This is a genomic window from Salinimicrobium maris (assembly GCF_049680855.1).
In the GTDB taxonomy this organism is placed as follows: Bacteria; Bacteroidota; Bacteroidia; order Flavobacteriales; family Flavobacteriaceae; genus Salinimicrobium.
On the sequence record NZ_JBMPGS010000005.1, the window covers coordinates 115343 to 171925 of the forward strand.

Genomic DNA, 56583 nt, shown 5'->3' on the forward strand with positions numbered 1-56583 from the left:
CTAAAATACAAATTCTAAGGCAGTTTTTATAAAATCTACCTTAAAAGAGGCCTTTTTAAAGCCTGTAGTGTAAGCCTAGATTGAGATTATAAAACTTTCCGAAACTCAGTGCCGAAGAGATCGTGAAATTCATGAAATTATAGTTGACCCCAACATCTCCTTTAAACTCATTTTCATTATTATCTAGTGTTCCCAACGCATTATTTAAAGGCGACAGTGCGAAACCAGAGCCTCCCATTGTATAATCAAAGCTGGAATTAGTTACTCCCACGGCTCCAAGAAGTTCCCAGCCGCTGTTTACGAAGGTTTTAGAGGAAAGCAACTGAAACAACCAAAGATCGGCATCCACCGCGATATCATTTAATTCAACAATACTCTCGAGTTTTATAGGCTCATACTCATACAACACATCAAATTTACTGTAAGCAACCAGGGCTGCAAATTGAAAATCTGTTGGACGGGAAAAGCCGAAATACTGGTTAAAATTATGCTTTAGTCCTAAAGCATAGGTGCTTACCCTAATATCATCGATCGTTGTCTCCGGCAGGAACCTCACAGAAAGATCTGTCTCTAACGGTAGTCCTACAGAAGCCTGTATAAAAGGATGCAACACCATCTTTTTATCTATCCCATCTATAGCGTCAAAGCTGAAGTCTTCCCTTATCCCCAAAAATTCTATCTCTCCTTCAAAGACCACATCTGTATCACCTCCAAAACCTGTGGGAATGGTGGCAGTAGTAGCATCCTGGATGTAGAACGTCTGGTAATTATCATTTGAAATAGAAACAGACCTTTTATCTTCCGGAACAAAAAGTGCATTTCCATGAAGGGAAAACTTCACCTGCCACAGGTCAAGACTTTTTGCTGTGGTGAACCAACCGGCACCCGACTGGAATGTCGCAGCTTCGGCAGCCGGAGACGCAAAATCATCTGCAACTTTCAGCATGTCCTTCACAAAAGAATTTACATCGTTCTGTGCCCTTATAGAGAAGGAAACGCAGAACAGGAACAGAAAAGCCGTGCTTTTAAAAATTTTTTTCAAGGAAATGTATTTTTGGGATTATTGGTGGTAAATGTAATAAAAATAATAGCAGAATTCCGCGGGTATTTTATTCCTACAGGCTGCAAAGAGGACGTTTCAGAGGTTTTCCCTGTCCAAATTGAACTTTTTAGACCACATTAATCTTTCAGAAAAACAGCTTCTCACAAAGAGTTAATCTGCACATTTCATAAAGTGACAAAATAAAAAAACCCGAAAAAAAATTCCGGGTTCTGTAATTATCTGGAAAAGCTGTCTTACACATCAATATTTGCGTAAACTGCATTTTTCTCAATAAATTCTCGTCGTGGCGGTACTTCGTCTCCCATTAACATAGAAAAAATTCTGTCGGCCTCACTACTGTTGTCAATGGTAACCCGTCTTAAGGTTCTAAATTCCGGATTCATGGTGGTGTCCCACAACTGTTCGGCATTCATTTCCCCAAGACCTTTATATCGTTGAACACTCACTCCACCGCTATAAGAATCGGCAATTTCATCCCTTTCCTTATCGCTCCACGCATAACGTTTTTTGGCGCCTTTCTTCACCAAATATAAAGGTGGCGTGGCAATATAAACATGTCCTGCTTCAATCAATTCCTTCATGTATCTAAAGAAGAAGGTTAGAATCAAAGTAGCAATGTGACTACCATCCACATCGGCATCACACATAATAACAATTTTATGATACCTCAGCTTGCTCAGGTTAAGCGCTTTACTATCTTCTTCGGTTCCTATGGTTACTCCCAGTGCCGTATAAATGTTCTTGATTTCCTCATTTTCGAAAACCTTATGACTCATGGCTTTTTCCACGTTCAGGATCTTACCTCTTAATGGAAGAATCGCCTGGAAATGCCTGTCACGACCTTGTTTTGCAGTTCCACCCGCAGAATCTCCCTCTACAAGAAAAACTTCACTTTCAAAAGGATCCTGAGAAGCACAATCTGATAATTTCCCCGGTAATCCGCCGCCGCTCATTACGGTTTTACGCTGCACCATTTCACGCGCCTTTTTTGCAGCGTGTCTTGCCTGTGCAGCTAATATTACCTTCTGAACAATGGTTTTGGCGTCATTGGGATTTTCTTCCAGGTAATTTTCAAGCATTTCTGAAACCGCTTGTGAAACCGCTGAAGTTACTTCCCTGTTCCCAAGCTTTGTCTTCGTTTGCCCCTCAAACTGAGGTTCAGAAACCTTTACCGAAACGATCGCAGTTAGCCCTTCCCGAAAATCATCTCCCGAAATCTCAAACTTTAATTTATCCAACATTCCGGAGGCATCTGCATATTTTTTCAAAGTAGTAGTCAAACCTCTTCGAAATCCAGCCAGGTGCGTTCCTCCTTCATGAGTGTTAATATTGTTCACATAAGAGTGCAAATTCTCGTTGAACGAGGTGTTATACACCATCGCGACCTCAACAGGAATGTCATTTTTCTCCCCTTCAATTGCAATTACTTCACTAATAATTGGCTCTCTTGTACCGTCAAGAAACTGGATGAATTCCTTCAATCCTTCTTCAGAAAAGAATTCTTCAGAAATAAATTCTCCCTTATCGTCCTTGTGTCTTTTATCTGTAAGCGTGATACGGATACCTTTGTTTAGATATGCCAGTTCCCGCATACGGCTGGCGAGAGTTTCATAACTATATTCGATGGTTTGCTGAAAAATGGTAGGATCTGGCTTGAAAGTCACTACAGTACCTCTTTCTGTAGTCTCTCCTACAGATTTCACGGGATACATTGGTTTTCCTCTCTCGTACTCCTGCTCCCAAATCACTCCTTCTCGGTAAACCGTTGCCTTTAAATGATCTGAAAGAGCATTGACACAACTCACCCCTACTCCGTGCAATCCTCCGGAAACTTTATAGGAATCTTTATCAAACTTTCCACCGGCACCAATTTTGGTCATCACAACCTCTAATGCCGAAACACCTTCTTTTCTATGCAAATCAACCGGAATACCCCGGCCATTATCCTTGGTAGTAATAGAGTTATCCTCGTTAATGATCACACTTATCACGTCGCAGTGACCAGCAAGAGCCTCATCAATTGAATTATCCACCACTTCATAAACCAGGTGATGCAAACCTCTTACCCCCGTATCTCCAATGTACATGGACGGACGCATTCTAACATGCTCCATCCCCTCCAGCGCCTGAATACTGTCTGCCGAATAATTGCTTCTTTTAACCTCTTCGCTCATATATAAATTCGTTAAAATTTTGTCAAATTTCAATAACGAACAAATATAACAATAAACGCCTTTTTTAAGGTGCTTATATCGGGTTATGAGTGCTTAAGTTATCAACAAATTATGTGGAAAAATCTCTTTTCTAGGCTCTTCTGTAGAAACACCGAAAATTTCTTCCATCACAGCAAATTAAAGAGATGAGGAATTTTCTTCGGAAATAAAGTTATTATTAAAAAATGCCATTTTTCGAAACTTATTCACCGCAGAACATTTATCCAGAAATTAATTAAAATGATTTTTTCTTACTCGTTTTAAAGAGCCAATAAAAGAGCGTTTTTAAAGTAAATTTTAACTAATTTTAAACAATTATTTAACCACTATCTATAATTCGGAAAAGTATCTTTAAAAATTAATAAAAATTCATGATCATGAAAAGAATAGTTATAGTAGCGGCATTATTATTTGCTGGCTTTGGAAATCAAAATATGCAGGCTCAGGAGCAGGAAAAAGCAAATAATCAGGGTCCTAATTTTTCAAAACTGGATGTAAGTCCAATGGATGTAGTGCTTTTTCGTGGAGAAAATGACGAGCCTTTAGCAAGAGTCCTCTACAGCCGGCCTCAAACCCGAGATAGAGAAATTTTTGGAAAACTGGTACCTTATGGGGAAGTATGGAGAACTGGAGCAAATGAAGCGACTGAAATTACTCTTTACGAAGACATGACCGTAAGCGGTAAGACCATCAAAAAAGGAACTTATACTCTTTACACCATTCCGCAGCAAAACGAATGGACTATCATTTTAAATAACAGCACCAATGTTTGGGGAGCTTATGACTACCACGTAGAGCAGGATGTCGCGAGAATAACTGTGCCGGTGAGGCAATCTCCAACTTCCGTAGAGGCATTATCGATGGCTTTTGAACCTATAGAGAATGGTGCAAAACTGCAAATAGGCTGGGATGATCATTATGTGGAAGTGCCGTTTAAAGAAGCTAATTAAGAAGAGAGATATTCAACGTATAAAGCGCCCACTGAGGCGCTTTTTTTATGGTATATTTAAATACTTGTGGGTTTGCAGTGAAACCTTCCATTTTGGGTTTTTCATCACGTATTCCACGATCATAGGAATTACTTTTTCCCGGTTACTCCATTCCGGCTGCAGATAAAGAATACAATGCTCGCCTACTTTAGCAGCCTGCTCTTCTGCAAATTTCAAATCGTGCTTATTAAAAACGATCACCTTTAATTCATTTGCCAGCGGATAAATCTCTTCTGTAGGCAATTTAATTTTTTTGGGCGAAAGGCAGATCCAGTCCCATTCTCCAGTTAATTTATACGCACCCGAAGTTTCAATATGAACCGAACATCCTTGTTCTTTTAAACTCTGAGTAAGCAGCGTCATATCCCAGGTAAGCGGCTCCCCGCCGGTTATGACCACAGTTTTGCTATGGCTGGAAGCATTTTCCACGATTTGGCCTATATGAGAGGGTGGGTGAAGTTCTGCATTCCAGCTTTCCTTTACATCACACCAGTGACAGCCTACATCACATCCTCCAATCCTTACGAAATATGCTGCAGTTCCTTTGTGAAAGCCTTCTCCCTGAATGGTATAAAATTCCTCCATCAACGGGAGCATTATACCCTTATCCACCAACGCCTGTGTATCTTCTGTAATCATGGCGCAAAGATAATCAAAAAGCCAGAGCCGGAATGCCATTTACGAAGAGGTTTCAAAAAGGGCATTTTCGGCATTGGATTTCCACACCTAACGGAAAATAAGCGCGTTCACTATTAGATCTGCAGGGTTTGCTCCTTCCATGAGATAAATAAAACCGTTGACAACTGCATAGCCTGGATGCCCTTCTTTTTTCAGAAAAAATGTAGGGTTCATTCCCGGCTGCAGGGTTTGAGGTACTTCAAAAGTTGGCCCAACCACGTGGAGAGGAAATTTTGTAAAACTTTCTCCTTTCGGAATATTTCTCACCTTCACATAAGCATATCCCTGCTCTAAAAGTGCAGCGAAATCCAGTTTTTTTAACGCCTCCATATTCTCCTGAACCTCCGGAAATACTTTTCCCGGCACTATTTTAAAACCTGAAGCATCTATTGTCTCGTAGCCGTAATTCGTGGAAAGATCTCCCTGGTCTGCGATTCTGCCGCGATAGAAAAATTTATCCTCTCCTTCTGAAGGTACTTCTCCATGGTTAATACCAAGATCCAGAATATAAGAATCTCCTAAAAGATCGTATTTCAGCCCTGTAAGCTTAAGATCAAATAACTTGCTGTCGTTCTGCGGAATGTTTTGATAATCTAACAGCTCCTTATCTTGATAATCTTCATTTGCAATAGAAAACAAAGCAGTTAAGATCGCCAGGAAATTCATTTTCCTGATCTCCTGTTTTTCCGGATCTTTGGGATATCCGCCAGACTCAATTAAGATCGTGCTGGTTCCCCATTTCTGAATATTATCACCAAAAGCTCTGGGTTCAAAATCATCATTGTATTTCGCTACGCTTCCTGGAATATGCTTTTGCAATTGCTCATTCATTTCTACGATGAGTTTCATGGCATTCCCCCGAACTTCATTGACCTCTTTTTCATAATTATAGGCAGGCGCTAAAAAAGAAATCGTAGCAGGATTAGACGAGCCTTCAGCATTATAATACCTGCTTTGGTCGTGCAGGTTAAAACCAAAATCGGCATCAAGGCTGTCCCTAATTCTTTTCAAGGTTTTGGCCTCGGGCGACTGTAAGCGCAAAGCATCCCGATTTACATCTATTCCCAATGCATTTCTACGCTGAAATTTTTCAGCTCCATCGGGATTGAGCATCGGTAGAAAATGCATTTTTATTTCCTGGAGTAATTCCTGCTTTTCCGAAGTAAAAGAATCATCTGCAAAAAAATTGAGAAGGTCAAAAATGGTCATAGTAGCAGTAGATTCATCCCCGTGCATTTGAGACCACAAGAATACATCTTTTTCACCCGTTCCCAGGCTTAAGAGAGTAAGATCACGACCTTCGATAGATTCGCCTACTTTTCTCACCTCAACTTCAGGATGATTTTTCCACCGGTTGATGAGAGGTTCCACATCGCTATGTGTTATGCGCCTTTCCTTTAGAAGAGGTTCCTTGTAATTCTCATACTGTTCAAAGATCTCTGGAACCACCTGTTTCTCCTGCGAAAAACCGAAAAAACAGCTACAAATAAAGAGCGGCAAAAATGCCATTTTTGAGTGGGTATCTTTCATCATTTTTGTTTTAATCCCAAAAGAAATTTGGAAGTATCCTGAAATAAAAATCTCCCAACAATATCGGGAGATTTTTGAAAAATTGATAAGAATGTCCTTTTAAACATCCCACCAAACCATACCATAGATGTTGTCTTCCCCTCCCAGATATGTTTGCAGCGCATTTTCATAATTGTCTGCATTATTAAAGGCTTCATTATCTGGATAAGACAATCGCGTTGGGATAGGTCTTCCTTCGGGCTCTGTAAGATCATCAGGAAAGCCGGTCCTTCTCCATTCAGACCATGCTTCGTAGCCATTCATGAACAAATGAACCCATCGCTGATTTGCAATTGACTCTATAGGAGCAGCAGCATCATAAGCAATTTCGGGCCGGCTGAGAAATTCATCTGCACCCTCGGTACTGCCCGTCCACTGCTCAATAGAATTTTCTACGGCCATGTTGTAATATGTCTCGGCATCTTCTGTCACCCAACCTCTTTCGGCAGCTTCGGCAATGGCAAACAGCGCCTGCGCATAGGTTACCAGATAAACCGGTGCATCCTGTGCGAAAATATCTGATCCCAGCAGGGAATATTCTTCAGTTCCAAGATTCTCGGTATCTCCATAATCCATGCCCACATATTCTCCCGATTCTCTTGCGGGATTCCCATAAACTGCCAGCCTTGGATCATTTACCGGCTCCATATCTTCTACCAGGCTGGTGGTCAAGGCCCACCACTCCCGGTTGCTGGCCACCACCTGACCATACCAGTAGCTTTGGTTGTTAGCATCGGCTAAATGCTGAAACAAAAGGTTGTCATCATTAGATTCCATAATACCTGCAGAAAGTGCGGCATTAAATTCCTGGCTCCCCCATTCAGGATCTACTTCAGAAAGCCGCAGGGCCATTAATAGACGAATGGTATTTCCCAATTTCTTCCACTTAGACATGTCTCCATCATAGATTAAATCATTGCTGATGCTTCCCGAAACAATGGAATTATTTGCTTCTTCCAGGATCTGAAAAAGATTGGTATAAATGGCTTCCTGGCTGTCATAAGCAGGCGTATAATTATCTGCGCCTTGTAAGCCTTCAGAATAAGGAATCGCTCCCCACCTATCGGTCATATTCCAGTAGAAATAGGCTTTCAGTATTTTTGCCACCGCAATTTGGTTTGCAACAGGTCCTTCGGTAGCACTAAGGTCTTCTTCTGAATTCAGTACTGACTGAAGGTTCATTAAAGGCCCCTGATACCAACCATAGAAACTGGTAGATTCTTCAGGATAAAGAGAAACTCCTACATATTGGGTTTCGGCGAGATACTGCGCAAGGAATTCACCCTGCGGAGAAGAGCTTAAACCAGGCAGGTAAAGTTGTGCATTGGCAATTAATTGTGTTCCCGAAGCCTCACTCGGAATATTTGGATTGATGTTTATATCTTCATCAAAATCACTGCAGCTCATAAAAAGGCTACAGCTCAACACTACTAATAATATCTTTTTCATAATTCTCATTTAAAAGGTGATATTCAAATCTATTCCAAAGGAACGTACAGAAGGCAGCTGCCCAGATTCGTACCAGCTAATAGATTGCGATCCTGTAGAAATTGACGATGGGTCAATTCCTTCGGGTGCTTCCTGCCAAACCATTAGCGGGTTTTGAGCAACAAGTGCAAGCTGGATATTCTCGGCAGGGAAATTCCCCAGCACCTCTTTATTAAAAGTATAGCCTAGCCGTACTTCCCTCAACTTCACGTAAGAAGCATCATATAGCCATTCTTCATAAATACGCCTTCCTAACACATTTCTATAATAGTTACGAGCATCTACAAAAGCGGTAACCTCCTGCCCTGTTTCTGCAGAAATTCCGGAAACTCTTACACCACCTCCTTCTGAAACAGGATCACGTACATTCATTCCGTTTTCATTAGTTGCTACCGTAAGAGGATCCTGCCCTGTTCGTACAGCTAACATTTTGGAACGGCTAAAGAATTGCCCCCCTCCCTGGAATTCCAGAATTCCGGAGAGCTGAAAGTTTTTATACACAAAGGTGTTCGAAAAACCACCGGTAAAATCGGGTAGCACAGATCCAAAATTATGTGTAGCATCTGTATACAACGGCATATTATCTGATCCTAGCAGGATTTGCCCTGTCGCAGGATCTCTTTGATATGCCTGCCCCACCAGACTTCCAAAAGGTTTCCCTTCATAGGAGTTCAGGTAACTTGTAACACTGGAATAGGTAGTAGAAGAATAGGTGTAAACATCTATTCCCGGAGCCAGTTCCACGACCATACTTTCATTGCTCGCGTAATTCAAAACTGCATCCCAAAAGAAATTTTCGGTTTGAATGGGTCTACCTCTTAGAGTTAATTCAAATCCTTTATTTTCTATTAATCCGGCATTGATGGTGGTAGAACCATAACCGCTGGCACCAGAAACATCGAGGTTAATAATTTGATTTCTGTTTTCCTGCTTATACCATGTAAAATCAAGTCCTATTCTGCTTTCAAGAAACTGAAGGTCGAAACCTGCTTCATAGGAGTGCGCAAAAGAGGGTTCTATCAATGGATTATTTAGATTATCTGGCACAAACAGCGTATTCGTCCCATCGTAGACAGTCCCAACGCCATATCCCATCGTAGTCTCGTATGGCCCAAGATCAGAACCTGCCTGCGCATAACTGGCCCTTAGCTTCCCAAAGGAAAGAGGCTCCCAATCCATTAGTTCACTAAACACTAAACTTCCGGAAATGGAAGGATACCAATAAGAGTTATTATTCTCTGGCAACGCAGAGGAATTGTCATTTCGAATAGAAGCATCAATAAAATACGTGTCTAAATATCCCAGGGAGACAAGTCCGAATAAACTACGTACCTGTTTGCGCAGCAAATAATTTGAAGTCACCGGTCGGTCTATGGATGCGTCAATATTATAGAAGCCCGGCGCCGACAAGCCTCCAACAGTAGCCTGCGAAATATAAGAGTATCGCCTGTCAAAGATGTTTCCTCCCACGTTTGCCGTAATAGAAAAATCTTCCCAATCCTTATCGTACTGCGCTAAAAATTCATAGTTCATTTCCTTATTCTGGTACTTCCCTATAGAATAGGATGGAACGTCCTTTCCGCCAAAAGCGGTTCTGTTCTCAATGTTCTGAGTATACATATCCCCGCGTACAAAAGCGCTTAAGGTAAGTTCCTCCAGTACTTCCCAGGTAAGGCCTACATCTCCAAAAAAGCGATCACGCCTGTCATTGCTAAGATTTTCATATGCGTCAAAGTATGGGTTGTTCCAGTACAACGGGTCAAAATCTGTAAGCTCTCCTGTTTCTGAATCTGGTCTACGAAGGTTCCAGTGCAAAAAAGTACCGTCACCATATTGGTAATCTTTAAGCCTATTCATATCCACATTACGCTGGAACCACTGAACGAGGTAATTTGCACCGTATTCAGATCCCTGTTTGGGACGTTGTGCATTATTGGTAGCATAGGTGAAATTCGTAGCTATATTAAGATTATCGATTATATCAGCACCCGCATGAACTGCAAGGTTATTTCGGTTTAAAAAAGTATTGGGTTCCACCCCTTCAATTCGAGTATCATTAAGGCTAATCCGGAAGCTGGTACCTTCGCCACCACCAGCTACAGAAACACCATTATTAAAAGTGTAACCTGTTTCGTAATAGTCCTTGATATTATCGGGTTGAGGTACAAATGGAGTAAGCTGTCCGTAAGTTGGATCCTGCGGATAAAAACTGAAAACCTGGCGCACAGGAGTACCATCCATTCTTGGACCCCAACTTTCATCTACCGAGATATCCACATAGGGGTCGCCATTAGGCAGTGTGCGAAATTCCTGACTGGAACCCCCTCCATACATATTTTGCAGTGGCATAAAATCATAGGTAGACTGTACAGAGAAAAGAGAATTCACCTGCACCACCATATCATTTTCCTTTCCCTTCTTGGTCGTAATCATGATGACTCCATACTGGCCTCTAATCCCGTATAAAGCCGAAGCGGCAGGCCCTTTTAACACATTTACAGATTCTATATCTTCAGGATTCACATCCTGCCCCAGGTTTCCATAATCGGCACCGGAACTAGCGGCAAAGTTCGCATTCGAGATGGGAGTACCATCCACCACAATAAGCGGCTGATCGCCACCTCCAATGGAATTGACACCACGAATTTTAATTTTTTGAGTACCACCCATACTGGCTCCAGAAGATCCTACTACCTGTACCCCGGCAATTCGTCCTCCAAGACTTCCAATAACATTTTGCTCATTGGAGAGCGTAAGGTTATCACCATCTACCGCCTGTGTCGCATAACCCAGCGATTTCTTTTCTCTTGAAATTCCAAGAGCCGTCACAACGACTTCATCAAGATTCTGTAAGTCCATTTGCAGGGCAACATCGATTACTTCTTGTTCAAGCACCAGTACTTCCTTCGTCTGAAAACCGATAGAGGAAAAAACAAGTACATCCCCCTCTTCCACAGCAATGGAGTAATTTCCATCCATGTCTGTTACGGTTCCTCTATTCGTATCCTGAATAAGGACATTCACGCCCGGCAGCGGCATACCATCACTGGCCACCGTTACTATTCCTGTTACCATTCTTTCCTGTGCGTACAGGTTTGAAAACTGAAAAACAGCCAGGACAAAGACAATAAGTGTAATTTTACTTCTCATTAGCTTTTATGTTAAAATTCATTAAATAAAACTTAAATATAAATAAATTTATGGTTTACAAGGCAATGACAGCATCAAAAGAACATGAAATACTTAAAAATTAATTTATAAATCATTGCAAATCAGCAAAGACCAGCCCATGAAGCCTTCACGCACTAATCCTAGATTCCTTTCCCAAAGCCCTCAACTATCACTTGTAATTCTGTTTTGCATCCTTTTAAGCTCCTGTTCAACTACAAGAAATGTCAAAAGCGGAATAGATGAAGTTTTTGAAACTTCGGAAGCTTTTCACCAGGGCTTTTCAGGTCTAATGGTTTACGACCCAGGTTCCAAAAAGGTGCTTTACGAAAGAAATTCTGAAAAATATTTTACACCTGCATCCAACACCAAACTACTTACGTTTTACACAGGGTTAAAGTTCCTGGGCGATTCAGTTCCCGCATTGAAGTATGCCATTTACAATGATTCACTGGTCTTTAAAGGCACTGGCGATCCATCCTTTTTACATGAGGAATTTCCATATTCGCAGGTGCTCCATTTTCTGAAAAATCGTGACGAACAGCTATTTTACGCAGCTCCGTCCTTTCAGGAGAAGCATTTTGGTCCCGGCTGGTCCTGGGGAGATTACAATTGGTCATATTCAGTAGAAAGAGGTGACTTTCCGGTTTATGGAAATTATGTAGATTTTAAACTTCTGTCCTCAGATTCACTTCCGAAGATATATCCAAAATACTTTCAGGATAAAATAGTTGTAAAAGGTGATTTTGAAGGGGGAAGATCTGGCGTGACCAGAGCACTTTCCGAAAATATTTTTGAAATTGCACATTTGCGAGGGAATCCAGAAAGAGAACAGGAAGTGCCATTTAAATATTCTCCCCAACTGGTAACAGAACTTCTAAGCGATACCTTGGGCACGAAAATCACTCTTTTAGAAAAAATCCCGGAAGATTTTAACAGCTTCAAAACTCTTTATAGTATTCCCACCGACAGCCTTTATAAAAGAATGCTGCAGGTAAGCGACAATTTTATTGCTGAACAAATCCTCCTTTTAAGTGCCGGCGAAATTGCCGATACATTAAAAACCTCTATTGCCATAGACGCCATGAGAACCGAATACCTCAGCGATTTACCTGATGAACCGCAATGGGTAGATGGCTCTGGACTTTCGCGTTACAACCTCATCACTCCACGTTCAATGGTGAAAATTCTGGAAAAGATACAACAGGAAGTACCCACCTCGCGTTTATTTAATTTGTTGGCAGCCGGCGGCGAATCTGGCACCATTGAGAACTGGTATAAAGCCGAAGAACCTTACATTTATGCAAAAACCGGGACTTTGATGAACAATCACAGTCTTAGCGGTTACCTGAAGACGAGAACAGGGAAAATCCTAATCTTCAGCTTTATGAACAGCAATTACACAGTGCCCTCATCCAGCATCAAAAAAGAAATGGAAATAATACTTAAAGAAATTCATCTTAAACTGTAGGCGAAAATTCATCCCGCACTCTATAAAATACATCCATGGAAAGAAGAAAATTCCTGAACAACCTTGCCGCCGGCAGTCTCATTTTACCGTTTGCGCCCGGCATCAATGTCTTCGGAAAAAGTAATGAGATAATATCCAAAAATGTGCTTATTCCTAAAGGTTTAAAACCCGGCGACACGATTGGAATAATAAGTCCTTCAAGTGCCATTTTTGAATCTGGACCTTACGAAATTGCTGTAGAATCAATGAAGGCCATGGGCTTAAAAGTGGAACTTGGAGCCTTTGTAAGAAGCAGGTATGGGCATTTGGCCGGAACCGATGAAGAAAGGGCACAGGAATTCAATGACATGTTCCGGAATCCTGAAATTAATGCTGTCATTGCTTTAAGAGGTGGTTCGGGAGCCGCAAGAATTCTAGATAAACTGGATTATGACGCCATTGCCGAAAACCCAAAAATATTTATTGGTTACAGCGATATAACCGCGCTTCATAATGCCATTTTTGAGCAGACAGGCCTGGTAACCTTTCATGGACCACTGGCCACTTCTACTTGGAATGGCTTTGCGGTAGACCATTTTAAAAGATTACTTTTCGATAAGGAAGCTTTATTCCTGCAAAATCCTACAGGGAAAGGTGACCTGCTTACACAGGTAAAAAACCGCATTAGAACCATCAATCCGGGAACGGCCACGGGACAACTTTTAGGAGGAAACCTTTCTGTTCTCACCGGGATCATGGGTTCTCCATATTTCCCTTCAGATTGGGAAGGAAAGATCCTGTATCTTGAAGATGTTGGGGAAGCAATTTACGCAGTAGACCGCATGATGACCCAATTACAGCTGGGAGGTGTGCTAAATAAAATTACGGGCTTCGTCTTCGGAAAATGTACAGACTGCGATCCCGGAAACGGGTATGGCTCCCTCACTTTGGAAGAAGTGATCGATCATTACATCAAGCCCCTGGGAATCCCGGCTTTTTCGGGAAGTATGATTGGACACATTACCGACAATTTTACCATTCCAAATGGGATTGAAGCGGAAATAGATGCCGAAGTGGGCAGCATTCTTTTATTATCTCCTGCCGTAAAATAACTTCTGAAATTGAGCATAGTAACAGCTTCAAAATAGTAATCACATAGTTTGCACAGCTTCTGACTGAAAATTTCTTGCATTAGCGAGGGCTTCTTTTCATGAGTTGATTATTTTTACCCTCCAATTATTTTTCGTGTCTAAAAGAATTAAATAATAATATTCTATATGAAAAAAGCATTTATTCTCCTCTTTTTTGCCATTCTTGGTTTCTCCTCCTGCGAAAAAGAACAGGATCCTTTTATTATTGATCAAAACCGGGTAGGCTTACTTCAAAAAGACACGCGTGTGAATCAACTGGATTCCATTTACGCCAACGATTCGCTTGTAAAACAGGTAAGCCAGGGAGAATTCTATAGAAACAGCAATGAAATCAAAGTATATGATCAGGATGGTAAGCAACTGCTGCTTCTGGAGCCCGTACAGGCTTTTGATTCTACCAGCACAATTGGATACATCCAGGTGATGGATCCGCGGTTTAAAACCTCCAAAGGTTTAAACTCTGCAAGCACTTTTAAAGACATTGTTGAGAATTATACGATCTCGAGAATTGAAAACACATTAAGTTCTGCAGTGGTTTTTATTGATGAAATCAATGCTTACCTTACCATAAGTAAGAAAGAATTGCCTTCGGAATTAAGATATGATACCCAAACCAGGATCCAGGCTTCCCAAATTCCCGATGATGCAAAAATTAAATATTTTATGATTGGCTGGGATTAATCTCGACTAAAAAATTTCTAAAAAAATCCATTAATGGCTTCTGAAAATCTTACCAGACTCAATAAATATTTAAGCGAAGCAGGATACTGCTCCCGCCGAAAGGCTGATGATCTTATTGATCAGGGAAGAGTGACGGTGAATGGAGTAGTTCCCGAAATGGGCACAAAAATCGCTCCCAAAGACGAAGTAAGGGTCAATGGAGAAATTGTAGCACCCAAAAAGAAGGAGAACGTCTACCTGGCCTTCAACAAACCTGTAGGTATCGTTTGTACTACCAACAGTGCAGAAAAGAAAAATATCGTAGACTATATTAATTTTCCTACCAGAATTTTCCCCATTGGAAGGTTGGACAAGCCAAGCGAAGGCCTCATTCTATTAACAGATGACGGAGATATCGTAAACAAAATTCTTAGAGCGCGAAACAATCACGAAAAAGAATACATCGTTACGGTAGACAGAATCATCAACCCCGATTTCATTTCCAGAATGTCTAACGGAATTCCCATTTTAGACACTGTAACCCGAAAATGTGAAGTAGAACAGTTAAGCAAATACACCTTTAGAATTGTGCTTACACAGGGATTGAACCGTCAAATTAGGCGAATGTGCGAATATCTTGGATACGAGGTGGTGAAGCTGAAAAGGATTAGGATCATGAACATCAAACTAGATGTTCCTGTGGGAAAATATCGCCCCATAACTCCGGAAGAGCTTGCCACACTGGAGCAACTTACCGGCGCCAGCACCAAAACCGAAGAAGGCTCGCTTCTGCAGAAAAAAGAAAAAGAACAAAATCAGCAACTTCCCAGGAAAGAGGGTTCCAAAAATGACAAAAAGAATACTACTTCCAGAAACCGGAATTCTTCTCATTCAAAAAGAAGAGGCCCTAAATCTTAACAGAGCATTAGGTTAAAATTGCTGCAGAACTTCCTATTTTTAAAATAAAAATGGGAACTAACAGCAACAAAATCAAGAACGAAGATCAGTACGAGGCGCTGCGCGATGAAGGTGCCAGTAAAGAGAAAGCTGCGAGGATTGCGAATTCTTCCAACTCCGGCGAAAAAGGCGGAAAATCTGAAAAGTACGAAGACCGAAGTAAAGAAGATCTTTACAAAAAAGCAAAGGAAGTAGGTATTGAAGGCCGCTCTGATATGAGTAAAAAAGAGCTTATCAATGCTTTGAGAAATCATTAATTTATGCATAAAGTACAACCGTTTCATTTAGCCATTCCCGTGGACAACCTGGAAGAGGCAAGAGAATTTTACAGAGATACCTTGGGCTGCGAAGAAGGACGAAGCAGCGATCATTGGGTAGATTTCAACTTTTTTGGACATCAGTTTGTGATCCACTACAAAGAATCTTCTGGAAAAGAAGCTGAGAGAGGCAGCAATCCCGTTGACGGAAAAGACGTGCCAATCCCTCATTTTGGAGTGGTACTGGAATGGGATGTATTTCATAAATTCGCTGAAGAACTTCAGAAAAAGCAGGTTGCCTTCGTCATTGAGCCTTACATCAGGTTCAAAGGAAAAGTGGGTGAACAGGCAACCATGTTTTTTAAAGATCCTTGTGGAAATGCACTTGAGTTCAAGGCATTTAAAGACGAGAGTCAGTTATTTGCAAAGTAGCTTTAATTAAAAATAAATGGATAAATTAAAACCTTCACTGGTACGGCAGTTGTTCGTGCTTCTACTAATTCTTTTTTTACTGGTTTTAATTTTCCGCGAGATCATCCCATACCTCACGGGAGTTTTGGGTGCAATTACCTTGCACGTAATCTTGAGAAAATGGATGGACCGACTGGTAAAAAGGGGATGGAAAGCTCCTCTTGCGGCAGGTTTCCTAATATTTCTCTCTTTTGTGGGAATCCTTGTGCCGGTCACTCTCATCATTTTAATGCTGTCTTCCAAAATAGGAAAAGCCGTTGCAAATTCAGAAAGGGTGATTGCAGCTGTCAAGGAGCAAATGAACGCAGTGGAAACCTATATAGGTTATGACCTGAACAACAGCATAGATTCCTCGAGGGTCACTAACTGGATTTCAAGTAACCTGCAGGATCTTGGGGCTGGGACCTTTAATGCTTTTATCGCAATTGGTATCATGTATTTCATGCTGTACTACATGCTCCTAAACCGAAAAGAATTAAAAAGTATTCTTATTTCCTATATTCCGTTGGGAGAGCAAAATCTACAGGTCATTGGGCAGGAAGGCGATGAATCTGTAAAATCCAATGCACTGGGAATTCCTCTGGTGGCTTTTTTCCAAGGAATTGTTGCTTTAATTGGTTTTCTCATTGTTGGGGTACCCGATCCTTTCTTCTGGTTTGTGATCACGGCTATTGGAGCTATGGTTCCCTTTATTGGAACGAGTCTCGGAATTCTGCCTGTTGCCATTCTCCTTTTTTCCCAGGATATGAACTGGCAGGCGATATTCATCTTGATTTATGGATTTACCATCGTGGGGATCACAGATAATTTACTGAGGCTGTACATCCTTCAAAGGCTCTCAAGTGTTCATCCTTTGATCACCCTTTTTGGGGTAGTTGTAGGGGTGCCGCTCTTCGGGTTTATTGGTCTCATATTTGGCCCACTGCTTATCTCGTTGTTTTTGCTGATTTTAAAGATATACAAGCACGAATACGGAAATGAACAACACCGACTATAATTATTAATCTTAAAATAGAATGTTATGCTGAAAAATGTGAAAAAGAAAATAAACGAAGATTATGTAAACAGTGAGATCTCCAAATTTGATGATGGAGACCTTGATCTTGTCATGGACAATTCAAAGGAGATCAATAAGAAAATTTCAAAAGCTCCTTCCCTGAAGAAGTTTGCAGAACTGGGAAAACTTATGTTTGGAATGCTACAGGATTTCAGAAAAGGAGATTATACGAAAGTGCCGTGGTTTAGTATTGCTTCCGTTGGGATGGCATTATTATATATTTTAAACCCGATGGATGTGCTACCAGATTTTATTCCTGGCCTTGGATATGTCGATGATTTCCTAATCTTAACCATGATCCTACGCTTCGTTGAAACCGATCTACATGATTACCTGGACTGGAAGATCGATAAAAAGAAAAGAGGAATATTATAGACATTTACTTTAACCCCATAAAAAAAGCAGGATCGAAATTTTTCAATCCTGCTTTTTTGTTTGTCTTTCTATTTCACCTAATATGTGCCGGACCTGTGGTTTTCTCTGGCCAGCAAAGTGTTCTTTAAAAGCATTGCAATGGTCATAGGTCCTACTCCGCCAGGAACCGGGGTGATATAAGATACTTTTTTGCTCACATTTTCGAAATCCACATCGCCTGAAATATAATAACCTCTTTCCTCATTTTCATCAGGAACACGGGTGATTCCCACGTCTATAATTACGGCATCGTCTTTTACCATTTCAGCTTTAAGGAAATTTGGAATTCCTACAGCAATGATAATAATATCTGCCTGAGAAGTAATTTGCGTAATATTCTTTGTAAACTCATGCGTAAGAGTTACCGTAGAGTTTCCAGGGAATCCCTGTCGCCCCATAAGTATGCTCATTGGTCTTCCCACAATATAACTTCTCCCTATTACTACCGTGTGCTTTCCTTTCGTGGGAATATTATACCGCTCCAATAACTCCAAAATTCCAAAGGGAGTCGCCGGAATGAAAGAGGTCATATCCAATGACATTTTTCCGAAGTTGGTTGGATGGAAACCATCGACATCTTTATTAGGATCTACGGCTAAAAGCACTTTTTGAGTGTCTATTTGCGGAGGAAGCGGCAACTGAACAATGAATCCATCAATATGATCATTATTATTTAGTTCTTCAATCTTTTTTAATAGTTCCAGTTCGCTGGTGGTGGAGGACATTCTGTAAAGGGAAGATTCAAATCCTACCCTTTCGCAGGCCTTTACCTTGCTGGAAACGTAAGTAAGGCTTGCACCATCACTTCCTACAATTATTGCCGCAAGATGGGGAACTTTCTCCCCACGGTTTTTCATTTTTTGAACTTCTAAGGAAATTTCATCCTTAATTTCATTACTTAATTTCTTACCGTCGAGGATAGTCATCTCAGTGAGCAGTTTTTTAGTTGGCAGTTGGCAGTCCTTTTAAACCCCAAACTTACCCGGATTATTGATCATATAGTTCAGAAGTCTTCCCACTTCTTCACTTTGACGCTGTAAATTTAATTGTTCTTTTTCTGAAATATAATTGCAAGCTAAAGCAAAATCAATCCAAAGTTGAGTTTCGGAATTTTCACTATCAGCATCAGTCAACTTACTTTTAAAATGTTTTTCGTAACTTCTCTTTCGATAAGCCTCTGCAATAGCAGAACAGACTCCCCGTGAAGATCTGACTATCTGCGAAGACAAAACAAACTTTTCTTCTGCAGGAAAAGTTTTAGAAACCTGAAAAACCTTCATCGCCAAATCAAAAGCTTTCTGGTAGGCAAGTAAAGATTTAAAACCCATTTATCATTTTTTGACTGAAGACTGAAAAACTAGAATACTGGTTACTTCCTACTGCATCCCCTTCATCATCTGCATCATCTTACGGCCGCCGCCGCCCTGCATCATCTTCATCATCTTGCTCATTTGGTTGAACTGCTTCAGCAACTGATTCACCTGTTGAACAGAAGTCCCTGATCCTTTTCCAATTCTCTTTTTCCTGCTCGCATTTATCAGGGATGGCTTTGACCTTTCTTCCGGAGTCATGGAATGAATAATGGCTTCAATATGTTTAAAGGCGTCGTCATCAATATCTACATCCTTCAACATTTTCCCTGCTCCGGGGATCATTCCCATAAGATCTTTCATAGATCCCATTTTCTTGATTTGTTGTAACTGACTTAGGAAATCATCAAATCCAAATTCATTCTTGGCAATTTTCTTCTGAAGCTTTCTCGCCTCCTCTTCATCATACTGCTCCTGCGCTCTCTCCACAAGAGACACCACATCTCCCATTCCCAAAATACGGTCTGCCATACGTGAAGGATAGAAAACATCTATCGCATCCATTTTTTCACCTGTACCAATAAATTTGATAGGCTTGTTCACTACAGATTTAATGGAAATCGCAGCTCCACCACGAGTATCACCATCAAGTTTTGTAAGGATCACCCCATCAAAATTTAAGCGCTCATTAAAGGCCTTTGCAGTATTTACAGCATCCTGACCTGTCATGGAATCCACTACGAAAAGAGTTTCCTGTGGATCGATGGCCTGACGAATATTCGCAATCTCGGTCATCATCGTTTCATCAATAGCTAAACGACCTGCGGTATCAATGATCACAACATTATGTCCGTTGGCTTTTGCATGAGCAATAGCTGCTTTTGAAATCGCTACCGGATCCTGATTTCCTTCATCACTAAAAACCTCAACACCAATCTGGTCTCCAACAACATGCAGCTGATTGATCGCTGCAGGACGATACACGTCACAAGCTACCAGTAAAGGATTTTTTGTCTTCTTTGTTTTAAGATAATTTGCAAGTTTTCCCGAAAAAGTAGTTTTACCACTTCCCTGCAGACCAGACATTAGAATCACTGATGGATTTCCGGAAAGGTTCACACCTTCAGCATCGCCTCCCATTAATTCTGTCAACTCGTCTTTCACGAGTTTAACCATTAATTGCCCCGGTTTTAACGCATTAAGAACGTTTTGCCCCATCGCCTTTTCCTTTACCACATTGGTAAATTCTTTGGCAATTTTATAGTTAACATCTGCATCTACCAGCGCTCTTCGTACTTCCTTGAGTGTTTCGGCCACGTTTACCTCGGTAATTTGACCATGACCTTTCAATACATGTAAGGCACTATCTAACTTGTCACTTAAACTATCAAACATAATGTTCTCTTATTTATTAAAATCCTGCCTTTTAGGGCGGGAAGTTGCAAATTTAATGATTTGATGCCGAAGTGAAAACATTTTTCCTTTCCACTTCTACTTTAAAATTTTCAATTTTCTTCAGGATTTCCCTCTTGAATACCTTTCCCGAAAGATGTCTCAAAAATGTCATTTTTGGATGCTTATATTCTTCGGGTTTAAAGAGTTTACATTCTCTCAGGCACCTGGATTCCCAGTAAGGCAAAAGAAGATCGTATCACTTCGCCCACCATTTTTGCCAGTTGCACGCGGAATCTCTTTTCGGTTTCGTCCTCGGTTCCCAAAATAGTTACGTTCTGGTAAAAAGAATTGAACTCCTTCACCAGGTCGTAGGTATAGTTGGCAATCACCGCCGGACTATGATTTTCGGCTGCTGCGGAAATAGTTTCAGGATAAAGCTGCAGCTGCTTGATCAATTCCTTTTCCTTATCATTTAATTTATATTCGGAAATTTCTCCCTCATAATCAAAATCGGCTTTTCTTAAAATCGACTGGATACGCGCGTAGGTGTATTGAATAAAAGGACCTGTATTTCCCTGGAAATCTACAGATTCTTCAGGATTGAACAAGATCCGTTTTCTTGGATCTACTTTAAGGATATAATATTTAAGTGCGCCCAGCCCAATGATCCTGTACAACTCTTGCTTTTCTTCCTCGGAATATCCATCTAGCTTGCCGAGTTCTTCAGAAATCTTCTGTGCAGTTTCAGTCATTTCCTCTATAAGATCATCGGCATCAACCACGGTTCCTTCACGGCTTTTCATTTTTCCGCTGGGTAGGTCCACCATTCCGTAGCTAAGGTGGTATAGATTATTCGCCCATTCATAGCCAAGTTTCTTCAGGATCAAAAAGAGCACTTTGAAGTGATAATCCTGTTCATTCCCCACGGTATAAACCATTCCGTTAATGGCAAAATCCTGCACCCGCTGAATGGCTGTACCAATATCCTGCGTCATATAGACGGCAGTACCATCGCTCCTTAGAACTATCTTTTCATCAAGGCCTTCTTTCGTAAGGTCAATCCAGACGCTGCCGTCATCTTTTTTATAGAAAACACCTTTTTCAAGACCTTCGGCAACAATATTTTTTCCGAGGAGGTAGGTTTCACTCTCGTAATAATTCTTATCAAAATCGACTCCCAGTTTGTCATAGGTTTTTTCAAAACCATCGTACACCCAGCGGTTCATGGTCGACCAAAGCTGGACGATTTCTTCATCGCCTGCTTCCCATTTTCTAAGCATATCCTGCGCCTCTAGCAGTACAGGTGCCTGTGCTTTTGCCTCTTCCTCGGTCTTTCCCTGCGCTTTTAAGTCTGCGATTTCCTGCTTGTAAACCTGGTCGAATTTCACGTAATAATTCCCTACCAGTTTATCTCCTTTTACACCGGCCGTTTCGGGAGTTTCTCCGTTACCGTAGCGCTTCCAGGCCAGCATGGATTTACAAATGTGAATTCCGCGGTCATTGATGATCTGGGTTTTATAAACTTCTTTTCCTGCAGCTTTTAAAATTTCGGCTACCGAATATCCTAAAAGGTTATTTCTGATATGTCCCAGGTGCAAAGGTTTATTTGTATTGGGGGAAGAATATTCCACCATGATGGATTCCCCGTCGGGTGCTGTTATTCCGAAGTTTATGTCGTTTTTCGATTTTCCGAAGAAATCCAGATAATAACGATCATCCAGAACAATATTCAGGAATCCCTGGACAACATTGTATTTGCTAATCGCATCGTTTTTCTCCACAAGGTAACTTCCTATAGCTTCGCCTAGCTGCACCGGATTGGTCTTTACCTGCCGCAACATGGGAAAGGTTACAAGGGTAATATCGCCCTCAAAATCCTTGCGGGTTGGCTGAAATTCGATTTGTTCAATTTCAACATCGTATTTATTTTTGACAGCTTCTTTTACTCCTGCTGAAAGTATGCTTTGGATAGACATTTATTGCTGGATTTGATTTGAATTCTTCTATAGCCTGCAAAGATAATAGAAATAAGCCTTTTGATTGCCGTGTTTGACCTAAATGAAGAAAGGAACGGAACAACAGAAGTGTCAAAAATGACATTTTACCTGCCTTTTCTGAAGGCTAGCCCGGCAAGAATCATCAGGAATCCGAAGACGACCATGGCGTATGCCTGCGTGTGGTTACCCTGTACTTCTGCTCTTACGGGACCATCATTTAGTGAAAAACCAGGCGTAAGGATGGTGTAGCCGCCATATAAAATTACAATTACACCAATCAGGATTAAAACAATCTTCAGAAATCTATACAAAAAATCTCATTTTTGGATGATTTGGAAAAAGTACAAAATATTCCCTGTAAAGAACAGCTGCAGGATTACAAAGTGCAAATCAATTTAAACAAATCTCTGCAATTGTTTTATCTTTATAAAAAAGCACTTTATGCTCCTGAATATTTCCCATGATTATTCCGAAAAAAAGTCAAAGATAGACGCTGAAGTAGGGAAAACATTTACACTTGAAGAGCGCCAGAAATGGAATGGCATAAGTCACCAGAATATTCCTATCACTGCTGCAAGCATTGACATTTACAACATCTTAACGGTAAACCAACAGGAAAACAACTGCAGCATAGAAATGCGGCCGAACGGTGTAATTTTGAGTTTTCGAAGCATGCAGGAGACATACGCGCTGGTAATCCCCAATTATAAACTGAAGATCTACAAGGGAAAAGCAGAAGAATATTCGTTCTACAAAGATCAACACTTTATAAAAATATGGGCGGGAGCAGGAGATCCTGCCATTCATAAGTTCATCAAAAAGATCATCAAAAATAAGTCAGACAACGCCCCAACCCGCGTCGATGATCTTTAGCCAAAAAACAGTATCGAAAAAAAATGGAGACCCCGCGGATTAAAGAAGATCTAAGTCCGCTAAAAGGTTATGATGTCTACTTTGATAAAAGGTATTACTATTGAGGGAAACTGAAACAGACAATGTACTAGAAAAAGTTCAATAAAAAAGCCCTTTTCAGGGCTTATAAATGAAGTTCTTTTTCTACTTCCTCGGCAGAAAAATTTCGGCCATCATACAGCGTGCACTTCCGCCACCACAGGTCTCGATGGTTTCAAGATCACTGCTTAAAATCTCACAATGTTTTTCAATGGCGGCCACTTGCATTTCGGTAAGACTTTGCCTTGCATCTTCACTCATCACCAGATACTTTCTACCTTCAGATCCCTGGACCTGTAGCATATTACCAGCATAATGATGCATTTGCGCCTCTGTAATTTTAATAATTTCCTTACCATCTTCTTTTAGATGCTTCACCACATTCTTGCGTTCCTTGGAGTCATCGATACTATCCAGACAAATTACCGCGAAATTCTCTGCAAGGCACATCATTACATTGGTGTGATAAATAGGAAGCCGCATTCCATCAACATCCTGATATGCTGTGAAAATAACCGGTGTAAAATGAAAATCTTCGCAAAATTCTATAAGCAGGTCTTCATTTGCACGTGGTGATAATGCACAGTAGGCTTTTTCATTCACCCGGTCAAGTAAAAGGCTGCCGGTAGATTCCAGAAAAACATCTTCCTCCTCGGCATCGGTATAATCTATGACATCTTCTATATGATAACCTTCTTCTTCGATTTTTTCAAAGATCTCGGCACGGCGTTCCCTTCTTCTGTTTTCTGCAAAAATAGGATAGATTGCGGCTGTACCGTCTTCATGGAAAGAAACCCAATTATTTGGAAAAATCGAATCTGGCGTATCAAGATTTTTATCATCATCTACCACCAAAACGTTCACACCTACAGACTTTAACTTCTCAACAAAAGCATCAAATTCCTGTTGTGCTTTTAAATTGATCTGTTCATTATCCAGCTGTAATCCTTCCTGAAAAAAGTTATTGACGGCCGTTTGCTCGTTCATTCTAAAAGCAACCGGCCGAACCATTAAAATTGTATCTGTAATTTGTTTCATTAAATTGTTTAATCTCTTATTAATGGTAGGGTTGAGCACCTTAACAGGCCTTCCTGTTTGGCTATTTCAGCATAAGGCACTTCTTCTACCGTAATTCCATTCTCACGTAACCAGGTGTTAAGCCTAACAAATTTCTTTTCAGAAATCACCACATCTTCGGCTATGGAAAAAACGTTCGAATACATATTGTACATTTCTTCTCGTTCTATCTCAAAAACATTTTCCTTGCCAAAGTAATTGATCAACCATTCATATTCGCTTACATTGAGGAATCCACCTTTATAAATAATAGCCTTATTTTTTCCAACCGGCTGGAAACAACAATCAAGGTGCAAAGCATTGTCCCTTGGTTCAATATTAGATTTTCTCAGATCAAAAGTTTTTACCGTTTTTTGTGGGAAGATCGCTGCAATTGCTTCCACGGCTTTTAGGTTGGTCCTGGCAGTAACATATTCAGGATAATCTTTACCATAATAAGTGCCGATAAAAATGTACTCATTGTGCACCATAACATCTCCTCCTTCTGCGTGGGCTTCTTCGGGCAGCGTGATAACATTTTCAGGATTTATTTCATTAATGACATGACGTATGGCTTCTATCTCCTTCTCCCTGTCTGGAAGAATGTTTGCTTTTATAAACTTGTCTTCAATTACAAAGGCAATATCACGTGTAAAAATCTGATTATAATTTTCAAGAACTTTAGGCCTGTACACCTTAACATCATATTTCTCCAAAACCTTGCCAACCGCTTCAATTTCAGCAATCATATCCTCCTCTTTAGGATAGGTCCCAGCCATGATATGTTCCCTGCTTTTTGGGTCATATGTCTCGGTAAGCTCGGGGGTACCACCGGTACTTTCTGCAGTTCCCAACACAACTGCTCTTAACCGGGAGGTTTCGTTTTTTACATTCAGTTTCATAGCGCCTAAAATTTGTGCAAATATAAAAAAAGCTTCATAGTAACTATGAAGCTTTTCATTTGGTGAAAAAAGATTTCTATCTGTTCTCGATATCTTTAAATTTCCTGTGAGTTTCACCAATGTAAACCTGTCTTGGTCGACCAATTGGTTCCTTGCGCATGCGCATTTCTCTCCATTGAGCAATCCAACCCNAAAAGATTTCTATCTGTTCTCGATATCTTTAAATTTCCTGTGAGTTTCACCAATGTAAACCTGTCTTGGTCGACCAATTGGTTCCTTGCGCATGCGCATTTCTCTCCATTGAGCAATCCAACCCGGCAAACGACCAACGGCAAACATCACAGTAAACATTTCTGTTGGAATTCCCATTGCACGGTAAATAATTCCTGAATAGAAATCTACGTTAGGATACAATTTTCTTTCTACAAAATATTGATCTTCCAAAGCGGCTTTTTCAAGACCTTTAGCAATCTCCAAAATAGGGTCTTCAACCCCAAGCTGCCCTAATACTTCATCTGCTGCTTTCTTAATAATCTTTGCCCGCGGATCGAAATTCTTATAAACTCTGTGACCAAAGCCCATTAATCTAAATGGATCTTCTTTATCTTTTGCTTTAGCGATAAATTTAGAAGTATCTCCACCGTCAGCTTTAATCTCCTCAAGCATTTCAATTACTGCCTGGTTTGCTCCACCATGAAGCGGCCCCCAAAGTGCAGAAACACCTGCAGAAATGGAAGCAAAAAGTCCGGCGTGCGAAGAACCTACGATGCGAACGGTTGAAGTAGAGCAGTTTTGCTCATGATCTGCATGAAGAATAAGCAATTTATCAAGTGCATTTACTACAGTTTTATTCTGCTTATAGTTTTTCCCTTCCTTCTGAAACATCATTTTCAAAAGACTTTCTACATATCCTATGTTCGTATCCTTATTGTAAAGGGTCTGATTATTTTTTCTTCGTAACGTCCACGCGGCCAATACCGGGAATTTGGCTAGAATCTTTACGATCGCCCTGTACATATCCTCTTCAGACTCCACATTAACAGATTTAGGATTAAATGCTGTCAATGCACTTGTCAATGAAGAAAGAACTCCCATTGGATGGGCAGATTCAGGAAAACCGTTCAGGACGGTCTTCATATCCTCATTTACAATGCTCTGATCAAGAATATCTGTATTGAATTTTTGCAGCTGAGATTTGCTTGGAAGCTCCCCGAAAATAAGCAGGTAACATACCTCTAAAAAATCGGCTTTTTCAGCCAGTTCCTCTATGGAATATCCTCTGTATCTCAGGATTCCTTTCTCTCCATCCAGGAAGGTAATTGCACTTTCACAAGCACCTGTATTCTTATATCCGGGATCTAAGGTAATGGCACCACTTTGACCACGCAATTGCTTGATATCAATAGCAAGTTCATTTTCAGTTCCAACAACAACAGGGAATTCATACTTTTTCCCTTCTATCTCTATAGTAGCTACTTTTGACATATTTTTATATAACTTTTCGTGAATTATTTTTAGGATTGCTAATTTACGAAATTCTCTGCTAATTTACCGTCAAACGCTGCATTCCTTTGATTCAAAAATGGTGTTTTGAGCAAGAATTCTTCTAAAAACAAAGAATCCCCTAAAGAACATTTTCTAAAGGGGATAAGATTTAGAAGTTATTAACTTTCCTACTTCAGCTTAAAGGCTTTTTCCTGAGGATAATAAGCTACAGAACCAAGTTCTTCCTCTATACGCAATAACTGATTGTATTTCGCCATCCTGTCACTTCTCGAAGCAGAACCTGTTTTGATTTGCCCGGTGTTCAACGCAACAGCAAGATCAGCAATGGTATTATCTTCCGTTTCGCCAGAGCGGTGAGACATTACAGAAGTATATCCCGCATTGTGTGCCATATTTACGGCGGCAATGGTTTCAGTTAAAGTTCCAATCTGGTTTACTTTAATAAGAATAGAATTCGCGATCTTATTCTCAATACCTTTGGAAAGTCTCTCCACATTGGTCACGAAAAGATCATCCCCAACGAGTTGCACCTTATTCTTACTCTTTTCGGTTAAATATTTCCAGCCGTCCCAGTCATTTTCATCCATTCCATCTTCAATGGAAATAATTGGATATTTTTCGGCAAGGCTTACCAGGTAATCTGCCTGTTCTTCACTGCTTCTCACCTGCCCTTTATCACCTTCAAATTTGGTGTAGTCATACTTCCCATTTTCGTAGAATTCGGCCGCAGCACAATCAAGTGCAATCATTATTTCTTCTCCAGGCTTATAACCTGCGTTTTCAATAGATTGAAGAATAGTATCCAAGGCATCTTCTGTCCCATCCAACGTTGGTGCAAAACCACCTTCATCTCCTACGGCAGTACTTAAACCTCTTTTATGAAGCACTTTTTTAAGATTATGGAATATTTCAGTTCCCATTTTCAAGGCTTCGGAAAAATTCTCTGCTTTTACCGGCATCACCATAAATTCCTGAAATGCAATAGGAGCATCACTGTGAGAACCACCATTTATGATGTTCATCATTGGCACCGGAAGTGTATTTGCACTCACTCCACCAATGTAACGGTAAAGCGGCATATTCAGTTCGTTGGCAGCTGCCTTTGCAACAGCAAGAGAAACTCCTAAAATGGCATTAGCGCCCAACTTTGATTTATTTGGAGTACCATCTAATTCAATCATGGTTTGATCGATCAAATTTTGATCAAATACTGAAGATCCCAAAAGTTCCTCTGCGATAATGTCATTCACATTTTCTACTGCTTTAGAAACCCCTTTCCCCATGTAATCGTCTCCGCCGTCTCTCAATTCGACTGCTTCATGTTCTCCTGTTGATGCTCCTGAAGGAACTGCTGCCCTTCCCAATACGCCGTTTTCGGTAATTACATCTACTTCTACCGTAGGATTTCCTCTGGAGTCAAAAATTTGACGTGCGTGAACGTTGATTATGATACTCATAGTAACTTTTGTTGATTAAATTATATAATTAGCAAGATACAAATACAGGTCGAAAAAAACGAGCAAAAATGCCATTTTAGAGGCTTCTATTGCGAAAAATTCACTTAATCGTTTTCGGAAGGAAAGCAATTAATATCTCAAAATAAAGAGACCCGAAAATGTCATTTTCGGGTCTCTTTCTGTACTAAACTTTTTCCTTAATGAGATTGTGAATGAATTCATCAAAAAGATAATGGGCATCATTTGGCCCCGGACTTGCTTCTGGGTGATATTGCACTGAGAAACATTTCTTATTGTTCATCCTTATTCCTGCCACTGTGTGATCATTTAAATGAGTATGGGTGACTTTGACATTTGAGTGGGATTCTGTTTCTTCCTTGTTCACAGAAAACCCATGATTTTGGGAAGTAATCTCCCCTTTTCCGGTTTCCAGGTTTAAGATTGGATGATTGATCCCCCTATGCCCGTGGTGCATTTTATAAGTGGAAATTCCATTGGCCAGAGCTATGATTTGGTGGCCCAGGCATATTCCGAAGAGCGGTTTGTCCTCTTCCATAATATCTTTTGCCAGCTGAATCGCATTTTTAAGAGGTGCAGGATCTCCAGGGCCATTGGACAGCAAATATCCGTGAGGATTCCACTTTTTCATCTCTTCAAAAGTAGTATCATAAGGAAAAACTTTACAGTAAACATTCCTTTTTGCGAGATGCTTTAGGATGTTCCTTTTAACTCCCACATCCAGCACGGCTACTTTATACTCTGCATCTTCACTTCCGAAGAAATAAGGCTCTTTGGTCGACACTTTAGAAGCCAGTTCAAGACCGTCCATGTCTGACACTTCCGCAAGCTCTTTTTTGAGACGTTCAATATCATCAACTTCGGTTGTGATCACGGCGTTCATGGCACCATTTTCCCGGATGTAGGTAACCAATGCCCTGGTGTCTACATCTGATATTGCAAAAAGATTGCTTTTACTTAGAAAATCCTGAAGAGACATATCGGCTGCATGTCTGGAATGATAATAGCTGAAATTTTTACAGATAAGGCCTGAGATTTGCGCTGTATCTGCTTCTTCTTCGTTTTCATTGGTACCATAATTCCCAATATGGGCATTGGTAGTGACCATAATTTGCCCAAAGTATGAAGGGTCTGTAAAAATCTCCTGATACCCTGTCATACCGGTATTGAAACAAACTTCTCCAAAGGCTTTACCTTCTTGGTTTCCCACTGCTCTACCATGGAAGATGGTTCCATCTGCCAGCAGAACAATTGCTTTTTTTCTGGTTTGATATTTCATAAGATTCTATCCTGCAATACGAGTTGCAATTTACAGGTTTTCAATTTTTAGATTGTCCTAATTTGCTGAAAAAGATATATAAAAAAAGGATAAGCTGTTAATGCTTATCCTTTTTAAAAAATATCGAAAAAAGATCATTTTATTCCTCTTTCTTTTCTTCTTTATTGTTCTCAGAAGCTTCGGGTGCTGCCTGGGCAGTATCTGTAGCTTTCTTTCTACCAGCTCTACGAGTCGATTTTTTCTTCTCTGGCTTGTTTACGTTGTAAATCTCGTTATAATCAACTAATTCGATCAATGCCATATCTGCATTATCTCCCAGACGATTACCCAGCTTAATGATCCTGGTATATCCTCCCGGACGATCTCCTACTTTAGGCGCTACTTCACGAAATAATTCAGAAAGAGCGTTTTTGTCACGCAATTTACTAAATACGATTCTTCTGTTGTGAGTAGTGTCCTCTTTAGATTTCGTCATTAAAGGCTCTACAAACTGCTTCAAAGCTTTCGCTTTTGCCACAGTTGTATTGATACGTTTATGTTCAATTAGGGAACAGGCCATATTGGCTAACATAGCCGAACGGTGGGCTGTTTTTCTTCCTAAGTGGTTTATTTTTTTTCCGTGTCTCATGACATTTTTTGTTTCATCATCTTGCTACAACCCATTTTGAGGAGCAAACTATGATGGTTTTTATATTAGAGATATTAACCATTGCAGATAAACCTGCAACTAGTCTTTATCAAGTTTATATTTTGAAAGATCCATTCCGAAGTTTAAACCTTTGTTGTTCACCAGCTCTTCAAGCTCGGTGAGGGATTTTTTCCCAAAGTTTCTAAACTTCATCAAATCATTCTTATTGTAAGATACCAGATCTCCAAGAGTATCAACTTCTGCCGCTTTCAAACAGTTCAAAGCTCTTACCGAAAGATCCATATCTACCAGTTTGGTTTTAAGCAACTGACGCATATGAAGAGATTCCTCATCATAAGTCTCTGTTTGAGCGATCTCGTCTGCCTCCAAAGTAATGCGTTCATCAGAGAACAACATAAAGTGGTGAATCAAAGTTTTAGCCGCTTCAGTCAAAGCATCTTTCGGGTGGATTGAACCGTCTGTGCTGATTTCGAAAACCAATTTTTCATAATCGGTCTTTTGCTCAACACGGTAGTTTTCAATAGAGTATTTTACGTTCTTTATTGGAGTATAAATAGAATCTGTATAGATCGTTCCAAGAGGTGCGTTGGCTTTCTTGTTCTCTTCAGCAGGAACATAACCTCTACCCTTTTCTACGGTAACTTCCATATTAAGATTCACCTTTTTATCCATATTGCAAATAACCAACTCAGGATTAAGGATCTGGAATCCAGAAATAAATTTTTGAAAATGCCCGGCAGTAAGCTGGTCTTCTCCTGTAACAGAAATTGTAACGGCTTCATTGTCTATTTCATCAATTTGCCTTTTAAACCTGATTTGTTTCAGGTTCAAAATAATTTCTGTTACATCTTCCACAACCCCAGGGATTGTTGAAAACTCATGATCTACCCCTTCCATACGTACCGAAGTGATCGCGAATCCTTCAAGTGAAGATAACAGTACTCTTCTTAAAGCGTTACCAACGGTCAATCCATACCCAGGTTCCAAAGGACGAAATTCAAATTTCCCTTCGAAATCGGTAGAATCAATCATTATAACTTTATCGGGCTTCTGAAAATTTAATATTGCCATATTACGACTTCTGTCAATTATTATTTCGAATATAATTCGACGATGAATTGTTCATTTATATTTTCCGGAATCTGAACTCTTCCAGGTACAGAAACATATGTTCCCTGTTTGGTCTCATTGTTCCAGGTAATCCACTCATAAACACTGCTGCTGTTAGATAGTGATTCCTGAATAGCAGTCAAGGATTTTGACTTTTCTCTCACACCTACAACATCTCCAGCTTTTAACTGGTAAGAAGGAATATTTACCAATTCACCATTTACAGTAATATGCCTGTGAGAAACCAATTGTCTTGCTCCTCTTCTCGATGGTGAAATACCCATTCTGTAAACAACGTTGTCTAAACGTGATTCACATAATTGTAAAAGTACTTCCCCGGTAATACCCTGTGCACTTGTCGCTTTTTCAAACATGTTTCTGAATTGCCGCTCTAAGATACCATAAGTATATTTCGCTTTTTGCTTCTCCATCAACTGGATAGCATATTCAGATTTTTTTCCACGACGACGGTTATTACCATGTTGTCCCGGAGGATAATTTCTTTTTTCAAAAGATTTGTCATCTCCGAAAATAGCTTCACCGAATTTACGGGCTATTTTAGTCTTAGGACCAGTATATCTTGCCATTTAAAATTTGATTATAAGAAAGCGATCAGGAATTAAGGTCTCTGTCCTTCGCAGATCTTTTTGCTTTCCTTGTTATACTTATTATTAATTAAACTCTACGTCTTTTAGGAGGACGACATCCATTGTGTGGTAGTGGAGTAACATCAATGATCTCAGTTACTTCAATTCCTGCATTGTGAAGAGAACGAATAGCAGATTCTCTACCGTTACCTGGTCCTTTCACGAATACTTTTACTTTACGCAAACCAGCTTCGTGAGCTACTTTAGACGCATCTTCTGCAGCCAACTGGGCAGCGTAAGGAGTGTTTTTCTTAGATCCTCTAAAACCCATTTTACCGGCAGACGACCAGGAGATAACATCACCTTTCTTATTGGTTAATGAAACGATAATGTTGTTGAAAGAAGCAGTAACATGCGCCTCTCCAATAGACTCAACATTAACCTTACGTTTCTTTTGAGTTGCTTTTGTTTTTGCTTTTGCCATCCTACTTATTATTTAGTTGCTTTCTTCTTGTTTGCAACTGTTTTTCTTCTTCCTTTTCTGGTTCTGGAGTTATTTTTAGTCCTTTGTCCTCTCAACGGTAGTCCCGCTCTGTGACGAATTCCTCTATAACTTCCAATATCCATTAAACGTTTAATGCTCAACTGAACTTCTGAACGTAGTTCACCTTCAATTTTGTAGCCGCCTACCGCTTCACGAATTCTCCCGATTTCATCATCGTTCCAATCTGAAACTTTTTTGCCTTCCTCAACATTGGCTTCCTGAAGGATCTCTTGCGCCCTGCTCTTTCCAATTCCGAAGATATAGGTCAATGCTATAACGCCTCGCTTTTGTTTTGGTATATCAACACCTGCAATTCTAGCCATAACTACCCTTGTCTTTGTTTAAATTTTGGATTCTTTTTGTTTATTACGTACAGTCTGCCTTTTCTTCGAACAATTTTGCAGTCGGCACTTCTTTTTTTAATTGATGCTCTAACTTTCATAGTTATTAGTATCTGTAAGTTATTCGAGCCTTCGATAAATCGTAAGGGCTCATTTCTAATTTCACTTTGTCCCCGGGTAACAACTTAATGTAATGCATACGCATCTTTCCCGAAATATGTGCAGTCACAATGTGACCATTTTCTAATTCTACCCGGAACATTGCGTTAGACAATGCTTCAACAATTGTTCCGTCCTGTTCTATCGCCGGTTGTTTTGCCATTATGCTACTGCTTTTCTGTTTTTACCGGTTTTCATCAATCCATCATAGTGTCTATTGAGCAGGTAAGAATTCACCTGTTGCATAGTATCTATTGCAACTCCAACCATAATTAATAACGAAGTACCTCCAAAGAACAACGCCCAACCCTGTTGTACACCCAACAAGGAAACAATAATCGCAGGGAACACTGCTATTAATGCTAAGAAAACTGACCCAGGAAGGGTAATTTGAGACATAATCCTATCTAGAAAATCAGCTGTTTCAGACCCTGGACGAATCCCAGGTATAAAACCGCCACTTCGTTTTAAATCATCTGCCATTTTATTAGTAGGCACTGTAATCGCGGTGTAAAAGTACGTAAAAATTATAATTAACAACGCAAAGACTAAATTGTACCAGAAACCGAATATATCACTAAAGGCAGCAGTCACTCCCTGCGCAGTTTCAGATTCTGAAAGTCCGGCAACTGCGGCAGGAATGAACATAATTGCCTGTGCAAAAATTATAGGCATTACTCCCGAAGCATTCAACTTCAAAGGTATATATTGTCTAGATCCAAACACATTCTTCTCATATCCGCCAGAGGCTGTTCGCCTAGCGTATTGCACGGGGATACGTCTTACTGCCATCACCAACATTACAGATGCAAGAATAATTGCAAACCAAATCACCAACTCGATAAGTATCATAATAGCACCACCGTTTGACTCAAGCACTCTGGAAGCAAATTCCTGAATGAAAGCCTGCGGCAAAGTCGCGATGATACCTACCATAATCAATAAAGAGATACCATTCCCAATGCCTTTATCAGTGATCTTTTCCCCCAGCCACATCGCAAAGATGGTACCAGTTACAAGAATGATTACAGAAGAAACAACAAATGTCACACCGTTCCCTAGCAAGAATGCACTTGAAGGTAACGTGGCAAAGAGGTTGTAAATGTATCCAGGACCCTGAACTAAGGTAATTGCGATGGTTAACCATCGAGTGATTTGATTTATTTTTCTCCTACCGCTCTCTCCTTCTTTTTGCAATTTTTGAAGATACGGAACAGCAATACCCATTAACTGCACCACAATAGAAGCAGAGATATAAGGCATAATTCCCAACGCGAATACAGAAGCATTAGAAAATGCTCCTCCCGTAAAGGCATTAAGAAGACCTAAAAGACCTCCATCTGTTTGTGTGGCCAGATTGGACAATTGAGATGCATCGATTCCCGGAAGCACAACCTGAGCTCCAAATCGATATACCAATAATAAACCAAGGGTCACTAAAATTCGATTTTTTAGCTCCTCAATTTTCCAGATATTCTTTATTGTATTGATGAATTTCATTGTTTATCTATTATAAAGTAACAGCTTCACCACCAGCAGCTTCTATAGCTTGCTTTGCTGAGGCAGTAAATTTATGAACAGATATTTTCAACTTAGCCTTCAATTCACCTCTTCCTAATATCTTAACTAATTCGTTCTTACGAGCTAATCCATTTTCCACCAATACGTCCATATCAACAGTATCGGTAATTCGACCTGCGTCTACCAATGATTGAAGAACATCCAGATTTACACCTTGATATTCTTTTCTGTTGATATTAGTAAAGCCAAATTTAGGAACTCGTCTTTGAAGCGGCATTTGCCCACCTTCAAATCCTATTTTCCTGGAGTAACCAGATCGTGATTTGGCACCTTTGTGACCACGGGTAGCAGTTCCGCCTTTCCCTGATCCTTCTCCACGCCCAACACGCTTACTGTTACTTTGAACTGAACCTTTTGCAGGTTTTAAGTTACTTAAATCCATGTGAATTTATTATTTTGTTTCCTCAGAGGAAACCAAGTGTTTAACTTTATTTACCATACCAAGGATGTTTGGCGTATTCTCGTGCTCCACAACCTGTCCTATCTTCTTTAGGCCAAGTGCTTCTAAAGTACGTTTTTGGTTTTGAGTGCGTTTAATCGCGCTTTTTACCTGAGTTACTTTTATTTTTCCCATTTTCCTTGTATTATCCTTTAAAAACCTTTTCAAGCGAGATCCCGCGCTGCTTAGCAACAGTTTCTGCACTTCTCAATTGCAGTAAAGCATCAAAAGTAGCCTTTACCACGTTATGTGGGTTTGATGATCCCTGGTTCTTTGAAAGTACATCATGTACTCCAACAGATTCCAGTACCGCACGTATAGCACCACCAGCAATAACTCCGGTACCTGGTGCTGCCGGCAATAGCATCACTCTAGCACCACCATATTTCCCTTTTTGCTCGTGTGGTAAAGTACCCTTATTCAAAGGAATACGAACCAGGTTTTTCTTTGCGTCTTCCACTGCCTTAGAAATAGCATCTGCCACCTCTTTAGACTTTCCTAACCCGTGGCCTACAACACCATTTTCATCACCAACCACTACAATAGCAGAAAAGCCAAATGCTCTACCACCTTTAGTAACCTTAGTAACACGTTGTACACCTACCAAACGATCTTTTAATTCAAGTCCACCTGGCTTTACAAGTTCTACGTTTTTATAATCCTGATACATATCTTCTAGAATTTAAGTCCTCCTTCGCGAGCACCTTCTGCTAATGATTTAACTCTACCGTGGTATAGGTAACCGCTTCTATCAAAGGAAATGGTTTCTATTCCGGCTTTCAAAGCTTTTTCAGCAATAGCTTTACCAACTAAGGCTGCCTGCTCTTTCTTGTTTCCTTCTGCTGAAGTAACATCCTTATCTCTTGAGGAAGCGGCTACCAATGTTTTACCATCTACATCATTCACTATCTGAGCATAAATTTCTTTATTACTTCTAAATACTGATAATCTAGGACGCACATCAGTTCCGGTGATATCCCTACGGATTCTCTTCCTGATCTTATTTCTTCTATCTTGTTTTGACACTGACATAATCTAAACTTATTAAGCTGATTTACCTGCTTTTCTTCTTAATTGCTCTCCTTTGAACTTAATTCCCTTTCCTTTGTAAGGTTCAGGAGCTCGGAAAGATCGAATTTTCGCAGCAACCTGGCCTACCAACTGCTTATCGTATGAAGTCAATTTCACGATTGGGTTTTTACCCTTTTCAGAAATTGTTTCTACTTTAACTTCCGGAGCCAAATCTAATATAATGTTATGAGAGAACCCAACTGCAAGATCTAATTTTTGACCCTGGTTTGAAGCCCTGTAACCTACACCTACTAATTCCAGCTCTTTTGTATAGCCTGTAGCCACACCTTCGATCATGTTATTGATCAAAGCACGGTACAACCCGTGTTTAGCTTTAAGATCTTTTTTATCTGAAGAACGCTCAAAAGTTATTACTCTGTCCTCGATCTTCATATCGATGTCTTCAATTTTCTGAGTAAGCTCTCCAAATTTTCCTTTTACCGTAACAACTCCATCGTTTAGGTCTACTGTAACACCTTCAGGAATTGTGATTGGATTTTTACCTATTCTTGACATTTCTTTTCGTCTTTAAATATTAGTAAACGTAGCACAATACCTCGCCACCAACTTTTTCCTGTTGTGCCTGCTTCCCAGTCATCACTCCGTGAGAAGTTGAGACGATAGCAATCCCTAATCCATTAAGGATTCTTGGGAGCTCATTGGCGCCGGCGTACTTACGCAAACCAGGTTTACTTATTCGTTGAATTTTCTTTATCACAGAATCTTTAGTGACTTTGTCATACTTAAGAGCGATCTTAATAGTTCCCTGAGCGGTACTATCATCAAACTTATAACTAAGAATGTATCCCTGATCAAATAAAATTTTTGTGATCTCCTTTTTAAGATTAGAAGCCGGTATCTCTACAACTCTGTGACTGGCAGCAACCGCATTTCTAATTCTTGTCAAATAATCTGCAATAGGATCTGTATTCATCTATTTCAATTTGCGGAAGTGGTTTTCCCTAGCAATTACAGGGAACCTTCCTCCAATTTATAATTTTACCAACTAGCCTTCTTAACACCAGGAATTAATCCATTGTTCGCCATTTCCCTAAAAGTAACACGGGAGATACCAAACTGTCTCATATACCCTCTAGGCCTACCGGTTAATTTACAACGGTTGTGCAAACGTACCGGAGATGAGTTCTTTGGTAATTTCTGTAATGCTTCATAATCACCAGCTTCTTTTAAAGCCTTGCGCTTTTCAGCATACTTATCTACCAATTTTTGTCTCTTCACCTCACGGGCTTTCATTGATTCTTTAGCCATACTTATTGCTTTTTAAAAGGTAATCCTAGTTCGGTTAATAGCGATTTCGCTTCTTTATCTGTATTAGCGGTAGTAACAAATGTAATGTCCATACCATTGATACGATTTACTTTATCGATATCAATTTCAGGAAAAATAATTTGCTCAGTAACACCAAGGTTATAATTCCCTCTACCGTCAAACCCCGTAGCTTTGATTCCATTAAAATCACGTACACGCGGAAGCGCTGAAGTAATTAATCGATCCAAAAACTCGTACATTCTTTCTCCTCTTAAGGTAACTTTTGCCCCAATTGGCATTCCTTTACGAAGTTTGAAAGAAGCAACATCCTTCTTAGATATGGTCGCTACCGCTTTTTGACCTGTAATAGCTGTTAATTCATCTACTGCATGATCAATAAGTTTCTTGTCTGCAACAGCTGCACCAACGCCACGGCTCAAAACTATCTTTTCAAGTTTTGGAACTTCCATTACGTTAGAGTAGCTGAATTCTTCTGTAAGAGAAGAGATAATTCTCTCTTTATACTCTTGCTTAAGTCTTGGTACGTACGCCATAACTAAATTACTTCATTGGATTTTTTGGAAAACCTTACTTTCTTATCGTTTTCTTCCCTATATCCTACCCTGGTGGTTTCACCATTTTTATCAATCAATGACAGGTTGGAAATATGGATTGGGGCTTCCTTCTTTTTTATTCCACCTTGCGGGTTTGCGGCACTTGGTTTCTCATGTTTCGAAACTTCGTTCACACCTTCCACAATGGCTTTGTTCTTATCCAAAAGAACCTGTTGTACTTTACCTTCTTGACCTTTATGATCTCCAGCAATAACACGAACAGTATCTCCTGTTTTTATTCTAAGCTTTCTCATTTTTTCTCTGTATTAAAGCACTTCCGGTGCCAATGATACAATCTTCATGAACTGCTTATCACGAAGTTCACGTGCTACAGGACCAAAAACACGTGTTCCTCTCATTTCCCCGGTTGGATTCAAAAGGACACATGCGTTATCATCAAAACGGATATACGATCCGTCTGGTCTGCGCACCTCTTTCTTGGTACGAACAACAACTGCTGTCGAAACCGCACCTTTTTTAACGTTACCGTTAGGTGTAGCTTCTTTAACACTGACAACTATCTTGTCTCCAACAGAAGCGTATCTTCTATTTGTACCGCCCAATACGCGAATCACTAAAACTTCTTTAGCTCCGGTATTGTCTGCTACTCTTAATCTAGACTCTTGTTGTACCATTTTTTACTTCGCTCTTTCAATTATTTCTACTAATCTCCAACATTTGGATTTACTTAGAGGCCTTGTTTCCATGATCCTCACAGTATCTCCTTCGTTGCAGTCGTTTGTTTCGTCGTGTGCCACATATTTTTTCGTCTTCAAAACGAATTTTCCATACATGGGGTGTTTTACTTTTTTAGTTTCAGAAACCACAATTGATTTCGTCATCTTATTACTGGTAACAACACCTATACGTTCTTTTCTTAAGTTTCTTTTTTCCATTTTCAGCAGAATAACACTTATTGTTGTTCTCTTTTAGTTAACTCTGTAGCAATACGCGCTATAGATCTTCTTACAGTTCGTAACTGTATCGGGTTCTCTAATGGCGATACTGCGTGAGCCATTTTCAAATCGGAATATGCTTTCCTTGATTTTCCAAGTTCTTCCTGTAATTCTGCTACAGACAATTCTCTTACTTCTGATTGTTTCATAACGTCTCTAATTAAGCTTGATAATCTCTAGCTACAATGAACTTAGTTTTAACAGGTAGTTTTTGAGCCGCAAGACGCAATGCCTCTTTCGCAACATCAAATGGTACTCCTCCTATTTCGAAAAGAATCCTTCCAGGTTTTACAACTGCTGCCCAATATTCAACGGCACCCTTACCTTTACCCATACGTACTTCAAGAGGCTTTTTTGTAATAGGCTTGTCTGGAAATATTTTAATCCATAACGATCCTTCCCTCTTCATATAACGGGTAGCAGCAATACGCGCTGCCTCTATTTGTCTTGCAGTCACAAAATTCGAATCTAATGACTTGATTCCAAAAGTTCCATTTGAAAGTCTATGCCCCCTTTGTGCATTTCCTTTCATGCGGCCCTTTTGCATTTTGCGATATTTTGTTCTTTTAGGCTGTAACATTTTTCTTTACTTTAAAAAATTACTTTCTACGACGTGATTTGTTAGCACCACCTCGTCCGGCTCCGGTTTTTCCTCCTTGTTTTTTGGACATGCCAACAAGTGGAGAAAGTTCTCTTTTACCGTAAACCTCACCTTTCATGATCCATACTTTTACACCCAGTCTACCATAAGTAGTGTGTGCCTCAACCAAAGCATAATCAATATCGGCTCTAAAAGTCGACAAAGGAATACGTCCATCTTTATAACCTTCTGAACGCGCCATTTCAGCACCGTTCAAACGACCTGAAATTTCCACTTTAATACCTTCAGCATTCATCCTCATTGCAGCCGCAATAGCCATCTTAATTGCACGACGGTAAGAGATACGATTCTCAATTTGTCTTGCTATACTTGAACCCACTAAATGAGCATCAAGTTCAGGCCTTTTGATTTCGAAGATGTTAATCTGAACTTCCTTGTCGGTAATTTTCTTAAGCTCCTCTTTAAGCTTGTCTACCTCCTGTCCACCTTTCCCAATAATAATACCAGGACGGGCAGTGGTGATAGTAACGGTTACAAGCTTAAGCGTACGCTCAATAATTACTCTTGATACACTCGCTTTTGATAAACGAGCATGGATGTATTTTCTAATCTTATCGTCTTCAGCGATCTTATCACCGTAGTCATTTCCTCCGTACCAGTTGGATTCCCATCCTCTAATGATACCAAGACGATTCCCGATTGGATTTGTTTTCTGTCCCATACTCTTCCTTAGCTTTGTGTATTATTGTTCTCTCCAAGCACAAGTGTAACGTGATTGGAACGTTTTCTTATTCTATGTGCGCGACCCTGTGGTGCAGGACGTAGTCTCTTCAACATACTTCCACCATCAACACGAATCTCTTTCACAAACAGTTCAGCTTCTTCAATATTTGCATCTTCATTCTTGTTCTGCCAGTTAGATATAGCCGACAATAACAATTTCTCCAAACTGCGCGATGCGTCTTTAGAATTGAACTTTAAAATATGAAGCGCTTTTTCTACTTTCTCACCTCGAACTAAATCTGCGACTAAACGCATTTTTCTTGGTGAAGTAGGGCAGTTATTCAGTTTAGCAAAAGCTATTTGCTTCTTAGCTTCCTTTATTTGCTCTGCTCTTTCTCTTTTACGAACTCCCATAGCTTCAATTATTTTTTACCTTTATTTTTAGCACCAGCATGACCTCTAAAAGATCTTGTTGGTGAAAATTCACCTAATTTGTGACCCACCATGTTTTCGGTAACATACACAGGAACAAATTGACGCCCGTTGTGCACTGCTATAGTTTGCCCAACAAAATCCGGAGTGATCATAGATGCTCTAGACCAGGTTTTAATTACCGTTTTCTTTCCAGACTCTGTATTCTGAGCTACTTTTTGCTCCAATTTATAGTGAACGTAAGGTCCTTTTTTTAATGAACGTGCCATATCTTATTATTTCTTTCTACGTTCTACAATATACTTATTACTCGACTTCGTTTTTGAGCGGGTTCTGAATCCTTTAGCAGGCAAACCTTTTCTTGAACGAGGATGACCTCCTGAAGATCGGCCTTCACCACCACCCATTGGGTGATCTACAGGGTTCATTACCACCGGTCTTGTTCTAGGTCTTCTACCCAACCATCTACTTCTACCAGCTTTACCTGACACTAGCAACTGATGATCACTGTTAGAAACAGCTCCAATTGTAGCTATACAGCTCGCTAATACCCTTCTAATTTCACCTGAAGGTAACTTAATGGTTGCGTATTTACCCTCTCTTGCCATTAATTGAGCAAATGCTCCAGCGCTACGCGCCATTACAGCTCCCTGCCCAGGTCTTAACTCAATACAAGAGACAATAGTACCCAAAGGAATGTTTGCCAATGGCATTGCATTTCCTATTTCCGGAGCAACTGCTTCGGCACCAGATACTATATTCTGCCCAACCTGAAGTCCATTTTGAGCAATAACATATCGCTTTTCACCGTCTTGATAATTCAATAATGCAATAAAAGCCGTTCTGTTAGGATCATATTGAATAGAAGCAACAGTAGCAGGAATTCCATGCTTGTCTCTTTTAAAATCAATAATCCTGTAACGTTTTTTGTGACCACCACCAATGTAGCGCATGGTCATTTTTCCCTGACTGTTTCTACCACCAGACCTTTTGTTCGGAGCTAATAAACTCTTCTCCGGCTTATCAGTAGTAATCGCGTCATATCCGTTTACTACTCTAAATCGCTGCCCGGGGGTAATTGGTTTTAATTTTCTAACTGACATTTTTTAATCTTAGAGATTACTATATAAATCAATAGTTTCACCTTCCGCCACCTGTACTAGTGCCTTTTTATAAGCACTGGTTTTACCAGTTACGACACCCGTCTTCGTATAACGGGATTTTCTGTCTGGACGGACATTTATCGTACGAACTTTAGCAACTGAAACACCATATGCAGCCTCAACTGCATCTTTAATTTCAATTTTATTCGCATTATTAGAAACCACAAAAGAGAAACGATTATTCAATTCACTATCAGACGTGGCTTTCTCTGTAATAATAGGTTTTATTAAGATACTCATAATGCTTATTTACTTAAATTCGACTCAATTCCTTCTAGAGACCCCTCCAAAAACACAACATTATTTGCATTCATGATTTTGTAAGTACTTAATTCTGAAGCACTTACCACTTCGGAAGTCTTTAAATTGCGTGAGGACAAATATACGTTTTTATTTGTGTCACCCAACACTATCAAAGATTTTTTATTGTCTAGTCCTAAAGCCTTTAAAACCTCTGTAAAGTTTTTAGTTTTTGGAGCATCAAATGAAAAATCTTCTACAACCATAATAGAGTTACCACTCGCTTTAAGAGACAATGCAGACTTACGCGCCAGTCTCTTTAAGTTTTTATTCAATTTAAAAGAATAATTTCTCGGTCTTGGACCAAAAACTCTTCCCCCTCCTTTAAATATAGGTGACTTAATACTTCCCGCACGAGCAGTACCTGTACCTTTTTGTTTCTTGATCTTACGTGTAGATCCTGCAATTTCTGCGCGCTCCTTTGCTTTATGTGTTCCCTGGCGTTGATTTGCCAAGAATTGCTTTACATCAAGATAAACAGCATGGTTATTAGGCTCTATTCCAAAAACAGCATCAGAAAGGTTTGCCTTTCTCCCTGTTTCATTTCCTTTTATATCTAAAACTGCTACTTCCATTACTTTTGAATGATTACGTAAGAATTTTTGTGACCTGGAATCGCCCCTTTAACTACAAGAAGATTCTTCTCAGCAACCACTTTTAAAACTCTTAGGTTTTCTACTTTTACTTTATCGCCACCCATTCTTCCGGCCATTCGCATTCCTTTGAATACTCTCGCAGGGTATGAAGCCGCACCAATGGAACCAGGAGCTCTCAATCGGTTATGTTGACCGTGAGTGGATTGTCCAACTCCGCCAAAACCATGACGTTTTACAACACCCTGAAAACCTTTACCTTTACTTACTCCGGAAACATCAACAAATTCTCCTTCAGTAAAATGTTCAACGGTGATGCTATCACCTAGTTTGTGCTCTCCTTCAAATCCCTTGAATTCAACGACTTTGCGCATTGCTGCACCTCCGGCTTTTTTAGCATGCCCTTCAGCAGCTTTATTAGCAGTCTTTTTGTCATCGAAACCAAGTTGAAGAGCTTCGTACCCGTCAACCTCTTTGGTTCTGACTTGGGTAATTACGCATGGACCTGCTTCAATCACGGTACAAGGAATGTTCTTCCCGTTCTCGTCAAAAATGCTGGTCATGCCAATCTTTCTTCCTATTAACCCAGACATAATTATTAATTAAGTATTAAATTATTTATTTAAAAATATTCAGGATTGAAAAAACACTTCCAATCCTGAATGCATTTTTCTCCGTTTTTCCCTCGCCAACTGCTCGGGACATGTTATACATCCTTTCGAAAGGATGCCGCATCATCACACTTTAATCTCAACCTCTACTCCACTTGGCAATTCAAGTTTCATAAGAGCATCAATAGTTTTAGATGAAGAGCTGTATATATCAAGTAACCTTTTATAAGAACTTAACTGAAATTGCTCTCTCGACTTTTTATTTACGTGAGGAGAACGCAATACGGTAAAGATCTTTTTGTGTGTTGGCAACGGAATTGGTCCCGTTACTACAGCACCCGTACTTTTTACGGTTTTTACAATCTTCTCGGCAGATTTATCTACCAGGTTATGATCGTAAGATTTTAATTTTATTCTGATTTTCTGACTCATTTTCCTGATAATTATTCGTTAGCGGTTCCCTTTTCTGCCTTCATAATTGCTTCTGAAATATTAGAAGGAGTTTCGGCATAGTGAGAGAATTCCATAGTAGAGGTTGCACGTCCCGAAGAAAGGGTACGCAATGTAGTTACATATCCAAACATCTCAGATAATGGCACCTCAGCTTTAATCACTTTTGCACCAGATCTGTCAGACATGTTATTCACCTGCCCACGACGTCTGTTCAAGTCTCCTACTATATCACCCATATTCTCCTCTGGAGTAACCACTTCTACTTTCATGATTGGCTCAAGAATCACAGCACCAGCTTTTTTAGCTGCCACTTTATATCCCATCTTCGCAGCCAATTCAAAAGAAAGTTGATCGGAATCCACAGGGTGGAAAGATCCATCCTTAAGGACTACTTTCAAAGTATCCATGGTAAAACCTGCCATAGGTCCGGTTTTCATAGCCTCTCTAAATCCTTTTTCCACTGAAGGAATAAATTCTTTCGGGATACGACCACCTTTAATTTCATCAACGAATTGCAGACCAGGTCCTTTGAAGTCTTCATCTGCAGGTCCTAATGTAAATACGATATCACCAAATTTACCACGACCACCAGACTGTTTCTTATAAACCTCTCTGTGATCTGCATCTCTGGTAACAGTTTCTTTGTACTCCACACGTGGCTGACCTTCATTAACTTCAACCTTAAATTCCCTTTTTAAACGATCTACAAGAATCTCAAGGTGAAGCTCACCCATTCCTGAAATGATTGTTTGTCCGGAAACTTCATCTGTTTTAACCTGGAAAGTTGGATCCTCTTCAGCTAGTTTAGCCAAAGCCATTCCCATTTTATCAACATCTGCCTTAGTCTTAGGCTCTACAGAAATACCAATTACAGGATCAGGGAAAGACATCGATTCAAGAATGATCGGGTGTTTCTCATCTGTTAAGGTATCCCCTGTTTTAATATCTTTAAATCCAACAGCTGCACCAATATCACCAGCTTCAATCCTATCGATCGGCTGCTGTTTATTTGCGTGCATCTGGTAGATACGTGAAATACGCTCTTTTTTCCCAGAACGGTTGTTCTGAACATAAGAACCTGCATCCAACGCTCCCGAATAAACCCTAAAGAAGGCTAATCGCCCAACAAATGGATCTGTAGCAATCTTAAAAGCCAAAGCCGAGAAAGGAGAATCTACGTTTGGTTTACGCTTCTCCTCTTCATCTGTATCAGGATTAACACCTACAATGGCATCTACATCTACAGGAGATGGAAGATATCTCATCACAGCATCCAACATCGCCTGAACTCCCTTGTTTTTAAAGGCAGATCCACACATCATTGGAATAATAGACATATCTATTGTAGCAGCTCTAAGCGCAGCAATAATTTCGTCTTCAGTGATGGAATTTTCATCTTCGAAGAATTTCTCCATAAGAGCTTCGTCGTATTCAGCAACCGCTTCAACTAATTCAGCTCTATATTTATTTACATCATCTTGTAATTCCTCAGGAATATCAATTGTTTCGTAAGTCATTCCGAAATCTTCCTGATTCCAAACAATTGCTTTTTTGGAAATAAGGTCAACAACCCCTTTAAAGTCGATTTCATCCCCAATAGGGATCTGCAACGGTACCGGATTACCACCCAACATTTCCTTAACCTGCTTACACACATTAAAGAAATCAGCTCCCTGGCGGTCCATCTTGTTCACAAATCCTAAACGCGGTACTCTATATTTATCAGCCTGCCTCCACACAGTTTCAGATTGTGGCTCAACACCATCAACCGCACTGAAAAGCGCAACCATTCCATCAAGAACACGTAAAGAACGTTCAACCTCTACAGTGAAATCAACGTGCCCAGGAGTATCAATAATATTAACAGTGAATTCCTGATCGCGATAATTCCATTTACAATGAGTCGCAGCCGAAGTAATGGTGATCCCACGCTCCTGCTCTTGCTCCATCCAGTCCATGGTAGCCGCCCCATCATGAACTTCACCAATTTTATGACTAATACCTGTATAGAACAATATACGCTCTGTCGTTGTCGTCTTACCGGCATCAATATGCGCAGCAATACCTATATTTCTAGTAAATTTTAAATCTCTTTGTGCCATTTCTTAGAATCTAAAGTGTGAGAATGCCTTATTAGCTTCAGCCATTTTATGAGTATCCACTCTTTTCTTCACAGCCGCTCCTTCTTCCTTAGCTGCAGCTAAAACTTCAGCAGCTAATCTCTGCGCCATCGATTTTTCGTTACGCTTCCTCGCATAGCTAATCAACCACTTCATTGCAGTCGAAACTTTACGATCTGGTCTTATTTGCATTGGAATCTGAAAAGTAGCACCTCCAACCCTACGACTACGCACTTCTACATGAGGCATAACATTCGAAAGAGCATCTTTCCAAAGCTCAAGGGCAGTTTTTTCTTCATCTTGTTTCTTCTCTTCCACAATTGCAATAGCATCGTAGAAAACTTTAAAGGCTACCGACTTCTTACCATCCCACATCATCATGTTAACAAACCTCGTTACTAACTGATCATTAAATTTTGGATCTGGTAAAAGTGGCCTTTTCTTCGCCTGTCTTTTTCTCATTTCTTTACATTAAAAGTTTTTAATTACTTCTTAGGTCGTTTCGCTCCGTACTTTGATCTTCGCTGGGTTCTTCCTTCTACACCAGCGGTGTCTAAAGCTCCACGAACGATATGATACCTAACTCCAGGCAAATCTTTAACCCTTCCGCCTCTAACCAATACTATCGAATGCTCTTGCAGGTTGTGCCCTTCTCCGGGAATGTAGGCGTTCACCTCTTTACCATTCGTCAACCTAACCCTTGCAACTTTACGCATTGCAGAATTCGGCTTCTTAGGCGTAGTGGTGTAAACACGTGTACAAACCCCTCTTCTTTGAGGGCACGAATCCAAAGCAGCCGATTTACTCTTCTTGGTAATCTTGGCTCTTCCTTTTCGTACTAATTGTGAAATTGTTGGCATAATTTCTTTTACACTAATTATTGTTAAATAAAACTCCCTTTTTTTAGGGTCTGCAAAGGTAGAATTAAAAAACAAATATTCAAATCATAATTGATTAATTTTCAGAGGCATTTAATCTATCTATGAAAATATACTCATACTGACCTTCAAATTATCTTAAAATTCCTTTCAATCGAACGAAGCAAGTAAAAGGCACTTTCAAGTATCTTTAAAAAGCATCTCCGAGTCCTTATTTTACTTAAGCCTTTATTAACTCCTGGTTAAAATTGAATTAAAAAGAAATTTCAAATCTCGAAATTCAGCAAAAACCAATGCATCACAAAACATTTCATTCTCCGCGTGGAGCCGACGCAGCAGCCTTTTTCGGATCATTAGGCCCCTGAAAGGTCGAGTTAAAAAAAGCATAAAAAGCATGCTAATAATGCATCAAACATGAAGTTTAGGTGTAAAAAAGTTGTTCGGTTAACAATTTATTATCAAATTTGGCATTGGCTAATTCAAACAAATTTAAAAATGAAAACAAAGTTTAGTGGAATTCTAACGCTATTACTAGTGTTAGTCGTGCAAATGACTTTTGCACAAGAACTACAGACGGTCACGGGAACAGTGACCGATGACAACGGAATGCCCCTACCGGGTGTTAACGTGTTAATTCAGGGAACCACTCGCGGTACTCAAACCGATTTCGATGGAAATTATTCTATTGAAGCAAGTAACGCCGAGGTACTCGTTTTTTCCTTTCTTGGAATGGAGACGGTAGAAATTACTTTTCAGGATTCCCCAAGAATTGACGTAACCTTATCTCCAGATGCAGCTCAGCTGGATGAGGTTGTGGTTACTGCCTTAGGGATTAGAAGATCAGAGAAATCCTTACCCTATGCTGCTCAAACAGTAAATGCAGAAGAACTTAACATTACTGAAGACACCAATATTAAATCTGCATTGGCAGGTAAAGTGGCGGGTGTTCAAATCAATGCTCAGGCAGGATCAAAACTAGGAGAAGCTGGTAAAATTCGTATTAGAGGTGGTATCTCCTTAACATCTGATGCTGATCCTTTATATGTAATAGACGGTATCCCAACCACAGATCCTAACGTGATTGACATGAGTAATGTAGCCACTCTTAACGTACTTAAGGGGCCAAACGCTACTGCACTTTATGGACAAAGAGCTTCTAACGGGGTTGTACAAATTACCACAAAAAGAGGTGGACAATCGGATAGAATTGGAATAGAAATCACTAGTTCTGTATCTTTTGATGAAGTAGGCAGAATGATGGATTATCAAAACCTTTACGGTCAAGGTTATTCTGGTGAAGGTGAATTTGGAACTTTTGATTTTGATGCAGGATATAATTTTGCCGTATTTGGAATTTCAGGTGGACCTTACCCAGATTACATGCAGGTTTTTGACGGCCAAAGATATTTCAATGGTAACGTATATGCCGACGAAAGCTGGGGACCACGATTTGACGGAGAACCTTATATTCCATGGTATGCCATGTATCAAAATAGTCCATATTTTGGACAAACGGATACCTGGGAAGCTCATCCTGACAACATTAGAAACTTTTATGACACAGGCTCAACATTTAAGAACATTGTTTCTTTAACCGGAGGTGGTGAAGATTATACTGCGCGATTGTCTTTCACAAACCTTCAACAAACAGGTGTAATCCCAGAATCAAGCTTTGACAAAAACTTCATTACAGCCGCGTTCGATTTCAACCTTACAGATAATTTTTCTGTTGGAGTTAACGCAAATTATTCTGTTGGTAATGTTTCCGGAGAATTCGCAGATGACTATGGTAACCAGACAACAGGATCTTTCAATTCCTGGTTTGCCAGAAACATTGATATGGGCAAATTACGAGAGCTTCAAGGCTTAACTACTACCGAAGGTTATCTTGCTTCCTGGAACAACTGGGGACTTGACGCCTGGGCAGCCGGTGAAGATATTGGAAATCTTGATTTCAAAAAACCTGCTTTCTGGTTTAACCCTTATGATTGGTTGAGTCTGTATGAAAACACTCGTGAGACTACAACTCTTTTGGGAGATGTTCACGCCTCGTATTCCTTCCTTGACAATTTTGAGGCAACTGTACAGGTTTCAAGAAATGAAAGAAAATATAATAGAGACTGGAAAGTTCCATATTTAATAGAGTTCTCTGCAGCACCAGCCTTATATAACGAATGGGTGAACTCTTTTGGAAAACGATATGAATCCAGTGTAGAAGATAACTATCAGGCGAGATTAGCTTATGATCAGGATTTCGAAGCTTTTGACGTAAGTGCTTTTGTAGGTGGAAACATTCGAAAAAACAACTTTTACTTTTTTGAAAATGATATGAGCCAGACCAACTCAGACAGTGGTGGTTTGATCCTTCCAGATGTTTACACCTATTCTAACTCAAGAGAGCGTTTGACAGCAACCGCTTATGAGCGCGAGAAGCAGGTAAACAGTATCTACGGTAACATCTCTCTGGGATACAATGACATGTTATATCTTGATGCTTCGATTCGACGTGACTGGAGTTCTGCACTTCCTGAGGACAACAACGGTTATACTTATCCTTCTGTTGGTGGTTCCTTCGTATTCACAGAATTACTAAACAACAATGATATATTTACTTTTGGTAAATTACGTGGTGGTTGGGCACAGGTTGGTGATGACGTAGACGCCCTGGCACTCAACCCTGTTTACCCTCTTGGAAGTGATCTTTATAATGGTAGAGTACTTCAATACGATCGTTCCAGGATGATTGATCCAAATATTGAACCTGCTATGAACACCTCTTACGAATTTGGTGTTGATCTTAGGTTCCTTAATAATCGTTTAGGGTTCTCTGCTACATATTATAACGAGCACCGTGAAAACGAGATCATCCCAATAACTATTTCTTCTGCAACAGGTTATTCTGATTTCCTTACAAATGCAGGAGAATCTGAAAGAGAGGGTGTTGAGCTTTCACTTGATGCCAATATCATCAAGACAGAAGATTTCACCTGGAACCTTTTAGCTAACTGGGCAACAAACAAATCAACTATTATTAGTTTACCTGGCGATCTTACGTCTATTACCGGTGCCGGAGCAGGTACACTTTCAAACCAGGATAGTTGGGATTTCATTAACATCGTTCACAGGTTAGGTGAAGAGTGGGGTCAATTACGTGGTACAGGTTTTGTATATGACAATGACGGTAACCGCGTTGTACGTCCAGATGGAACATTTGCATACCAGACCGATCAATACCTTGGAAGCATCCTTCCAGATTTCACAGGTGGTTTGGTGAATACATTCACTTACAAAAACTTTAGCCTAATGGCTTCTGTAGATTTTCAGAAAGGTGGAAATTTCTTTTCTCTTTCCGAAATGTGGGGTGACTACTCTGGCTTAACTGAAAGAACTGCAGCAGTGAATGATCGCGGAAATAACGTGCGTGATGCTGTTGATGCAGGCGGTGGAGTACATGTCTCTGGAGTAACTGAAGATGGAGCCCCTGTTGACACTTACGTAAATGCAGTGACTTACTATGGCCAGTTTAATTCAAATATTATTGCTGAAGAATATGTTCATGACGCAGATTATATTAAGTTAAGAGATGTAAGTTTAACTTACAGACTACCCGGAAGCGCTGTAAACAATGTCTTTGATTCAGCCAGCATAAGTATAATTGGCCGTAATCTTTGGTTAATCGCTGTTGCAGACAACAACATTCATGGATGGGACCCATCTGAACTTTCACAGCCTTGGGGTGAGGATGCGCAGTTACCTAGCGTAAGAAGCTACGGTATGAACATTAAGTTAACATTTTAAATAAAAGATAATGAAAAAGTACAATGTAATATTGTTGGTGGCAGTGATGCTATTGTCTTTGGGTTCTTGTGAGACAGTGGATTTTGGCGACACCAACGAAAACCCTAACGGTTCACTGGAACTAAATTCGGGCGCACTTTTAACTGCCGCTCAGCGTCAATATACTGCGGGTATTGGTTTTAGAGACTGGCTTGGAAACCCACATCTTTATGTGCAGTACCAGGCGCAGCCAAGTTACCCCGACCCTTCAAGGTATGCTGAAACTCCTGTAGATTGGGAGCCATATTATGTGCAGACCTTACAGAACCTTCAACAGATCTTAAATGTATCTCAAGATGAGAGTGTAACATCAACTCCTGCTTACCAGGCAAATGGATCTGTCGACAACCAGATAGCTGTTGCCAGAATTATGAAAGTTATAATCTTTAAGCGTCTTACAGACACTTACGGAGATATACCTTATATGGAAGCACTTAACCCTGAAATCCAATCTCCTGCCTATACTCCACAACAAGAGATCTATCAGGATTTCATTAGTGAATTAAAGGAAGCCAGAGATATGCTTAATCCTGCAGAAATGGGTGCACAAGGGGACATCTTCTACGGAGGTGACGTTGAAGCATGGGGAAAATTTGCGAACTCTTTACTTCTAAGTGTAACTATGCAGATAAGCGAAACTGAGTTAGCTGGAACTGCTGCTACCGAATTTCAGGCCGCCCTTAACAATGAGTATGGGGTTATTGAAACTGTATCGGAAGAAGCATGGTACACTCCCGTTAATGTGGCTACTTTAGATAACCCATGGGTTGCATTTAGACCTGCAGATTACAACATGGCTGAATTTATACAGGATGCACTTCAGGGAGATAACGATGATTACTCAAACGACATGTTTGATGAAAGATTAAGAGTCTACTCAACGGCACCAGAAGCGCCAGGATTAGTATATGGTGTACAGGAAGGAGTTGCTGAAGGAACAAGTGCAAGAATTTCTACTTACATTACCTCTCCTATCGCTCCATTCCCAATCCTTACTTCAGCATACACTTATTTGAATAGAGCTGAAGCTGCTGAACTTGGATGGACAAGTGAAGATGCAGAAGCTATGTTAGAGGCAGGAATTATCCAATCCTATACTGCAACTTCAGAGAAGTTTGGTACTGGTGCTCATGTGGAAGCGGCTGGGCTTGAACCAATGGTGATTACTGAAGATGCTGCGGCATTTGCTGCGAGCAGATTAGAAGATGCTTCAGCCACCGGTATCTTACAGGTTATTGGAGAAGAAAAATGGGCAGCTTTGTTCCCACAAGGATTCCTTGCATGGAATGAGTGGAGAAGAACAGGATGGCCTGATCTTACTCCGTCTCCAGATCCATTGAATGATGGTGGAATTCCAACGAGATACCTGTATCCCGTAAATGAGATCAACCTGAACAATGCAAACTATCAAACAGGAGTATCAAACTTAGACCCGGCCACAGATAAAAATACATCAAGAGTTTGGTGGGATCAATAGTCAAATATTAAATCTTAACAATGAAGAAACCACCCTTTTAGGGTGGTTTTTTTATACCTATATTTGCCTCATGGAAGAAACAACTAAAATCTTTGGCTTGCATGCCGTAATAGAGGCGATCAACAGCAATAAGACAATTGATAAAATTTATCTCCAAAAAGGCCTTTCCGGACACCTTTTTCAGGAGTTACAACAATATATGTCTTCTCGGGAATATAATGTTTCCTATGTCCCCGTAGAAAAACTCAATAAACTGGTTAAGGGAAACCATCAGGGAGTAGTCGCTACTATTTCTCCCATAGAATTTGTTTCTCTAGAACAATTGGTTACTTCCACAATTCAAAAGGAAACTACTCCCCTTTTCCTGCTTTTAGATCAACTGGATGACGTAAGAAATTTTGGCGCTATTATTAGAACCGCCGAATGCTGCGGAGTTGATGGAATCATCATTCAAAAAAAAGGAGGCGCTCCTGTAACGGCCGATACTGTAAAAACTTCGGCAGGTGCCATTTTCAAGATACCAATTTGTAAAGTAGATCATATAAAAGATGCCATCTACTTCATGCAAGCTTCTAATGTAAAAGTCATCGCTGCCACCGAGAAAACAAATGATCTTCTATATGATAAGGACCTTTCTCAACCGCTCGCCCTTGTAATGGGAAATGAAGGTAAAGGAATTTCCCCTTCCGTCATAAAGATCGTAGATGATAAGGCAAAGCTACCTATGAAAGGAACTACGGCATCCTTAAATGTTTCTGTTGCCTGCGGCGCATTTCTGTATGAAGTGCTTCGTCAACGTTTATAGAAACTGGGAAATCCTCTTCAGTAGAATAGATTACTTTCTGAAAAACATCACCTGTCAAAAATGGCATTTCTGAAGGTTATTTTTTTCCTTCTTCCGAAGTATCCTTTTTAAAGTGATAGATGTATTCCGGTTCTTCGTGGTCAAGATTTTCAATAAAATTTCCGTTTTCGTCAAAGTGCCGCATAAATGGATCATCCTCTTCTTTATACGTCTCCTGCTCCCAATCATACTTGGCGGGTTGGGCAATATCTTTTCTATAAAAAAGCGCAAAAAGGAGGCCTGAGATTAAGCCCGAGAGATGTCCTTCCCAGGAAATTTTAGGATCTACGGGAGTCACATACCACAACAATCCTCCGTAAAGAAAAACAACGATAAGCGAAAGCGCTACCAGCCGGTAATGTTTAGAAAATATTCCTTTGAAGAAAAGGAAGGAAGCAAGAACATAAATTATTCCACTCGCACCTATATGATAAGCCGGCCTACCAATAAGCCATGTGAAAAAACCACTTAAAACAAAGCCAAATAGTAAAATTTTCCAGCTCAAATTTCTGTAGAAATAGAATAAAGAAAGCGACAGCACAAAAAGAGGAATCGTGTTGTTGAATAGATGTTTGATATTACTGTGTATGAAAGGGGAAAAAACAATGCCTCTCAACCCTTTGAGCGTTTGAGGGTAAACTCCAAACCTTGTAAAATCGAATCCAAACCTGATCTCAAACCAGAAGACGATCCAAATAACAAGAACAAAAGCAATGGGGTAACCAATGACCCCCGGGGTAAATACAAATGATTCCTTTTGTTTCACTTTTCGAAATTCTGAATAATCTATATTACAAAAAACCATCCAGTTTCCTGTTCCTGCTACTTTGTCATTCTTTTGAAAGTAAATTCCCCAGAAATCTTTAACCTGCAGGCACCAACCAAGCTGATTTATTTGCATCAAAAAATGCGCTTTACAATGCCTTTTTTGAACCTGTAATAATTGCTACTTTTACGATATGAATGAACCACTGGCAGAACGGTTAAGACCTAAAAAACTCGATGACTATTTAAGTCAGCAGCATCTTATTGGTGAAAATGGTGCTTTGCGGAGTCAGATAAAGCAGGGAATAGTTCCCAGCATGATCTTCTGGGGGCCGCCGGGAGTAGGAAAAACAACGCTTGCGAACATTATTGCAAATGAATCTGGCAGGCCATTCTTCACGTTAAGTGCTATTAGCAGCGGAGTTAAAGATGTTCGGGAAGTCATTGAAAAAGCGAAGAAAAGCGACGGACTTTTCACCACCAAAAATCCTATTCTGTTTATTGATGAGATTCACAGGTTTAGTAAATCTCAGCAGGATTCCTTATTAGGCGCGGTTGAAAAAGGCTGGGTAACACTCATGGGAGCCACAACCGAAAATCCAAGCTTTGAAGTCATTCCTGCACTTCTTTCGCGATGTCAGGTTTACGTGCTCAACCCATTTTCCAAAGAAGACCTTATTGATCTTCTAAAAAGAGCAATTCGGGAAGATCCTGTCATAGCCAATAAAAAAGTGGCACTTGCCGAAACTGAAGCCCTATTACGATTGAGCGGTGGCGATGCCCGAAAACTCCTGAACATTTTTGAACTTTTAGTGACTTCCGAAGAAGGGAATGAAGTGAAGATCACGAATGACATGGTACTCAAAAAGGTACAGCAGAATACTGTTTTATATGACAAAACGGGAGAGCAGCATTATGATATAATTTCAGCTTTCATTAAGTCTATTCGTGGCAGTGATCCAAACGCCGCAGTATACTGGCTCGCTCGAATGATTGAAGGAGGTGAAGATGTGAAATTTATAGCGCGTCGCCTGCTCATCCTCGCCAGTGAAGACATTGGCAACGCCAATCCAACAGCATTGATCATGGCCAATAATACGTTCCAGGCTGTTTCTACCATTGGTCATCCAGAATCTCGTATTATTCTAAGCCAATGCACAACCTACCTCGCGACTTCTCCAAAAAGCAACGCTTCCTATAAAGCTATTAATACAGCCCAGCAATTGGTTAAGAAAACCGGAAACCTTCCTGTGCCTCTATCAATTCGGAATGCTCCCACAAAATTAATGAAAGACCTGGGCTACGGACAAGATTATAAATACGCACACAATTACGAAGGAAATTTTTCGGAAACCGAATTTTTGCCCGAGGCGATCTCAAATACCAGGCTATATGAACCCGGAAACAATTCCAGGGAACAAGCCCAAAGAGATTTTCTCAAGAAACGATGGAAAACGAAATACGGTTATTAATTTCGTAATTCGTATACTACGGTGATCAACTGGCCTGAATTGGCATCAAGATATTCTACCACAAGATTACCTGATGCTTCAAAAAAGGCATTTCCCTGCAGGGTTTTAGAAGAATAGATATAGTTCATACCACTCCCCGACTTTAAAAGTGTCGCAAATTTTTCATCTTCGCCTTCTTTGTAAAGATCAAAGCCCGCGGAATTTCTTTTCAACTCATAAAGCTGGTTACCATTCCTAAATAATTGTTTATTGGTGTTTTCTTCTGAAGTTTTGGTAGCTAAATTTTCAGCTTTAGGCTTTTCTTTGACAGCAGTTACTACGGATACAGCTTTAGTGTCAGGTTTGGTAGAATTCACATTGGAAATTGTTGATTGGCCTGGATCAAAATTTTCCAGGCTTTGAAAAGCTTCCCGAAAGGCCTCATGAAAGCCCTTTTTATAATCTTTTTTCCTACTTTTCCCATCTTCCGAAGTAAAAACAATATTCTGATTACAATCTTTAAGTTTCAGATTTACTTTAGTTCTAAAGAGATTGGATTTATTATCAATCGCCGCTGTCAACACCTGGCATGGCTCCACTCCCCCTGGCATTTCCCTTTTATAAATAACCTGATAACCATGTTTCTCAAAAAGAAAAGCCGCAAGTGCATTTAATTGATATTTATTCTCTTCATCTAGAAATTCAAATCTATCGGGTACACGAACGTATATTTCCTGCGCACCAACAACAGAAATTTGCCCTATCATAAAAAATATTAGAAATAACTTTTTCATTCTCTGTTTAAAATTAACTGTAAACCAAGTTGAACATTCAGACTATTTGCTTTTGCCAGGTTTGGATATTCTAGAAGATTATCTGCAGCAAGATAAAAATTAAATTTCTTAAAACTGGTAGAAAGCATTAATCCAATATTTGAAAAGGAATAAGAATCTGCAGTGTAGGTCACTTTACCACTAAAGCTGTTAGAAAATCTTTTATCATAGGCTAAAGTGAGGGCGTGAATTAATCCTCTGGGTCTCTTAATCGCAAACCATTGCAAGCCAAAATGCTGTAAATATCTTCTCCTGCCCGTGGGCCGGTGGCAATTACAGGGTTCTGTATCTTCGTTTATCCCAAAATCAATAGAGGCATTAAATTTTAAAGGACGCCAGGTGATATAGGAGTCATACAAGGTTTCATCCTGTAATTTCCTATCAAGGTCATCTTCCCATATATCCCAATAAGGCGGCCGACTTTCCCCAGGTCCTGGAAAATCGAGTTCAATTCCATCGGTTTGATAATTACCATAGTAGCGGTAATTCTCAACGTCCTTCTTCTGGTTAATAAAGCCGAGGTCTTGTACGCTTCCGGTAATTTTTGTTTGATCATTTAAATAGTAAGAAAAACCCAGGTCAACCCCAATTCCAAGATTACCTCCCAAAAAGGCACTTTTTGCGACATTTTGTAGATTTTGCATTTCGGTATTTTCTTCGTCAACCAAAGGAGCCCAGCCTGAAGTGAAAACCGTTGCATCTAACCCGTTCACAAAATGCCTGTAA

At 40.0% G+C, this 56583-nt stretch carries 65 protein-coding genes (1 of these 65 running past the window's edge); 14 read left to right on the top strand and 51 right to left on the bottom strand.

Annotated features, from left to right (window positions below; genetic code table 11):
* Positions 1–55: 55 nt before the first annotated feature.
* Both ACOV1Q_RS14165 and gyrB read right to left on the bottom strand, forming a co-directional pair.
* The gene (locus ACOV1Q_RS14165) at positions 56–1042 is read right to left on the bottom strand and encodes a DUF6588 family protein (protein WP_424495059.1); all 987 of its coding nucleotides are present in this window, start codon (positions 1040–1042) and stop codon (positions 56–58) included.
* Positions 1043–1296: 254 nt separating this feature from the next.
* Positions 1297–3237, bottom strand: coding sequence for a DNA topoisomerase (ATP-hydrolyzing) subunit B (gyrB, locus tag ACOV1Q_RS14170; RefSeq protein ID WP_424495060.1), 1941 nt, complete (start codon positions 3235–3237; stop codon positions 1297–1299).
* 416 nt (positions 3238–3653) lie between these two features.
* Here gyrB and ACOV1Q_RS14175 point away from each other — a divergent pair, with 416 nt between their 5' ends.
* The gene (locus tag ACOV1Q_RS14175; protein ID WP_424495061.1) at positions 3654–4226 is read left to right on the top strand and encodes a DUF2911 domain-containing protein; all 573 of its coding nucleotides are present in this window, start codon (positions 3654–3656) and stop codon (positions 4224–4226) included.
* A gap of 45 nt (positions 4227–4271) precedes the next feature.
* Here ACOV1Q_RS14175 and ACOV1Q_RS14180 read toward each other — a convergent pair whose 3' ends face one another.
* From ACOV1Q_RS14180 to ACOV1Q_RS14195, 4 genes are all read right to left on the bottom strand, one after another.
* A complete protein-coding gene (locus ACOV1Q_RS14180; protein WP_424495160.1) occupies positions 4272–4904 on the bottom strand; it encodes a 7-carboxy-7-deazaguanine synthase QueE in 633 nt (210 codons plus the stop codon).
* A gap of 87 nt (positions 4905–4991) precedes the next feature.
* Entirely contained in the window at positions 4992–6473 is a 1482-nt protein-coding gene (locus ACOV1Q_RS14185; RefSeq protein ID WP_424495062.1) for a M14 family zinc carboxypeptidase, read from the bottom strand.
* 99 nt (positions 6474–6572) lie between these two features.
* On the bottom strand, positions 6573–7961 hold the full coding sequence (locus tag ACOV1Q_RS14190) for a SusD/RagB family nutrient-binding outer membrane lipoprotein (RefSeq protein ID WP_424495063.1): 1389 nt from the start codon (positions 7959–7961) through the stop codon (positions 6573–6575).
* Between the two features lie 9 nt (positions 7962–7970).
* Positions 7971–11150 carry a SusC/RagA family TonB-linked outer membrane protein gene (locus tag ACOV1Q_RS14195; protein ID WP_424495064.1) on the bottom strand — a complete coding sequence of 1060 codons (3180 nt, stop codon included), beginning with the start codon at positions 11148–11150 and terminating at the stop codon, positions 7971–7973.
* Between the two features lie 139 nt (positions 11151–11289).
* Here ACOV1Q_RS14195 and ACOV1Q_RS14200 point away from each other — a divergent pair, with 139 nt between their 5' ends.
* The 8 genes from ACOV1Q_RS14200 (at position 11290) to ACOV1Q_RS14235 (ending at position 17546) form a co-directional block, all read left to right on the top strand.
* Complete coding sequence (locus tag ACOV1Q_RS14200; protein WP_424495065.1) at positions 11290–12639, top strand: D-alanyl-D-alanine carboxypeptidase/D-alanyl-D-alanine-endopeptidase; 1350 nt, start codon at positions 11290–11292, stop codon at positions 12637–12639.
* 35 nt (positions 12640–12674) lie between these two features.
* Positions 12675–13730, top strand: a complete 1056-nt coding sequence (locus tag ACOV1Q_RS14205; protein ID WP_424495066.1) for a S66 peptidase family protein — start codon at positions 12675–12677, stop codon at positions 13728–13730.
* Between the two features lie 165 nt (positions 13731–13895).
* Positions 13896–14450 carry a hypothetical protein gene (locus ACOV1Q_RS14210; RefSeq protein WP_424495067.1) on the top strand — a complete coding sequence of 185 codons (555 nt, stop codon included), beginning with the start codon at positions 13896–13898 and terminating at the stop codon, positions 14448–14450.
* Between the two features lie 33 nt (positions 14451–14483).
* Positions 14484–15347: a 23S rRNA pseudouridine(2604) synthase RluF gene (gene rluF / locus ACOV1Q_RS14215; protein WP_424495068.1), complete on the top strand. Its 864-nt coding sequence runs from the start codon at positions 14484–14486 to the stop codon at positions 15345–15347.
* Between the two features lie 50 nt (positions 15348–15397).
* Entirely contained in the window at positions 15398–15643 is a 246-nt protein-coding gene (locus tag ACOV1Q_RS14220) for a DUF7218 family protein (protein ID WP_424495069.1), read from the top strand.
* A gap of 3 nt (positions 15644–15646) precedes the next feature.
* Complete coding sequence (locus ACOV1Q_RS14225; RefSeq protein WP_424495070.1) at positions 15647–16075, top strand: VOC family protein; 429 nt, start codon at positions 15647–15649, stop codon at positions 16073–16075.
* A gap of 16 nt (positions 16076–16091) precedes the next feature.
* Positions 16092–17111: an AI-2E family transporter gene (locus tag ACOV1Q_RS14230; RefSeq protein ID WP_424495071.1), complete on the top strand. Its 1020-nt coding sequence runs from the start codon at positions 16092–16094 to the stop codon at positions 17109–17111.
* Between the two features lie 24 nt (positions 17112–17135).
* Positions 17136–17546 (top strand): YkvA family protein, encoded by a 411-nt coding sequence (locus ACOV1Q_RS14235; RefSeq protein ID WP_424495072.1) that lies wholly within the window; start codon positions 17136–17138, stop codon positions 17544–17546.
* Between the two features lie 77 nt (positions 17547–17623).
* On the opposite strand, the gene ACOV1Q_RS14240 is transcribed toward ACOV1Q_RS14235, so the two are convergent.
* The 5 genes from ACOV1Q_RS14240 to ACOV1Q_RS14260 all read right to left on the bottom strand — a co-directional run bounded on the left by ACOV1Q_RS14240 (position 17624) and on the right by ACOV1Q_RS14260 (position 22598).
* The gene (locus ACOV1Q_RS14240) at positions 17624–18511 is read right to left on the bottom strand and encodes a bifunctional 5,10-methylenetetrahydrofolate dehydrogenase/5,10-methenyltetrahydrofolate cyclohydrolase (protein WP_424495073.1); all 888 of its coding nucleotides are present in this window, start codon (positions 18509–18511) and stop codon (positions 17624–17626) included.
* Between the two features lie 39 nt (positions 18512–18550).
* Positions 18551–18913: a four helix bundle protein gene (locus tag ACOV1Q_RS14245; protein ID WP_424495074.1), complete on the bottom strand. Its 363-nt coding sequence runs from the start codon at positions 18911–18913 to the stop codon at positions 18551–18553.
* Between the two features lie 48 nt (positions 18914–18961).
* Entirely contained in the window at positions 18962–20290 is a 1329-nt protein-coding gene (gene ffh / locus ACOV1Q_RS14250; RefSeq protein ID WP_424495075.1) for a signal recognition particle protein, read from the bottom strand.
* A gap of 206 nt (positions 20291–20496) precedes the next feature.
* A complete protein-coding gene (argS, locus tag ACOV1Q_RS14255) occupies positions 20497–22266 on the bottom strand; it encodes an arginine--tRNA ligase (RefSeq protein ID WP_424495076.1) in 1770 nt (589 codons plus the stop codon).
* Between the two features lie 125 nt (positions 22267–22391).
* Complete coding sequence (locus tag ACOV1Q_RS14260) at positions 22392–22598, bottom strand: hypothetical protein (protein ID WP_424495077.1); 207 nt, start codon at positions 22596–22598, stop codon at positions 22392–22394.
* 130 nt (positions 22599–22728) lie between these two features.
* On the opposite strand from ACOV1Q_RS14260, the gene ACOV1Q_RS14265 reads away from it, so the two are divergent.
* Positions 22729–23160, top strand: coding sequence for a hypothetical protein (locus tag ACOV1Q_RS14265; RefSeq protein ID WP_424495078.1), 432 nt, complete (start codon positions 22729–22731; stop codon positions 23158–23160).
* A gap of 183 nt (positions 23161–23343) precedes the next feature.
* Here the strand turns inward: ACOV1Q_RS14265 and ctlX are convergent, their stop codons facing one another.
* From ctlX to rpsL, 37 genes are all read right to left on the bottom strand, one after another.
* The gene (gene ctlX, locus ACOV1Q_RS14270) at positions 23344–24276 is read right to left on the bottom strand and encodes a citrulline utilization hydrolase CtlX (RefSeq protein ID WP_424495079.1); all 933 of its coding nucleotides are present in this window, start codon (positions 24274–24276) and stop codon (positions 23344–23346) included.
* A gap of 8 nt (positions 24277–24284) precedes the next feature.
* On the bottom strand, positions 24285–25196 hold the full coding sequence (locus ACOV1Q_RS14275) for a dimethylarginine dimethylaminohydrolase family protein (RefSeq protein ID WP_424495080.1): 912 nt from the start codon (positions 25194–25196) through the stop codon (positions 24285–24287).
* A 201-nt stretch (positions 25197–25397) separates the two neighbouring features.
* The gene (locus ACOV1Q_RS14280) at positions 25398–26681 is read right to left on the bottom strand and encodes a citrate synthase (protein WP_424495081.1); all 1284 of its coding nucleotides are present in this window, start codon (positions 26679–26681) and stop codon (positions 25398–25400) included.
* A 188-nt stretch (positions 26682–26869) separates the two neighbouring features.
* On the bottom strand, positions 26870–28159 hold the full coding sequence (eno, locus tag ACOV1Q_RS14285; protein ID WP_424495082.1) for a phosphopyruvate hydratase: 1290 nt from the start codon (positions 28157–28159) through the stop codon (positions 26870–26872).
* 184 nt (positions 28160–28343) lie between these two features.
* Positions 28344–29456, bottom strand: coding sequence for a glutamine-hydrolyzing carbamoyl-phosphate synthase small subunit (carA, locus tag ACOV1Q_RS14290; protein ID WP_424495083.1), 1113 nt, complete (start codon positions 29454–29456; stop codon positions 28344–28346).
* A gap of 139 nt (positions 29457–29595) precedes the next feature.
* Positions 29596–30084, bottom strand: a complete 489-nt coding sequence (gene rplQ / locus ACOV1Q_RS14295; protein ID WP_424495084.1) for a 50S ribosomal protein L17 — start codon at positions 30082–30084, stop codon at positions 29596–29598.
* A 99-nt stretch (positions 30085–30183) separates the two neighbouring features.
* A complete protein-coding gene (locus ACOV1Q_RS14300) occupies positions 30184–31176 on the bottom strand; it encodes a DNA-directed RNA polymerase subunit alpha (RefSeq protein WP_424495085.1) in 993 nt (330 codons plus the stop codon).
* A gap of 20 nt (positions 31177–31196) precedes the next feature.
* Positions 31197–31802: a 30S ribosomal protein S4 gene (rpsD, locus tag ACOV1Q_RS14305; RefSeq protein WP_424495086.1), complete on the bottom strand. Its 606-nt coding sequence runs from the start codon at positions 31800–31802 to the stop codon at positions 31197–31199.
* An 88-nt stretch (positions 31803–31890) separates the two neighbouring features.
* Positions 31891–32286: a 30S ribosomal protein S11 gene (gene rpsK, locus ACOV1Q_RS14310; RefSeq protein ID WP_424495087.1), complete on the bottom strand. Its 396-nt coding sequence runs from the start codon at positions 32284–32286 to the stop codon at positions 31891–31893.
* An 8-nt stretch (positions 32287–32294) separates the two neighbouring features.
* Positions 32295–32669: a 30S ribosomal protein S13 gene (rpsM, locus tag ACOV1Q_RS14315; RefSeq protein ID WP_189604924.1), complete on the bottom strand. Its 375-nt coding sequence runs from the start codon at positions 32667–32669 to the stop codon at positions 32295–32297.
* A 2-nt stretch (positions 32670–32671) separates the two neighbouring features.
* Entirely contained in the window at positions 32672–32788 is a 117-nt protein-coding gene (gene ykgO / locus ACOV1Q_RS14320) for a type B 50S ribosomal protein L36 (RefSeq protein ID WP_015361145.1), read from the bottom strand.
* A 5-nt stretch (positions 32789–32793) separates the two neighbouring features.
* Positions 32794–33009 carry a translation initiation factor IF-1 gene (gene infA, locus ACOV1Q_RS14325; protein WP_111127775.1) on the bottom strand — a complete coding sequence of 72 codons (216 nt, stop codon included), beginning with the start codon at positions 33007–33009 and terminating at the stop codon, positions 32794–32796.
* Positions 33009–34346: a preprotein translocase subunit SecY gene (gene secY, locus ACOV1Q_RS14330; RefSeq protein ID WP_424495088.1), complete on the bottom strand. Its 1338-nt coding sequence runs from the start codon at positions 34344–34346 to the stop codon at positions 33009–33011. The genes infA and secY overlap by 1 nt, the downstream gene beginning before the upstream one ends.
* A 10-nt stretch (positions 34347–34356) precedes the next feature.
* Entirely contained in the window at positions 34357–34809 is a 453-nt protein-coding gene (rplO, locus tag ACOV1Q_RS14335) for a 50S ribosomal protein L15 (RefSeq protein WP_424495089.1), read from the bottom strand.
* Positions 34810–34818: 9 nt separating this feature from the next.
* Positions 34819–35001, bottom strand: a complete 183-nt coding sequence (rpmD, locus tag ACOV1Q_RS14340) for a 50S ribosomal protein L30 (protein WP_424495090.1) — start codon at positions 34999–35001, stop codon at positions 34819–34821.
* Positions 35002–35011: 10 nt separating this feature from the next.
* On the bottom strand, positions 35012–35536 hold the full coding sequence (gene rpsE, locus ACOV1Q_RS14345) for a 30S ribosomal protein S5 (RefSeq protein WP_029037144.1): 525 nt from the start codon (positions 35534–35536) through the stop codon (positions 35012–35014).
* A gap of 5 nt (positions 35537–35541) precedes the next feature.
* A complete protein-coding gene (rplR, locus tag ACOV1Q_RS14350; RefSeq protein ID WP_424495091.1) occupies positions 35542–35898 on the bottom strand; it encodes a 50S ribosomal protein L18 in 357 nt (118 codons plus the stop codon).
* A gap of 12 nt (positions 35899–35910) precedes the next feature.
* On the bottom strand, positions 35911–36453 hold the full coding sequence (rplF, locus tag ACOV1Q_RS14355) for a 50S ribosomal protein L6 (RefSeq protein WP_424495092.1): 543 nt from the start codon (positions 36451–36453) through the stop codon (positions 35911–35913).
* Between the two features lie 19 nt (positions 36454–36472).
* A complete protein-coding gene (gene rpsH / locus ACOV1Q_RS14360; RefSeq protein WP_424495093.1) occupies positions 36473–36871 on the bottom strand; it encodes a 30S ribosomal protein S8 in 399 nt (132 codons plus the stop codon).
* Between the two features lie 65 nt (positions 36872–36936).
* Positions 36937–37206 carry a 30S ribosomal protein S14 gene (gene rpsN / locus ACOV1Q_RS14365; protein ID WP_418336240.1) on the bottom strand — a complete coding sequence of 90 codons (270 nt, stop codon included), beginning with the start codon at positions 37204–37206 and terminating at the stop codon, positions 36937–36939.
* 2 nt (positions 37207–37208) lie between these two features.
* Positions 37209–37760 (bottom strand): 50S ribosomal protein L5, encoded by a 552-nt coding sequence (gene rplE, locus ACOV1Q_RS14370; protein WP_424495094.1) that lies wholly within the window; start codon positions 37758–37760, stop codon positions 37209–37211.
* Positions 37761–37762: 2 nt separating this feature from the next.
* The gene (gene rplX / locus ACOV1Q_RS14375) at positions 37763–38074 is read right to left on the bottom strand and encodes a 50S ribosomal protein L24 (RefSeq protein WP_424495095.1); all 312 of its coding nucleotides are present in this window, start codon (positions 38072–38074) and stop codon (positions 37763–37765) included.
* 12 nt (positions 38075–38086) lie between these two features.
* The gene (rplN, locus tag ACOV1Q_RS14380) at positions 38087–38455 is read right to left on the bottom strand and encodes a 50S ribosomal protein L14 (RefSeq protein WP_189604913.1); all 369 of its coding nucleotides are present in this window, start codon (positions 38453–38455) and stop codon (positions 38087–38089) included.
* Positions 38456–38458: 3 nt separating this feature from the next.
* Positions 38459–38716, bottom strand: a complete 258-nt coding sequence (gene rpsQ, locus ACOV1Q_RS14385) for a 30S ribosomal protein S17 (protein WP_424495096.1) — start codon at positions 38714–38716, stop codon at positions 38459–38461.
* A gap of 17 nt (positions 38717–38733) precedes the next feature.
* Positions 38734–38925: a 50S ribosomal protein L29 gene (gene rpmC / locus ACOV1Q_RS14390; protein ID WP_097056535.1), complete on the bottom strand. Its 192-nt coding sequence runs from the start codon at positions 38923–38925 to the stop codon at positions 38734–38736.
* Positions 38926–38936: 11 nt separating this feature from the next.
* Complete coding sequence (gene rplP / locus ACOV1Q_RS14395; protein ID WP_380740314.1) at positions 38937–39356, bottom strand: 50S ribosomal protein L16; 420 nt, start codon at positions 39354–39356, stop codon at positions 38937–38939.
* A 19-nt stretch (positions 39357–39375) separates the two neighbouring features.
* A complete protein-coding gene (gene rpsC / locus ACOV1Q_RS14400; protein WP_424495097.1) occupies positions 39376–40098 on the bottom strand; it encodes a 30S ribosomal protein S3 in 723 nt (240 codons plus the stop codon).
* An 8-nt stretch (positions 40099–40106) separates the two neighbouring features.
* Positions 40107–40514, bottom strand: a complete 408-nt coding sequence (gene rplV / locus ACOV1Q_RS14405; RefSeq protein WP_424495098.1) for a 50S ribosomal protein L22 — start codon at positions 40512–40514, stop codon at positions 40107–40109.
* 8 nt (positions 40515–40522) lie between these two features.
* Positions 40523–40801: a 30S ribosomal protein S19 gene (rpsS, locus tag ACOV1Q_RS14410; protein ID WP_189604907.1), complete on the bottom strand. Its 279-nt coding sequence runs from the start codon at positions 40799–40801 to the stop codon at positions 40523–40525.
* A gap of 6 nt (positions 40802–40807) precedes the next feature.
* On the bottom strand, positions 40808–41635 hold the full coding sequence (gene rplB, locus ACOV1Q_RS14415; RefSeq protein ID WP_424495099.1) for a 50S ribosomal protein L2: 828 nt from the start codon (positions 41633–41635) through the stop codon (positions 40808–40810).
* Between the two features lie 9 nt (positions 41636–41644).
* The gene (gene rplW / locus ACOV1Q_RS14420) at positions 41645–41935 is read right to left on the bottom strand and encodes a 50S ribosomal protein L23 (RefSeq protein ID WP_424495100.1); all 291 of its coding nucleotides are present in this window, start codon (positions 41933–41935) and stop codon (positions 41645–41647) included.
* A 5-nt stretch (positions 41936–41940) separates the two neighbouring features.
* Complete coding sequence (gene rplD / locus ACOV1Q_RS14425) at positions 41941–42570, bottom strand: 50S ribosomal protein L4 (RefSeq protein ID WP_424495101.1); 630 nt, start codon at positions 42568–42570, stop codon at positions 41941–41943.
* Positions 42570–43181 carry a 50S ribosomal protein L3 gene (gene rplC, locus ACOV1Q_RS14430; protein ID WP_424495102.1) on the bottom strand — a complete coding sequence of 204 codons (612 nt, stop codon included), beginning with the start codon at positions 43179–43181 and terminating at the stop codon, positions 42570–42572. The genes rplD and rplC overlap by 1 nt, the downstream gene beginning before the upstream one ends.
* Before the next feature lie 144 nt (positions 43182–43325).
* Positions 43326–43631: a 30S ribosomal protein S10 gene (gene rpsJ / locus ACOV1Q_RS14435; protein WP_010181931.1), complete on the bottom strand. Its 306-nt coding sequence runs from the start codon at positions 43629–43631 to the stop codon at positions 43326–43328.
* Between the two features lie 11 nt (positions 43632–43642).
* The gene (fusA, locus tag ACOV1Q_RS14440; protein WP_424495103.1) at positions 43643–45754 is read right to left on the bottom strand and encodes an elongation factor G; all 2112 of its coding nucleotides are present in this window, start codon (positions 45752–45754) and stop codon (positions 43643–43645) included.
* Positions 45755–45757: 3 nt separating this feature from the next.
* The gene (gene rpsG, locus ACOV1Q_RS14445; RefSeq protein ID WP_424495104.1) at positions 45758–46234 is read right to left on the bottom strand and encodes a 30S ribosomal protein S7; all 477 of its coding nucleotides are present in this window, start codon (positions 46232–46234) and stop codon (positions 45758–45760) included.
* Positions 46235–46257: 23 nt separating this feature from the next.
* Positions 46258–46632 carry a 30S ribosomal protein S12 gene (gene rpsL, locus ACOV1Q_RS14450; protein ID WP_010230128.1) on the bottom strand — a complete coding sequence of 125 codons (375 nt, stop codon included), beginning with the start codon at positions 46630–46632 and terminating at the stop codon, positions 46258–46260.
* A gap of 513 nt (positions 46633–47145) precedes the next feature.
* On the opposite strand from rpsL, the gene ACOV1Q_RS14455 reads away from it, so the two are divergent.
* From ACOV1Q_RS14455 to rlmB, 3 genes are all read left to right on the top strand, one after another.
* Positions 47146–50448 carry a SusC/RagA family TonB-linked outer membrane protein gene (locus ACOV1Q_RS14455; protein ID WP_424495105.1) on the top strand — a complete coding sequence of 1101 codons (3303 nt, stop codon included), beginning with the start codon at positions 47146–47148 and terminating at the stop codon, positions 50446–50448.
* A gap of 10 nt (positions 50449–50458) precedes the next feature.
* The gene (locus ACOV1Q_RS14460; protein WP_424495106.1) at positions 50459–51964 is read left to right on the top strand and encodes a SusD/RagB family nutrient-binding outer membrane lipoprotein; all 1506 of its coding nucleotides are present in this window, start codon (positions 50459–50461) and stop codon (positions 51962–51964) included.
* Positions 51965–52034: 70 nt separating this feature from the next.
* A complete protein-coding gene (rlmB, locus tag ACOV1Q_RS14465; RefSeq protein WP_424495107.1) occupies positions 52035–52769 on the top strand; it encodes a 23S rRNA (guanosine(2251)-2'-O)-methyltransferase RlmB in 735 nt (244 codons plus the stop codon).
* Positions 52770–52845: 76 nt separating this feature from the next.
* Here the strand turns inward: rlmB and ACOV1Q_RS14470 are convergent, their stop codons facing one another.
* Entirely contained in the window at positions 52846–53574 is a 729-nt protein-coding gene (locus ACOV1Q_RS14470) for a rhomboid family intramembrane serine protease (protein WP_424495161.1), read from the bottom strand.
* A gap of 193 nt (positions 53575–53767) precedes the next feature.
* On the opposite strand from ACOV1Q_RS14470, the gene ACOV1Q_RS14475 reads away from it, so the two are divergent.
* Positions 53768–55045 carry a replication-associated recombination protein A gene (locus tag ACOV1Q_RS14475; protein ID WP_424495108.1) on the top strand — a complete coding sequence of 426 codons (1278 nt, stop codon included), beginning with the start codon at positions 53768–53770 and terminating at the stop codon, positions 55043–55045.
* On the opposite strand, the gene ACOV1Q_RS14480 is transcribed toward ACOV1Q_RS14475, so the two are convergent.
* Both ACOV1Q_RS14480 and ACOV1Q_RS14485 read right to left on the bottom strand, forming a co-directional pair.
* Complete coding sequence (locus ACOV1Q_RS14480; RefSeq protein WP_424495109.1) at positions 55042–55818, bottom strand: hypothetical protein; 777 nt, start codon at positions 55816–55818, stop codon at positions 55042–55044. The two genes, ACOV1Q_RS14475 and ACOV1Q_RS14480, sit on opposite strands and share 4 nt — an antisense overlap.
* Positions 55815–56583, bottom strand: the 3' portion of a protein-coding gene (locus ACOV1Q_RS14485; protein ID WP_424495110.1) for a DUF5723 family protein. The gene runs 638 nt beyond the window's last position; 769 of the gene's 1407 nt are visible here — the last part of the coding sequence; the start codon falls outside the window, past its right edge; the stop codon is at positions 55815–55817. The genes ACOV1Q_RS14480 and ACOV1Q_RS14485 overlap by 4 nt, the downstream gene beginning before the upstream one ends.

Coding starts and splice junctions, on each gene's coding strand:
- gyrB (WP_424495060.1), bottom strand. CDS start 3,237: ATGAGCGAAGAGGTTAAAAGAAGCAATTATTCGGCAGACAGTATTCAG.
- ACOV1Q_RS14175 (WP_424495061.1), top strand. CDS start 3,654: ATGAAAAGAATAGTTATAGTAGCGGCATTATTATTTGCTGGCTTTGGA.
- ACOV1Q_RS14180 (WP_424495160.1), bottom strand. CDS start 4,904: ATGATTACAGAAGATACACAGGCGTTGGTGGATAAGGGTATAATGCTC.
- ACOV1Q_RS14185 (WP_424495062.1), bottom strand. CDS start 6,473: ATGAAAGATACCCACTCAAAAATGGCATTTTTGCCGCTCTTTATTTGT.
- ACOV1Q_RS14190 (WP_424495063.1), bottom strand. CDS start 7,961: ATGAAAAAGATATTATTAGTAGTGTTGAGCTGTAGCCTTTTTATGAGC.
- ACOV1Q_RS14195 (WP_424495064.1), bottom strand. CDS start 11,150: ATGAGAAGTAAAATTACACTTATTGTCTTTGTCCTGGCTGTTTTTCAG.
- ACOV1Q_RS14200 (WP_424495065.1), top strand. CDS start 11,290: ATGAAGCCTTCACGCACTAATCCTAGATTCCTTTCCCAAAGCCCTCAA.
- ACOV1Q_RS14205 (WP_424495066.1), top strand. CDS start 12,675: ATGGAAAGAAGAAAATTCCTGAACAACCTTGCCGCCGGCAGTCTCATT.
- ACOV1Q_RS14210 (WP_424495067.1), top strand. CDS start 13,896: ATGAAAAAAGCATTTATTCTCCTCTTTTTTGCCATTCTTGGTTTCTCC.
- rluF (WP_424495068.1), top strand. CDS start 14,484: ATGGCTTCTGAAAATCTTACCAGACTCAATAAATATTTAAGCGAAGCA.
- ACOV1Q_RS14220 (WP_424495069.1), top strand. CDS start 15,398: ATGGGAACTAACAGCAACAAAATCAAGAACGAAGATCAGTACGAGGCG.
- ACOV1Q_RS14225 (WP_424495070.1), top strand. CDS start 15,647: ATGCATAAAGTACAACCGTTTCATTTAGCCATTCCCGTGGACAACCTG.
- ACOV1Q_RS14230 (WP_424495071.1), top strand. CDS start 16,092: ATGGATAAATTAAAACCTTCACTGGTACGGCAGTTGTTCGTGCTTCTA.
- ACOV1Q_RS14235 (WP_424495072.1), top strand. CDS start 17,136: ATGCTGAAAAATGTGAAAAAGAAAATAAACGAAGATTATGTAAACAGT.
- ACOV1Q_RS14240 (WP_424495073.1), bottom strand. CDS start 18,511: ATGACTATCCTCGACGGTAAGAAATTAAGTAATGAAATTAAGGATGAA.
- ACOV1Q_RS14245 (WP_424495074.1), bottom strand. CDS start 18,913: ATGGGTTTTAAATCTTTACTTGCCTACCAGAAAGCTTTTGATTTGGCG.
- ffh (WP_424495075.1), bottom strand. CDS start 20,290: ATGTTTGATAGTTTAAGTGACAAGTTAGATAGTGCCTTACATGTATTG.
- argS (WP_424495076.1), bottom strand. CDS start 22,266: ATGTCTATCCAAAGCATACTTTCAGCAGGAGTAAAAGAAGCTGTCAAA.
- ACOV1Q_RS14265 (WP_424495078.1), top strand. CDS start 22,729: ATGCTCCTGAATATTTCCCATGATTATTCCGAAAAAAAGTCAAAGATA.
- ctlX (WP_424495079.1), bottom strand. CDS start 24,276: ATGAAACAAATTACAGATACAATTTTAATGGTTCGGCCGGTTGCTTTT.
- ACOV1Q_RS14275 (WP_424495080.1), bottom strand. CDS start 25,196: ATGAAACTGAATGTAAAAAACGAAACCTCCCGGTTAAGAGCAGTTGTG.
- ACOV1Q_RS14280 (WP_424495081.1), bottom strand. CDS start 26,681: ATGTCAAAAGTAGCTACTATAGAGATAGAAGGGAAAAAGTATGAATTC.
- eno (WP_424495082.1), bottom strand. CDS start 28,159: ATGAGTATCATAATCAACGTTCACGCACGTCAAATTTTTGACTCCAGA.
- carA (WP_424495083.1), bottom strand. CDS start 29,456: ATGAAATATCAAACCAGAAAAAAAGCAATTGTTCTGCTGGCAGATGGA.
- rplQ (WP_424495084.1), bottom strand. CDS start 30,084: ATGAGACACGGAAAAAAAATAAACCACTTAGGAAGAAAAACAGCCCAC.
- ACOV1Q_RS14300 (WP_424495085.1), bottom strand. CDS start 31,176: ATGGCAATATTAAATTTTCAGAAGCCCGATAAAGTTATAATGATTGAT.
- rpsD (WP_424495086.1), bottom strand. CDS start 31,802: ATGGCAAGATATACTGGTCCTAAGACTAAAATAGCCCGTAAATTCGGT.
- rpsK (WP_424495087.1), bottom strand. CDS start 32,286: ATGGCAAAAGCAAAAACAAAAGCAACTCAAAAGAAACGTAAGGTTAAT.
- rpsM (WP_189604924.1), bottom strand. CDS start 32,669: ATGGCTAGAATTGCAGGTGTTGATATACCAAAACAAAAGCGAGGCGTT.
- ykgO (WP_015361145.1), bottom strand. CDS start 32,788: ATGAAAGTTAGAGCATCAATTAAAAAAAGAAGTGCCGACTGCAAAATT.
- infA (WP_111127775.1), bottom strand. CDS start 33,009: ATGGCAAAACAACCGGCGATAGAACAGGACGGAACAATTGTTGAAGCA.
- secY (WP_424495088.1), bottom strand. CDS start 34,346: ATGAAATTCATCAATACAATAAAGAATATCTGGAAAATTGAGGAGCTA.
- rplO (WP_424495089.1), bottom strand. CDS start 34,809: ATGGATTTAAGTAACTTAAAACCTGCAAAAGGTTCAGTTCAAAGTAAC.
- rpmD (WP_424495090.1), bottom strand. CDS start 35,001: ATGGGAAAAATAAAAGTAACTCAGGTAAAAAGCGCGATTAAACGCACT.
- rpsE (WP_029037144.1), bottom strand. CDS start 35,536: ATGTATCAGGATTATAAAAACGTAGAACTTGTAAAGCCAGGTGGACTT.
- rplR (WP_424495091.1), bottom strand. CDS start 35,898: ATGTCAGTGTCAAAACAAGATAGAAGAAATAAGATCAGGAAGAGAATC.
- rplF (WP_424495092.1), bottom strand. CDS start 36,453: ATGTCAAGAATAGGTAAAAATCCAATCACAATTCCTGAAGGTGTTACA.
- rpsH (WP_424495093.1), bottom strand. CDS start 36,871: ATGAATACAGATCCTATTGCAGATTATTTGACAAGAATTAGAAATGCG.
- rpsN (WP_418336240.1), bottom strand. CDS start 37,206: ATGGCTAAAGAATCAATGAAAGCCCGTGAGGTGAAGAGACAAAAATTG.
- rplE (WP_424495094.1), bottom strand. CDS start 37,760: ATGGCGTACGTACCAAGACTTAAGCAAGAGTATAAAGAGAGAATTATC.
- rplX (WP_424495095.1), bottom strand. CDS start 38,074: ATGAGAAAGCTTAGAATAAAAACAGGAGATACTGTTCGTGTTATTGCT.
- rplN (WP_189604913.1), bottom strand. CDS start 38,455: ATGGTACAACAAGAGTCTAGATTAAGAGTAGCAGACAATACCGGAGCT.
- rpsQ (WP_424495096.1), bottom strand. CDS start 38,716: ATGGAAAAAAGAAACTTAAGAAAAGAACGTATAGGTGTTGTTACCAGT.
- rpmC (WP_097056535.1), bottom strand. CDS start 38,925: ATGAAACAATCAGAAGTAAGAGAATTGTCTGTAGCAGAATTACAGGAA.
- rplP (WP_380740314.1), bottom strand. CDS start 39,356: ATGTTACAGCCTAAAAGAACAAAATATCGCAAAATGCAAAAGGGCCGC.
- rpsC (WP_424495097.1), bottom strand. CDS start 40,098: ATGGGACAGAAAACAAATCCAATCGGGAATCGTCTTGGTATCATTAGA.
- rplV (WP_424495098.1), bottom strand. CDS start 40,514: ATGGGAGTTCGTAAAAGAGAAAGAGCAGAGCAAATAAAGGAAGCTAAG.
- rpsS (WP_189604907.1), bottom strand. CDS start 40,801: ATGGCACGTTCATTAAAAAAAGGACCTTACGTTCACTATAAATTGGAG.
- rplB (WP_424495099.1), bottom strand. CDS start 41,635: ATGTCAGTTAGAAAATTAAAACCAATTACCCCCGGGCAGCGATTTAGA.
- rplW (WP_424495100.1), bottom strand. CDS start 41,935: ATGAGTATCTTAATAAAACCTATTATTACAGAGAAAGCCACGTCTGAT.
- rplD (WP_424495101.1), bottom strand. CDS start 42,570: ATGGAAGTAGCAGTTTTAGATATAAAAGGAAATGAAACAGGGAGAAAG.
- rplC (WP_424495102.1), bottom strand. CDS start 43,181: ATGTCTGGGTTAATAGGAAGAAAGATTGGCATGACCAGCATTTTTGAC.
- rpsJ (WP_010181931.1), bottom strand. CDS start 43,631: ATGAGTCAGAAAATCAGAATAAAATTAAAATCTTACGATCATAACCTG.
- fusA (WP_424495103.1), bottom strand. CDS start 45,754: ATGGCACAAAGAGATTTAAAATTTACTAGAAATATAGGTATTGCTGCG.
- rpsG (WP_424495104.1), bottom strand. CDS start 46,234: ATGAGAAAAAGACAGGCGAAGAAAAGGCCACTTTTACCAGATCCAAAA.
- rpsL (WP_010230128.1), bottom strand. CDS start 46,632: ATGCCAACAATTTCACAATTAGTACGAAAAGGAAGAGCCAAGATTACC.
- ACOV1Q_RS14455 (WP_424495105.1), top strand. CDS start 47,146: ATGAAAACAAAGTTTAGTGGAATTCTAACGCTATTACTAGTGTTAGTC.
- ACOV1Q_RS14460 (WP_424495106.1), top strand. CDS start 50,459: ATGAAAAAGTACAATGTAATATTGTTGGTGGCAGTGATGCTATTGTCT.
- rlmB (WP_424495107.1), top strand. CDS start 52,035: ATGGAAGAAACAACTAAAATCTTTGGCTTGCATGCCGTAATAGAGGCG.
- ACOV1Q_RS14475 (WP_424495108.1), top strand. CDS start 53,768: ATGAATGAACCACTGGCAGAACGGTTAAGACCTAAAAAACTCGATGAC.
- ACOV1Q_RS14480 (WP_424495109.1), bottom strand. CDS start 55,818: ATGAAAAAGTTATTTCTAATATTTTTTATGATAGGGCAAATTTCTGTT.